At 38.0% G+C, this 57,671-nt stretch carries 51 protein-coding genes and 6 pseudogenes (1 of these 57 running past the window's edge); 42 read left to right on the forward strand and 15 right to left on the reverse strand.

Annotated elements, in window-relative coordinates; translation table 11 throughout:
- Positions 1-236, reverse strand: a pseudogene (locus tag BW986_RS14310) (DUF1641 domain-containing protein); the annotation flags it as partial.
- 1,085 nt (positions 237-1,321) lie between these two features.
- Between BW986_RS14310 and BW986_RS14320 the strand changes: the two are divergent.
- The 9 genes from BW986_RS14320 to spoVK all read left to right on the forward strand — a co-directional run bounded on the left by BW986_RS14320 (position 1,322) and on the right by spoVK (position 11,145).
- Positions 1,322-1,777 (forward strand): SMI1/KNR4 family protein, encoded by a 456-nt coding sequence (locus BW986_RS14320; protein ID WP_076368559.1) that lies wholly within the window; start codon positions 1,322-1,324, stop codon positions 1,775-1,777.
- A gap of 99 nt (positions 1,778-1,876) precedes the next feature.
- Complete coding sequence (locus BW986_RS14325) at positions 1,877-2,584, forward strand: response regulator transcription factor (RefSeq protein WP_076368560.1); 708 nt, start codon at positions 1,877-1,879, stop codon at positions 2,582-2,584.
- Positions 2,581-3,642: a sensor histidine kinase gene (locus BW986_RS14330; RefSeq protein WP_081395628.1), complete on the forward strand. Its 1,062-nt coding sequence runs from the start codon at positions 2,581-2,583 to the stop codon at positions 3,640-3,642. Before BW986_RS14325 ends, BW986_RS14330 begins: the two co-directional genes overlap by 4 nt.
- A 98-nt stretch (positions 3,643-3,740) precedes the next feature.
- Positions 3,741-4,517 (forward strand): ABC transporter ATP-binding protein, encoded by a 777-nt coding sequence (locus tag BW986_RS14335; RefSeq protein WP_076368561.1) that lies wholly within the window; start codon positions 3,741-3,743, stop codon positions 4,515-4,517.
- Positions 4,495-6,435 (forward strand): FtsX-like permease family protein, encoded by a 1,941-nt coding sequence (locus tag BW986_RS14340; protein ID WP_076368562.1) that lies wholly within the window; start codon positions 4,495-4,497, stop codon positions 6,433-6,435. Before BW986_RS14335 ends, BW986_RS14340 begins: the two co-directional genes overlap by 23 nt.
- Positions 6,436-6,966: 531 nt before the next feature.
- Positions 6,967-8,289 carry a sensor histidine kinase gene (locus BW986_RS14345; protein WP_076368563.1) on the forward strand — a complete coding sequence of 441 codons (1,323 nt, stop codon included), beginning with the start codon at positions 6,967-6,969 and terminating at the stop codon, positions 8,287-8,289.
- 288 nt (positions 8,290-8,577) lie between these two features.
- Positions 8,578-9,564: a tRNA (adenosine(37)-N6)-dimethylallyltransferase MiaA gene (gene miaA, locus BW986_RS14350; RefSeq protein ID WP_081395629.1), complete on the forward strand. Its 987-nt coding sequence runs from the start codon at positions 8,578-8,580 to the stop codon at positions 9,562-9,564.
- A gap of 3 nt (positions 9,565-9,567) precedes the next feature.
- Positions 9,568-9,801 carry an RNA chaperone Hfq gene (gene hfq, locus BW986_RS14355; protein WP_034313436.1) on the forward strand — a complete coding sequence of 78 codons (234 nt, stop codon included), beginning with the start codon at positions 9,568-9,570 and terminating at the stop codon, positions 9,799-9,801.
- A gap of 387 nt (positions 9,802-10,188) precedes the next feature.
- Entirely contained in the window at positions 10,189-11,145 is a 957-nt protein-coding gene (spoVK, locus tag BW986_RS14360) for a stage V sporulation protein K (protein ID WP_076368565.1), read from the forward strand.
- Positions 11,146-11,182: 37 nt separating this feature from the next.
- On the opposite strand, the gene BW986_RS14365 is transcribed toward spoVK, so the two are convergent.
- Positions 11,183-11,791: a trimeric intracellular cation channel family protein gene (locus tag BW986_RS14365; protein WP_076368566.1), complete on the reverse strand. Its 609-nt coding sequence runs from the start codon at positions 11,789-11,791 to the stop codon at positions 11,183-11,185.
- Between the two features lie 168 nt (positions 11,792-11,959).
- Here BW986_RS14365 and hflX point away from each other — a divergent pair, with 168 nt between their 5' ends.
- The 4 genes from hflX (at position 11,960) to glnA (ending at position 16,458) form a co-directional block, all read left to right on the forward strand.
- Positions 11,960-13,213, forward strand: coding sequence for a GTPase HflX (hflX, locus tag BW986_RS14370; protein ID WP_076368567.1), 1,254 nt, complete (start codon positions 11,960-11,962; stop codon positions 13,211-13,213).
- A gap of 12 nt (positions 13,214-13,225) precedes the next feature.
- Positions 13,226-14,494 carry a methionine gamma-lyase family protein gene (locus BW986_RS14375; RefSeq protein ID WP_076368568.1) on the forward strand — a complete coding sequence of 423 codons (1,269 nt, stop codon included), beginning with the start codon at positions 13,226-13,228 and terminating at the stop codon, positions 14,492-14,494.
- Between the two features lie 186 nt (positions 14,495-14,680).
- Complete coding sequence (locus BW986_RS14380; protein ID WP_076368569.1) at positions 14,681-15,085, forward strand: MerR family transcriptional regulator; 405 nt, start codon at positions 14,681-14,683, stop codon at positions 15,083-15,085.
- Positions 15,086-15,123: 38 nt separating this feature from the next.
- Positions 15,124-16,458 (forward strand): type I glutamate--ammonia ligase, encoded by a 1,335-nt coding sequence (gene glnA / locus BW986_RS14385; protein ID WP_076368570.1) that lies wholly within the window; start codon positions 15,124-15,126, stop codon positions 16,456-16,458.
- A 105-nt stretch (positions 16,459-16,563) separates the two neighbouring features.
- Here the strand turns inward: glnA and BW986_RS14390 are convergent.
- Positions 16,564-17,403: pseudogene (locus tag BW986_RS14390) on the reverse strand (site-specific integrase); the annotation flags it as partial.
- A gap of 47 nt (positions 17,404-17,450) precedes the next feature.
- Here BW986_RS14390 and BW986_RS14395 point away from each other — a divergent pair.
- The 4 genes from BW986_RS14395 to BW986_RS14405 all read left to right on the forward strand — a co-directional run bounded on the left by BW986_RS14395 (position 17,451) and on the right by BW986_RS14405 (position 18,677).
- Positions 17,451-17,801 carry a hypothetical protein gene (locus tag BW986_RS14395; protein ID WP_076368572.1) on the forward strand — a complete coding sequence of 117 codons (351 nt, stop codon included), beginning with the start codon at positions 17,451-17,453 and terminating at the stop codon, positions 17,799-17,801.
- Between the two features lie 23 nt (positions 17,802-17,824).
- Complete coding sequence (locus BW986_RS30240; RefSeq protein ID WP_179086080.1) at positions 17,825-17,965, forward strand: hypothetical protein; 141 nt, start codon at positions 17,825-17,827, stop codon at positions 17,963-17,965.
- 40 nt (positions 17,966-18,005) lie between these two features.
- Positions 18,006-18,170, forward strand: a complete 165-nt coding sequence (locus BW986_RS30245) for a hypothetical protein (RefSeq protein WP_179086081.1) — start codon at positions 18,006-18,008, stop codon at positions 18,168-18,170.
- Between the two features lie 168 nt (positions 18,171-18,338).
- Complete coding sequence (locus tag BW986_RS14405; protein WP_076368574.1) at positions 18,339-18,677, forward strand: hypothetical protein; 339 nt, start codon at positions 18,339-18,341, stop codon at positions 18,675-18,677.
- A gap of 262 nt (positions 18,678-18,939) precedes the next feature.
- On the opposite strand, the gene BW986_RS30715 is transcribed toward BW986_RS14405, so the two are convergent.
- Positions 18,940-19,116, reverse strand: a complete 177-nt coding sequence (locus BW986_RS30715) for a DUF8096 family protein (protein WP_260320859.1) — start codon at positions 19,114-19,116, stop codon at positions 18,940-18,942.
- Positions 19,117-19,192: 76 nt separating this feature from the next.
- Between BW986_RS30715 and BW986_RS14410 the strand changes: the two genes are divergently transcribed.
- Complete coding sequence (locus BW986_RS14410) at positions 19,193-19,630, forward strand: terminase small subunit (protein ID WP_076368575.1); 438 nt, start codon at positions 19,193-19,195, stop codon at positions 19,628-19,630.
- Positions 19,631-20,450: 820 nt separating this feature from the next.
- On the opposite strand, the gene BW986_RS14420 is transcribed toward BW986_RS14410, so the two are convergent.
- The 3 genes from BW986_RS14420 to BW986_RS14430 all read right to left on the reverse strand — a co-directional run bounded on the left by BW986_RS14420 (position 20,451) and on the right by BW986_RS14430 (position 21,761).
- Positions 20,451-20,924, reverse strand: a complete 474-nt coding sequence (locus BW986_RS14420; protein WP_076368577.1) for a DMT family transporter — start codon at positions 20,922-20,924, stop codon at positions 20,451-20,453.
- Between the two features lie 13 nt (positions 20,925-20,937).
- Entirely contained in the window at positions 20,938-21,366 is a 429-nt protein-coding gene (locus BW986_RS14425) for a DMT family transporter (RefSeq protein ID WP_076368578.1), read from the reverse strand.
- An 80-nt stretch (positions 21,367-21,446) separates the two neighbouring features.
- A complete protein-coding gene (locus tag BW986_RS14430) occupies positions 21,447-21,761 on the reverse strand; it encodes an ArsR/SmtB family transcription factor (RefSeq protein WP_076368579.1) in 315 nt (104 codons plus the stop codon).
- Between the two features lie 317 nt (positions 21,762-22,078).
- Between BW986_RS14430 and BW986_RS31405 the strand changes: the two are divergent.
- The 3 genes and pseudogenes from BW986_RS31405 to BW986_RS14445 form a co-directional block, all read left to right on the forward strand.
- A pseudogene (locus tag BW986_RS31405) lies at positions 22,079-22,395 on the forward strand (IS110 family transposase); the annotation flags it as partial.
- A 280-nt stretch (positions 22,396-22,675) separates the two neighbouring features.
- Complete coding sequence (locus BW986_RS14440) at positions 22,676-23,932, forward strand: cation:dicarboxylate symporter family transporter (protein ID WP_076368581.1); 1,257 nt, start codon at positions 22,676-22,678, stop codon at positions 23,930-23,932.
- Between the two features lie 629 nt (positions 23,933-24,561).
- Entirely contained in the window at positions 24,562-24,720 is a 159-nt protein-coding gene (locus BW986_RS14445; RefSeq protein ID WP_076368582.1) for a DUF1540 domain-containing protein, read from the forward strand.
- Between the two features lie 588 nt (positions 24,721-25,308).
- Here the strand turns inward: BW986_RS14445 and BW986_RS14450 are convergent.
- The 3 genes from BW986_RS14450 to BW986_RS14460 are packed head-to-tail and all read right to left on the reverse strand — an operon-like array spanning position 25,309 to position 27,269.
- The gene (locus tag BW986_RS14450; protein WP_076368583.1) at positions 25,309-25,719 is read right to left on the reverse strand and encodes a cupin domain-containing protein; all 411 of its coding nucleotides are present in this window, start codon (positions 25,717-25,719) and stop codon (positions 25,309-25,311) included.
- Between the two features lie 29 nt (positions 25,720-25,748).
- A complete protein-coding gene (locus tag BW986_RS14455; protein WP_076368584.1) occupies positions 25,749-26,495 on the reverse strand; it encodes an SDR family oxidoreductase in 747 nt (248 codons plus the stop codon).
- An 18-nt stretch (positions 26,496-26,513) separates the two neighbouring features.
- Positions 26,514-27,269, reverse strand: a complete 756-nt coding sequence (locus tag BW986_RS14460; RefSeq protein WP_076368585.1) for a carboxymuconolactone decarboxylase family protein — start codon at positions 27,267-27,269, stop codon at positions 26,514-26,516.
- A gap of 222 nt (positions 27,270-27,491) precedes the next feature.
- On the opposite strand from BW986_RS14460, the gene BW986_RS14465 reads away from it, so the two are divergent.
- From BW986_RS14465 to BW986_RS14560, 20 genes and pseudogenes are all read left to right on the forward strand, one after another.
- Positions 27,492-28,037, forward strand: a complete 546-nt coding sequence (locus tag BW986_RS14465) for a TetR/AcrR family transcriptional regulator (RefSeq protein WP_076368586.1) — start codon at positions 27,492-27,494, stop codon at positions 28,035-28,037.
- Positions 28,038-28,224: 187 nt separating this feature from the next.
- Positions 28,225-29,121 carry an RCC1 domain-containing protein gene (locus tag BW986_RS14470; RefSeq protein WP_076368587.1) on the forward strand — a complete coding sequence of 299 codons (897 nt, stop codon included), beginning with the start codon at positions 28,225-28,227 and terminating at the stop codon, positions 29,119-29,121.
- Positions 29,122-29,355: 234 nt separating this feature from the next.
- Positions 29,356-29,856: a DinB family protein gene (locus BW986_RS14475; protein WP_076368588.1), complete on the forward strand. Its 501-nt coding sequence runs from the start codon at positions 29,356-29,358 to the stop codon at positions 29,854-29,856.
- A 183-nt stretch (positions 29,857-30,039) separates the two neighbouring features.
- A complete protein-coding gene (locus BW986_RS14480; RefSeq protein ID WP_076368589.1) occupies positions 30,040-30,705 on the forward strand; it encodes a hypothetical protein in 666 nt (221 codons plus the stop codon).
- Positions 30,706-30,905: 200 nt separating this feature from the next.
- Positions 30,906-31,412 (forward strand): annotated as a pseudogene (locus BW986_RS14485) (transposase); the annotation flags it as partial.
- 491 nt (positions 31,413-31,903) lie between these two features.
- Complete coding sequence (locus tag BW986_RS14495; protein WP_076368591.1) at positions 31,904-32,173, forward strand: hypothetical protein; 270 nt, start codon at positions 31,904-31,906, stop codon at positions 32,171-32,173.
- Between the two features lie 184 nt (positions 32,174-32,357).
- The gene (locus BW986_RS14500; RefSeq protein WP_076368592.1) at positions 32,358-33,110 is read left to right on the forward strand and encodes a DeoR/GlpR family DNA-binding transcription regulator; all 753 of its coding nucleotides are present in this window, start codon (positions 32,358-32,360) and stop codon (positions 33,108-33,110) included.
- Positions 33,111-33,664: 554 nt separating this feature from the next.
- The gene (locus BW986_RS14505; RefSeq protein WP_076368593.1) at positions 33,665-34,645 is read left to right on the forward strand and encodes an ABC transporter substrate-binding protein; all 981 of its coding nucleotides are present in this window, start codon (positions 33,665-33,667) and stop codon (positions 34,643-34,645) included.
- An 80-nt stretch (positions 34,646-34,725) separates the two neighbouring features.
- Positions 34,726-36,291: a sugar ABC transporter ATP-binding protein gene (locus tag BW986_RS14510; protein ID WP_076368594.1), complete on the forward strand. Its 1,566-nt coding sequence runs from the start codon at positions 34,726-34,728 to the stop codon at positions 36,289-36,291.
- Between the two features lie 80 nt (positions 36,292-36,371).
- Positions 36,372-37,274: an ABC transporter permease gene (locus BW986_RS14515; protein ID WP_260320876.1), complete on the forward strand. Its 903-nt coding sequence runs from the start codon at positions 36,372-36,374 to the stop codon at positions 37,272-37,274.
- A 42-nt stretch (positions 37,275-37,316) separates the two neighbouring features.
- Positions 37,317-38,351: pseudogene (locus BW986_RS31240) on the forward strand (glycoside hydrolase family 32 protein); the annotation flags it as partial.
- A gap of 999 nt (positions 38,352-39,350) precedes the next feature.
- Complete coding sequence (locus tag BW986_RS30725) at positions 39,351-40,364, forward strand: glycoside hydrolase family 32 protein (protein WP_260320877.1); 1,014 nt, start codon at positions 39,351-39,353, stop codon at positions 40,362-40,364.
- A gap of 117 nt (positions 40,365-40,481) precedes the next feature.
- On the forward strand, positions 40,482-41,447 hold the full coding sequence (locus BW986_RS14525) for a carbohydrate kinase family protein (RefSeq protein WP_076368597.1): 966 nt from the start codon (positions 40,482-40,484) through the stop codon (positions 41,445-41,447).
- 85 nt (positions 41,448-41,532) lie between these two features.
- Positions 41,533-41,886 (forward strand): annotated as a pseudogene (locus tag BW986_RS14530) (iron chelate uptake ABC transporter family permease subunit); the annotation flags it as partial.
- 259 nt (positions 41,887-42,145) lie between these two features.
- Complete coding sequence (locus BW986_RS14535) at positions 42,146-43,948, forward strand: cache domain-containing sensor histidine kinase (RefSeq protein WP_076368598.1); 1,803 nt, start codon at positions 42,146-42,148, stop codon at positions 43,946-43,948.
- A gap of 5 nt (positions 43,949-43,953) precedes the next feature.
- Positions 43,954-45,120 (forward strand): response regulator transcription factor, encoded by a 1,167-nt coding sequence (locus BW986_RS14540; RefSeq protein WP_076368599.1) that lies wholly within the window; start codon positions 43,954-43,956, stop codon positions 45,118-45,120.
- A complete protein-coding gene (locus BW986_RS14545; RefSeq protein ID WP_260320860.1) occupies positions 45,117-46,397 on the forward strand; it encodes an ABC transporter substrate-binding protein in 1,281 nt (426 codons plus the stop codon). The genes BW986_RS14540 and BW986_RS14545 overlap by 4 nt, the downstream gene beginning before the upstream one ends.
- 145 nt (positions 46,398-46,542) lie before the next feature.
- Positions 46,543-48,006: a glycoside hydrolase family 68 protein gene (locus BW986_RS14550; RefSeq protein ID WP_076368601.1), complete on the forward strand. Its 1,464-nt coding sequence runs from the start codon at positions 46,543-46,545 to the stop codon at positions 48,004-48,006.
- 134 nt (positions 48,007-48,140) lie between these two features.
- Positions 48,141-49,646: a glycoside hydrolase family 32 protein gene (locus BW986_RS14555; protein ID WP_397222479.1), complete on the forward strand. Its 1,506-nt coding sequence runs from the start codon at positions 48,141-48,143 to the stop codon at positions 49,644-49,646.
- A 317-nt stretch (positions 49,647-49,963) separates the two neighbouring features.
- The gene (locus BW986_RS14560) at positions 49,964-51,364 is read left to right on the forward strand and encodes an MFS transporter (RefSeq protein ID WP_076368602.1); all 1,401 of its coding nucleotides are present in this window, start codon (positions 49,964-49,966) and stop codon (positions 51,362-51,364) included.
- Between the two features lie 924 nt (positions 51,365-52,288).
- Here BW986_RS14560 and BW986_RS14570 read toward each other — a convergent pair.
- From BW986_RS14570 to BW986_RS14585, 4 genes are all read right to left on the reverse strand, one after another.
- Positions 52,289-52,552, reverse strand: coding sequence for a hypothetical protein (locus BW986_RS14570; RefSeq protein WP_076368604.1), 264 nt, complete (start codon positions 52,550-52,552; stop codon positions 52,289-52,291).
- Between the two features lie 133 nt (positions 52,553-52,685).
- A complete protein-coding gene (locus BW986_RS14575) occupies positions 52,686-52,853 on the reverse strand; it encodes an aspartyl-phosphate phosphatase Spo0E family protein (protein WP_076368605.1) in 168 nt (55 codons plus the stop codon).
- 29 nt (positions 52,854-52,882) lie between these two features.
- Positions 52,883-54,019: a PrpF domain-containing protein gene (locus BW986_RS14580; protein ID WP_076368606.1), complete on the reverse strand. Its 1,137-nt coding sequence runs from the start codon at positions 54,017-54,019 to the stop codon at positions 52,883-52,885.
- A gap of 113 nt (positions 54,020-54,132) precedes the next feature.
- Complete coding sequence (locus tag BW986_RS14585; protein ID WP_076368607.1) at positions 54,133-54,783, reverse strand: RraA family protein; 651 nt, start codon at positions 54,781-54,783, stop codon at positions 54,133-54,135.
- A gap of 606 nt (positions 54,784-55,389) precedes the next feature.
- Between BW986_RS14585 and BW986_RS14590 the strand changes: the two genes are divergently transcribed.
- Positions 55,390-56,703, forward strand: a complete 1,314-nt coding sequence (locus BW986_RS14590) for a CitMHS family transporter (RefSeq protein WP_076368608.1) — start codon at positions 55,390-55,392, stop codon at positions 56,701-56,703.
- Positions 56,704-56,833: 130 nt separating this feature from the next.
- On the opposite strand, the gene BW986_RS14595 is transcribed toward BW986_RS14590, so the two are convergent.
- Positions 56,834-57,671: the 3' portion of a LysR family transcriptional regulator gene (locus BW986_RS14595; protein ID WP_076368609.1), read on the reverse strand. Its footprint extends 26 nt past the window's final position; 838 of the gene's 864 nt are visible here — the last part of the coding sequence; its start codon lies off the right edge, out of view — the gene reads right to left on this strand; it ends in the stop codon at positions 56,834-56,836.

Genomic DNA, 57,671 nt, shown 5'->3' on the forward strand with positions numbered 1-57,671 from the left:
GAAATGGCGCTGACCGTATCATTTTTCAACACATCATCAGTCGCAACCGATTGAGCGAAATCATAAGACTTTGTTAAAATATTCACTAACTCAGTCAGTTTTGGTAACTGCTCGACTAAAGTGTTCAATGATTCCTGTACCTCGGGCTTTAAAAGCTGATCAAGGATATCCAATTGTTCTTGGTTTGCAGAAATATTAAGTGTTTCATGTTCAGGTTTTGAGACTACATCTACCATATCTAATTCCCCTTTAAACTTAATTATTTTGATTAATGTGTTTTCCGCCGATACTACTAATCATACGACTCTAACCTCTTAATTTCAAATATTTCTTTTGTGATACGAATATAATTTTTATAGTTATTATTAACAGTTATTAGGTGGATTTTGTGATTTCTCTTAATATTCCAAAAAAACATTAAGATTATTCTGGTTATAATACCTTAAATAAAGAGACATTCTATAAGATTACGTTGGGATTCACCGCATTTCCTATAATAATAGGGGGCATGATTGCCGGCTATCGGCAGAATATGTAGACATCTTTTGTTTTGAATATATGTTTGGTTTGCTATAATGTCCATAATCTTTGAATATGCCATGGCTGAATGTGACCCAGGAATATTTTATCTGATTTAGGGTAAAGAATATTATCGGAATTGGAGATGATGCCCTTGGTAGAACGCAGGATATTAAAGATCCGTGGTGAGAATATCGAAATATCCTCCAGGTATAATGAAAAATATAGTAAATGGAATTGTACAGCCAAAATTCCCAATAGTTCCATCATTGCTTATTGTCGTGATAAGAATAGGCTTCGTGCTGAGACAGTTTCTATGAGCAGGTTATTAATTACTTATGATGACTATAAAGTTGTTTGAGATGTAATGGGATAATTCATAAATAGGAAAAAGGCGCATAACCTAGAAGATGATGGTTGGGCGCCTTTTTCATTGTATAAAGAAGAAGGAATAATGCTAAGTTTCATCATCGTCTCCCTATATATCTTCGAAAATTCCTGATTTATCTCCGATTTATACGATTTATCGATTTTTCGACAAAAACTCTATATAAAAAAGCTATCTTCATATTGAAATGCAACGAAATTGTCAAAAAAAATATCAGAAAATACTGATAAGGATAGTAAAATTATGTTAATATATTTAAAAAAAGTATTATTTTCTAAGTAATAATAATTTATTTTTCAACAATCTCCATAAATGGAGTGTAGGGCCTGACCTTTTTATAAACAGTAATTAGCAGGCATACAGAATAAGTTTATCAATTGATTTTACTACAATAAACTGAAATGGAGTGATAGAATGGTTAATATTACAGGATATGGCAAAGCGACACAAGAAGCAGTGAGTAATTTTCAGGAATTTGTGGGTTTTGAGATCCCTGCAGATTATAAACAATTTCTCCTTACGCATAATGGCGGTACAACTGCGGTTCAAAACAGTAAGTTTTATGTAGATGCATTAGACACGCTCGTTTGCTTAAATATACTATATGGATTAGAGCTTCAAGATAAAGAACTGGATTTACAGAAATGGCATGAAGAAAATAGGGAAGACTTACATAAGAATTGCATTATAATAGGTAATGATACATGTGCAGGTAAAATATTGCTGATAGATAACGAAGAGGAAAAAGGAGTTTACTTCTGGGATCAGGGGTGGTATTCGGATCCATCAAGTCAGGATGAAAATATTTATAAAGTTGCATCGAGTTTTAAATCCTTCATTGAGGGATTGAAAATCCCAGAAGAAATCTAATTTTATTTGAATCCCTTGATTGGCTCATACCTTTCAAGGTTTTTTATTGTCAATAGCTGGATTGATATGAAGGATTGTCATGATAATGAGGAGAAAAAGATGTATAAAATATTATTGGTTGAAGACGATTTCAAAATAGCGGGAATCTTGGTCAATTATTTAAAAAGGTACGGGTATGAGGTATTTGAAGTGAAGCAACTGGACCAAGTCTTTGCGGAGTTCCAAGAGGTAAAGCCAGATTTGGTTTTATTGGATATTAATCTGCCCTATTATGATGGTTTTCATTGGTGTCGGCTAATAAGGACGGTTTCAAAGGTGCCCATCATATTCATCTCTGCAAGGACAGATGAAATGAACCAAGTCATGGCCATTGAATATGGGGGAGATGATTATTTAACAAAACCGTTTCATTTGGAAGTGGTACTAGCGAAAATAAAGAGTGTCCTGCGCAGGGTTTATGGTGAATATGCGGAAATATCTTCATTCCACCAAAAAATAAAGGAAATGGATGGATTAACGCTTTATATGGAAAAAGCGATGATCGAATATCAGGACAATCGGGTAACGTTAACTCAAAATGAGTTGAAATTATTGAGTTGTTTACTACGACAGTATGACACCATTGTCTCGCGTGAAGACTTACTTGAAGCATTATGGAATGATGATTCATTTGTTGATGACAATACATTGACCGTCAATGTCACAAGGGTACGGAGAAAACTTGAGGATATTGGCGTCAATCACGCCATAACGACTAGCAGGGGAAAAGGATATCGACTAAAAATAGTGCAAGGTGAAGAAAAGTGAAGCTGAAATCCTTTTTAAAAGACCGTCTTTATTTTATTTTTTATACCGTTCTATTGGTAAGCCTGCTTATCATTGCTTATGCATTAGCCGTTCTGGAAGCTGGGAATCACATATCGATTTCGAATATCATCTATTTAATTATTCTCGCGTTGTTTATGATGCTTCTATTTTTAGGGGCTGATTACATAAGGCATTACCGTTTTCTTAATCAATTAGCAAGGATGAAGCAAGAACCGAGCTTGTCGTTTGAATATGTCGAAGCTTTTAGGGAACCCCTGTCAAATGAACAAAAGTTGTGGATGGAACTTTTTCAACAAATGAACCAGGTAACAATTGGACAATTACAAGAACAAATCAAACAGAAGGAGCGATATGAACTGTTGATTCATCAATGGGTTCATCAAATGAAGACACCCGTTTCAGTCATTTCCTTACTGGTTCAAGAAGGCAAAAGGACATTTTCGAATGAGTCGATGAAGGATTATCTTAAAGAGATAGAAGAAGAAAATGATCGATTTCGCAGAGGACTTGAAATTATATTGCATGGAGCAAGGCTGCAGCGTTTTTCGGAGGATGTAAAATCGGAGCGGGTTGACTTAATTAATCTAGTCAAGCAAGTGATTAACGAGGAAAAGAAACAGTTCATCAAACGGTTCATATATCCCAGGCTTGACACGGAGCTTGAGAATTTATATGTGCATTCGGATCGTAAGTGGCTCCACTTCGCCATTAGTCAGGTGGTCTTTAATGCACTGAAGTATTCAAGGCAGGAAGAGCATGACAGCATAACGTTCAGCATTGTTGAAAAAGAGTCGGAGATTTTCCTTAGGATAACAGATCAGGGAATCGGAATTGTCCCACATGATGTAAAACGGGTGTTTGATCCATTTTTTACTGGAGAGAACGGGCGAGTCCAACAAGAGTCAACCGGGATGGGACTATATCTAGTGAAGGAAATCGTTAAGAAGCTTGGGCATGGTGTTACCATTCAATCGACTGTATCGGAAGGGACTACTGTGGAATTTCTCTTTAAGACAAATACCTTACATGAAAGGTGACAGAATTGTAAGGGTGTTAAACGATTATGTAATAAACTTCGATGGGAGCCTCCCGCTTTATTCATTATACTTACGGTAAGAAAGGGAGGTATTTTCGGATGTCGATTTTAAAAGCGGAGCAATTATCCAAAACTTATTTTCAAAAGCAAGGGAATTTATTTCATAAAGCGTTACATAATTTCACCATGAATGTACAGAAAGGGGAATTTGTCGGGGTGATGGGTCCATCTGGCAGCGGGAAAACCACTCTGCTTAACTTAATGGCCACTATTGATAAGCCCACCACAGGTAAAGTCATTCTAAATGATCAAAATCCTAATGAATTAAACAATCACGACCTGGCTTTGTTTCGCAGGAGGGAGATTGGATTTGTTTTTCAAGACTTCAACCTTCTTGATACACTTACCGTTCGCGAAAATATCCTCCTTCCTTTAGCGTTAGATCAATATAAATTGCAGGAAATGGAAAATAGGGTAAATCAGTTGGCGAACCTTCTTGGAATAGAAGGGATTTTAGAAAAGCGGACTTATGAAATTTCCGGAGGTCAGCAGCAACGAACGGCATGTGCAAGAGCGATGATTCATGAGCCTTCCATTATTTTAGCGGATGAACCTACTGGTAATTTGGATTCCAAATCCGCCAAGCAGGTAATGGATACCCTCACGACACTTCAGGAGAAAAAGGGGGCAACCATCCTCATGGTCACTCATGACCCGACTGCCGCCAGCTTCTGTGACCGGATTCTATTCATTAAGGATGGCAAGTTCTTTTCGGAGGTGCACAGCGGAGGGGAAAGACAGAGTTTCCATCAAAGGATTTTAGATACGTTAAGCGTTTTGGGAGGAGTCTATCATGAACATCCGACTTCTCGCTAAGAGAAATATCCAAGGAAATGCACAACGTTACCTAGCTTATTTTTTCAGTATTGTCGTTTCCGTCTCAATCTTTTTTATTTACGCATCATTTATCTTTCATCCTGATGTGGTCCATGCGAATATCCCTGGGGGACAGCTAATTAGTAGGGGACTCATTGCAGCAGAAATAGTGATCATCATATTTTCGGTTTTCTTTATCGCTTATTCGAATGCCGCATTTATACAGCCGCGAAAAAAAGAGTTTGGGCTGCTGTCACTGCTTGGTATGTCCAAATCCCAACTAAGAAAACTGATTTACCTGGAGCAAACGATGGTTTCCCTCATATCAATCCTGATAGGGGTAGGCTTAGGGTTTTTGTTCTCAAAGCTATTCTTGATGGCAGTTTCTTGGTTATTGGCCGTAGAGCTACCAATATCGTTTGTCTTTGTCCCTGAGGCCTTTGTTTATACGATTGTTGGTTTCGTTTTGCTATTTCAGCTATTATCGCTCCTTTCATTGTTCTCCATTGGAAATGCGGAGGTGGTCGATTTACTAAAAGATAAACAAAAACCAAAAAAGACCCCCTTCGTTTCAAAGTGGTTAATTGCTTTATCAGCCGTTTGCTTAAGCGTTTCTTATTATTTGGCAGGCACTATGTCGTTGAATAATTCTTATATTCGAGTAATACCCATTTTATTCTTCGTACTGATCGGCACTTATTTTTTATTCAGCCAAAGTATCGTCGCTTTTTGCAGCAGGCTTTACCGGAAGAAGAAAAGCTTATATGGTGGAACGAATTTAATCACTCAAACAAACCTGATTTTTAATATTAAAGACTATTCGAGACTATTCTTTTTGACCTCGATCATTACAGCCGTCATTTTGACAGCTGCAGGCACACTCTTCATGTTCAGTGCAGACTTAAAAAAGCAAGGGCTGAATAACATTCCGCAATCAATTGGCTGGGTGGAAAATGATGCTTCTATATATTCCATTATTGAACCATCCGCAGTAGAGAAAGCATTAAAGGAAGATGGATTCAAGATCCATTACAAAGTGAATATGACAGGTGTACCCATTACCCACATGTTACCCCATATGAGAACGGGAGAATCCAATGAAAATAGGTCATTATTAATCTCGGAAAGTGATTATAACAATGTGGCTGCATTGCGAAAAATTGATCCGGCAAAGTTATCTGGAAAGGAAGCGTTATACGTTTTTCCTTATGGAGGACTGGATTATCAATTCGTCCAAAAGGGAGAACAAAAGGAACTTCACTATGGTAAACAAACCATACAGGTAACAATGATCGGTCAGCGCAATCAATCCATAGTCGCCCCCATAAAGTCAGCAACGACCCTGATGGTGGTAGATGATCGGCTGTTTCATGAAATAACTGCTGATGTGCCTTTAAAAGAAAAGGTAAGAGTACGCGGGTATGAAATTAGAGATTGGGAAGAAGCAATGGAAACATCCAGTAAAATCGAAAAAATGTCAAATAATCCAGACCAAAATCAATTGCAAACAAGAGCTCCGATTTATCAAGAAATGAAACAGGGAAGCATTTTGATACTTTTTATCGGCCTGTTTGTCAGTTTATTATTCTTTATCGTCCAGGGAAGCATGATGTATCTGCGAGTTTTTACGAATTTAGAAGATAAAAAAATCCAAATTCATGCCCTTCATCGATTGGGACTGACAAAAAAAGAAATAAGGCAAATTTTAAGTGCGGAAATACGCATCCTCTTTTTCGCTCCTTTTCTGATAGGGATGATTCATGCCATAATCGCCTACGTGGCATTAAGCAATTTATTGGGATCCAACTTGTTCGTCTATTCTGCTATGGTCATCGCAACGTATTTTCTTTTTCAACTGCTATATTATCAAGTAACAAAAAAGATGTATGAGCGGGCAGTCATCAATTCGATAAAATAAAAGCTATAAAATATGTAAATGGAATCAGGGGGCAGGCCCTGATTCCATTTTTGTTTTCCTTTATGAAAAATTAGTTAATATGTACTATTGAAAGAGAAATGATTCACTATTTTTGCGCAAATAAATATAAAAGGTGTGAATTATGGTGTAATTTTCCAGAATAGAACTTTTATATTCTTGTAATATTTTCATATAAAGGGTAAAATTATTCATTTGAAGAGAAAGTACCAAACCCTACATCGTTAATTATCCCTTTTTTCTTACATAAAGTTATATTAGTATAATTAATTATTGGAAATATAATGATTTATTTGAAAAAATGATTAGTTAATTCAGTGCAGATGAAATATGAACAAGTTATATGATTGAAATTTAGTGGGTAATCTGTTAATTACTTGATTAATTATAGTATTATATGCCTGGGATTATAGAGATTATTAGATTTTTATCTATTTCTTTGTCCCTTAATATAGTAAACTCAGAATAGGTTCGTTAACTTTTAGCTGCTAGAGATGAGGTAAGTTTAATCCTATGAAAAATAAAAAGTTAAGGGCACTTCTTTATTTGACCATTCTTTTATTGATTGTTTTCATTCTTCTAAATATGTTATCAACATATTTAAGCATTAAAAATTCTGTGCAAAAATCCGTTGCTAATCAAAACTTGGTAGCTGCTAGATCCATTGCCGACTCGATGGATATAGAGGCCTATCAGCGATTTCTCAATAACCAAGTAAAGAGCCAGGATTATAGGGATATGAAAGCTTACTTAGAGGATGCCCGTGAAAAAATAGGAGCATTATATGTTTATACGCTCATGATTGATAATCCGGAAGTATCTAAGGCTATGATTACTGGATTTTCTAAGGATCATAAAGGGGATTTTCCTATCGGTGGTGTATGTACTGTTCCGCCGGAGCAGGTCAAACAGGGGTATGAAGGCAAAAGCTTCATTACCGGGATTCTAGAAGATCCTGAGTATGGTGAGTATTTGACTGTGGGAGTGCCAATGAAAAATAAAGATGGCGACATAATTGGTTTTTTGGGCATTGATGTGAGCGCAGAAGATATAAATGCCATTAACGGCAAGGTATTGAAAAGCAGCATTGCCATTCTTGTTTATAATGGTGGATTTGTTATCATGCTGCTGGTTACCTTTTTTGTCATTCAAAAATGGTATCAAAAGGAACTGACACGTGAAGTGGGGGATACGGAAGATACGTATCAATCGGAATTTCAATCGCTCTTTGCTTCAGTCCGCTCATTAAGGCATGATTTTTCCAATCATATTCAGGTGATACATGGACTGCTTAAATTAGAGGAGAACGCAAAAGCACTCGAATACTTAACCGGTCTTTCAAAAGAAGTGCATTCAATTGAATCGATGAAATTGGATGTGACTCATCCGGGCTTATCTGTCCTGTTAGAGACAAAAAGGCTCTCTGCCCAGAATTATAACATCGATATTGAGGTTGATGTTTCACCCGAATCCTTCAATCGAATTAAAACAATCGATTTGATTAAATTATTATCAAATGTTATCGACAATGCTATTGAGGCAACAATTGAATTGCCGGAGCGAGAACGCCGAATGAATATTGCCTGCAAAGCTGATGATGAAAAGTACACGTTTATGGTAACGAACACCGGACCAATGATTTCGGATTTAGATCTGGGGAATATATTCGCCAGCGGATTTTCAACCAAAAAGGCACAAAAGGGCAAAGTTCGCGGACAAGGATTGTTCATCGTTAAAGACTTGGTGAACAGATATGATGGAGAGATTCATGTACACTCCTCAGAAAAAGAAACGACCGTTACGATGATCATTCCGGTAAATGGAAAAATGGGCTAAATTGATCTATAAAGGTATGGTTCCTCAATTGTAGAAGGAATCATACCTTTTTTACGATTCTATTAACTGGGTTATATTCCATTCTGCCAGGGGAAGGAGCAATGGAGCAGTGAGCTTCAAATGTATTTTAGGCAATTTTAAACTCTGACAATCTAAGCGATATTAAGATGTCGATTATTACGGGGAAAAGTTGAATAAAAGTACCTGAATTGGACATAATGGGTAGATGTTTAGCTGCTTTCATCTAGATTATGGTAAGATAGGGAAAAAATCATTTAAGGCAGTGAGATTGTGAAACTACAAAAAGGAAAACTTCTCGTTATCATTGGACCGACTGCTGTTGGGAAGACAAAGATGAGCATTGAGATGGCAAAGTTATTTAATGGTGAAATTATTAGCGGAGACTCCATGCAGGTTTATAAGGGGATGGATATCGGCACTGCAAAAATCAAGAGGGAAGAAACAGAGGGAATTCCTCATTATTTACTTGATATTAAAGAACCTGATGAACCATTTAGTGCGGCAGAGTTCCAGGAGCGGGCTAATGCTTGTATCGAGGAGATCCAAAGCAGGGGTAAACTTCCCATTATCGTCGGAGGAACAGGATTATACATACAATCGGTCATTTATGATTACCAATTTTCTGAGGCACCATCCGACCCTGTTTATAGGGAGGGACTCGAAAAACAGGTTAGGGAGTTAGGAATTGATCCCATTTTTGAACAATTACGCAGCGTTGACCCGGAAAGCGCGAATCGGATTCATCCTAATAATGTAAGAAGGGTGATCAGGGCGCTAGAGATTTTTCATTGTACTGGTAAAACAATGAGTGAGCAGCTGAATGAACAGCCTACAGAATTGAAATATGATACGTGCATCATTGGATTGACAATGGAACGCGAAAAGTTATATCAACGCATTGATCAACGTGTTGATGGCATGGTGGAAGAAGGGCTGATTCAAGAGGTGGAGTCATTTTATGAAAAAGGTTTGAGGGATTGCCAATCAATCCAGGCAATAGGCTATAAAGAAATCTATGATTTTCTTGATGGTAGGGCTTCATTGGATGAAGCAGTGGAGACATTGAAGCAAAACTCCCGTCGATATGCAAAAAGGCAATTGACCTGGTTTCGGAATAAAATGGATGTAATTTGGTTTGATATGACCGATCTCGAGGGGTTTCCAAAAAAAATACATGAAATATCTGGATTTATAGCAGGAAAGCTTTTCAGTGAGGGCGAATACATAAATTTAGAGAGAAAAGAGGAGGACTAATTCATGAAACAATCAGTAAATATTCAAGATCAGTTTCTTAATCAATTACGTAAAGATGGTACGTATGTGACGGTATTTTTGTTAAACGGTTTCCAAATTAGAGGACAAGTGAAAGGGTTCGATAATTTTACCGTTTTATTTGAATCAGAGGGCAAACAACAATTAGTCTATAAACATGCGATTTCTACATTTGCTCCACAACGTAATGTTCAGATTGATTACGAAGTGAAGGAATAATCATATATATGAATGTGAAAAACAGGTTTAGCTTATAGCGACCTGTTTTTTTTGCATGCTCTTCTCTGTTCTTTTTCAAAGAATCGATAATTTTACGTACCTGATTTGAATATATATTAGGGACGGATTATTTTCCGGGAAACCGCAGGAAATGACATTAACCCTAATAAATTGGTGAACGGGAATGGAGTTTGTCGAAACAAATCCTCCAAGGAAATAATCCTGTCAGAATAAGTCGCTTACTAGGTAGGAATGGGGCTTAATCCCGAAAAGAAATAAATGAATTTTCCGATGGGTCTGTTTTGGCAATGCAGCATATGCCTATGACCATCATAAATCGAAAATTGTGTTGTTAGAGTTAGGGTCCAAGATGGAGAGGTGAATGCATTGGAACAACCGATCCGTATGAAAAATAACGGGCAAATCAATATTGTGTTTAATGCGGAAAATAGAAAAGCGCTACAAAAGGATCTGCCGATAAAAGAAATTTTGGTACAGGAAATCCCCCACCAGCATGTGGCATTGAAAGAGATTGAAGATGAACTGAAATCGCTGGTCGGAATGGAAGAAATGAAACGGATGATAAAAGAGATATATGCCTGGATTTACATCAATAAACAACGTGAGGCAAAAGGGCTGAAAACTGGCAGGCAAGCACTGCATATGATGTTTAAAGGGAATCCCGGAACAGGGAAAACAACGGTTGCACGATTAATCGGTAAGTTGTTTCAAAAAATGAATGTTCTTTCGAAAGGGCATTTAATTGAGGCGGAGAGGGCAGATTTGGTCGGGGAATACATTGGTCATACTGCCCAAAAAACAAGGGATTTAATTAAAAAGGCCATTGGCGGGATCCTATTTATTGATGAAGCCTATTCCTTGGGAAGAGGCGGCGAAAAGGATTTTGGAAAAGAAGCCATAGATACCCTTGTCAAGCATATGGAGGATCGGCAGCACGAATTCATTTTGATCCTTGCTGGTTATTCGAGGGAAATGGATTATTTCCTCAGCCTTAATCCTGGCCTTCATTCCAGGTTCCCGCTTGTTATTGATTTTCCGGATTATACGATTGAACAGTTAATGGAAATAGCCGATCGGATGCTGCAGGAAAAGGAGTATCTAATGAATCGGGATGCCGAAAGGAAATTAAAAGAACATTTGATCATATTGCGTTCATTCCGGGGACCTATTTCATTTTCCAACGGACGGTATATCCGCAATGTACTTGAAAAGTCTATTAGGGCGCAGGCAATGCGGCTTTTACTGGAAGATTCATTTGAAAAATCCGATTTACTGACGCTTACCAGCCAAGATTTGATTTTCGAGGATGATGAGAAAGAATGACATGGAAAAGCCCACCAAGTTGGCGGGCTTTTCAAATTTATGTTTTAGGCACCCATTTCTTATTAGGAAGATGCCAATTATTGGTGTAAGAAAGGACTCGCAATATCGTGATGACGGCAAAGAGCGAATAAAGCTGCCATGACTGGGAAAATACACCACTGCCTAAAGCCAACCCTGCAATGATGGCCCATACTACGTAGATTTCTTTTCTGAAAACCAATGGTTTTCTTCCGGCTAGCACGTCACGGAGTATCCCGCCGCCGCATCCGGTTAATGCAGCTGATACAATGATGGCGCTTATTGGATGATTAAGGTCCACAGCATACATCGCCCCTTGGATGGCAAAGGCTGAAAGGCCAATGGCATCACTTAGGTTTCCCCATCTGTCCCAGTGCTTTGAAAGGTTTGTAGGAAAAACAAAAACGATGGTGATGGATACTAAAGCGATGACAAAATAGAAACTTTGATCCCATAACGCTGAAACGGGGACACCGATCAACAGATTCCGGATTGCCCCTCCGCCAAAGGCGGTTATGATTCCTAAAATATAAACTCCTAAAATATCATACTCTTCTTCCATGGCGATGATGGTTCCGCTAATAGCGAATGCGATCGTACCTATTAAGCTTAATACTTCCCATGTCATATGAATGTCCCTCTATGTCTTTTCGATTTTGATGGTAAAGCCAAATTTGATTTTAGCATGTTATCGGAATTTTTAAAACGGTTAAAAGCTTCGTTTTGAGGAAATTTTTATATATTCAATTTTTTTGTTATGATTAACTGAAATCTACCAGAAGGTGGTGCATGTGATTTGGAAGAAGCGAAAAAGGAAACGGCCGTGTTGATTGGGTGTCAAACAACTGAGGCTAATGAACGTTTTGAATATTCACTCGATGAACTGGCTTCTTTGGCGAGGACGGCGAATGGTGAGGTGTTAATGACCATCTCCCAGAAAAGGGAAAGTGTCGATCCGGCTACATATATAGGAAAAGGAAAAGTGGAGGAACTTCGGAATCTGGAAGAGGAGCTTGAACCGGACTTATTTATCTTTAATGATGAACTATCCCCGAGCCAGATTCGGAACCTATCGAAACAACTGGAGGCAAGGATCATTGACCGGACACAGCTAATATTGGATATTTTTGCTCAGCGGGCGAGATCCAAAGAAGGCAAACTGCAAGTTGAACTTGCCCAACTCCAATATTTATTGCCGCGTTTGGTCGGACAAGGGACGGCGATGTCCAGGCTAGGAGGCGGAATCGGCACAAGGGGACCAGGGGAGACGAAGCTGGAAAGCGACCGACGCCACATCCGGGGGAAAATAGATGAAATCAAGCAACAATTAAGTGGAATAGTGAAGCATCGTGAACGCTATCGTGATAGAAGGAAACGTAATAAGACCTTTCAAATAGCACTTGTGGGATACACGAATGCAGGTAAATCAACGCTGTTCAACCGTTTGACAGAGGCGGATTCGTACGAAGAGAACCAATTGTTCGCTACATTGGATCCCATGACACGAAAGGCGATTCTTCCTAGCGGATTTACCGTGCTGCTGACGGATACGGTTGGATTCATACAAGATTTGCCGACATCTTTAATTGCCGCATTCCGTTCTACCCTGGAAGAAGTGAAAGAAGCGGATTTGTTGCTCCATGTGGTCGATTCCTCAAGTACAGATTACTTTAATCATCAGAAAACGGTGCAGGATTTGCTAAATGACTTAGATGTCCCTTCCATTCCACAGTTAACGTTGTATAATAAGAAAGATAAGATTCACACTGATTTTGTCAGGTCGGCAAGTCGTGCTTCATTAATGATCAGTGCCTATGAACAATCGGACCTGAATCAAATCATGGAAGAAATTGAAAAGTACGTGATTGAAGAAATGGTCCCGTATCATGTTTTCCTGCCGTCGAGTGAGGGTAAATTATTATCACAGCTGAAAAATGAAACCATATTGCGCACTCTCTCCTTTAATGAAGAATCGGAAAGGTATGAATGCAAAGGTTTTTGTCTAGCTGATCATCCAATAACCGGGCAGCTGGAGAAATATTCATTATAAAGGGGAATTTTGATGTATCAGCAGTTAACTAATGGAGAAGTGTTGAAAAACATTGCCCAGGAAGTGGAAGCAATGATTTCTCCGTTACATAAGCAAGTGGACGAACGAATTGAAGAAAATCAATTCCGCGTATTACAAAGTTATCAAGCACATAAAGTGAGTGATTCCCATTTCATCCCGACTACAGGGTATGGATACGACGATATGGGTCGCGATACGCTTGAATTAATATATGCAGATGTATTCGGAGCGGAAGCTGGATTGGTACGCCCACAAATTATTTCAGGCACACACGCCATCTCCACCGCTCTTTTCGGCATATTGCGCCCAGGGGATGAATTGTTATACATAACTGGAAAGCCGTATGACACTTTGGAAGAAATTGTAGGAATCCGGGGTTCGGGTATCGGATCTTTACGTGATTTTCAGATCAGCTACAAGGCCGTTCCGTTAGAGGAAACTGGTGCCGTTGATTTCGAAGCCGTCAAACAAGCCATTCAACCAAATACGAAGATGATCGGTATACAACGGTCAAAAGGGTATGCAACACGTCCTTCCTTTACGATTGATGAAATAAGGGAAATGATTTCTTTTGTAAAAGACATTAACCCTGAAATCGTCGTGTTCGTGGACAACTGCTATGGAGAGTTTGTTGAGACACAAGAACCATGTCATGTCGGAGCGGATTTAATGGCAGGTTCACTCATTAAAAACCCCGGTGGCGGGATAGTGAAGACCGGAGGATACATTGTTGGTAAAAAGGACCTGGTTGAAGCTTGCTCCTATCGGCTAACATCACCAGGAATAGGGGCTGAAGCAGGTGCGTCGCTTTATAGTCTGCAGGAAATGTACCAAGGATTCTTCCTTGCACCACATGTCGTGGGTCAAGCTGTTAAAGGAGCCATGTTCACAGCTGCCTTTTTAGAAAAACTCGGTATGAATACATCTCCTAAGTGGGATGCGAAGCGAACTGACTTGATTCAATCCGTCCAATTTAATGACCGGGATAAGATGGTTGCCTTCTGTCAAGCCATCCAATATGCATCACCAATCAATTCACATGTGACTCCATATCCTGCCTATATGCCAGGATATGAAGACGATGTAATCATGGCTGCGGGAACCTTTATACAGGGGGCGAGCATTGAACTTACGGCAGATGGTCCGACAAGGGCTCCATATGTTGCCTACGTTCAAGGCGGCTTGACGTACGCCCATGTCAAAGTAGCCGTATTGACTGCTGTGAATGCGCTAATGGACAAAAAGCTGATTCAATTGTAAATGAAATTAGGTTTAGGGAATCCAAATACAATTGGATTCCTGTAAAAGCAATAGTCATAATATTTAAGTAGTAACAAATCATTTAATTTTTCTGAAAAAAACACGTCATAAAATGTAACATCATATTGACAAGTTTAATAACATGATATAAGATAATTTTAGATAAACAAAAGGAGGATGCTAAGAATGAGCGGCAACAACATTCGGCGTTCGATGCCTCTTTTTTCCATCGGAATCGTCATGCAGCTAACTGAGTTGTCTGCACGCCAAATTCGGTATTACGAAGAGCATCAACTTATTACTCCTATGAGAACAGATGGAAATCGTCGGGTCTTTTCATTAAACGATATCGATCGACTGCTTGAGATTAAAGACTTAATCGAACAAGGGGTCAATCTGGCCGGCATCAAAAAGATTTTCACTGTAAAGGAACAGAATTTACCTAAAACTCAAGAATTAGAACAAGCGGAAAAGATAAGACAGGACCTAAGTGACGAGGAGCTTCGCAAGCTTCTGCGTGCCGAGCTTTTACAAGGAAGCAAGCATCGAACATCTCTTCGACAAGGGGATATGTCCCGTTTTTTCCAATAAAAATATGATTTATGAATGATTATTAGGGGGAATAGAAATTGGCAAAGTTCACACGTGAAGACATCACTCGTTTAGCGAAAGAAGAAAATGTTAAGTACATTCGTTTACAATTCACTGACATTTTAGGGACAATTAAAAACGTTGAAATCCCAGTCAGTCAATTAGAAAAAGCACTTGATAATAAAATGATGTTTGACGGATCTTCCATTGAAGGATTCGTACGTATCGAAGAGTCTGATATGTACCTATATCCTGATTTAAATACATGGGTTATCTTCCCTTGGACTTCCGAAAAAGGTAAAGTCGCACGTTTAATCTGTGATATTTACAATACGGATGGAACTCCTTTTGATGGAGATCCACGTGCAAACCTAAAACGTGTTCTTGCAGAAGCAAGAGAAATGGGCTTCACAGATTTCAATCTTGGACCTGAACCTGAATTCTTCCTATTCAAACTGGATGCAGCAGGCGAGCCGACTTTAGAATTGAACGATAAAGGCGGATACTTTGACCTTGCACCTACTGACCTAGGCGAAAACTGCCGTCGTGATATCGTTCTTGAGCTTGAAGAAATGGGATTTGAAATCGAAGCATCCCACCATGAAGTAGCTCCAGGACAACACGAAATTGACTTTAAATATGCAGATGCAGTTTCAGCTTGCGATAACATCCAAACATTTAAATTGGTTGTTAAAACGATTGCCCGTAAACATGGTTTACACGCAACATTCATGCCAAAACCATTGTTCGGTGTTAACGGATCTGGTATGCACTGTAACGTTTCTCTATTCAAAGGCAACGAAAACGCATTTTATGATAAAGAAGGTAAATTGGAATTAAGTAAAACAGCTGAGCAATTTATCGCAGGTATCATTAAGCATGCTCCAAGCTTCACTGCGGTAACAAACCCAACTGTTAACTCATACAAACGTCTAGTTCCTGGTTACGAAGCTCCTTGTTATGTTGCATGGTCCGCTAAAAACCGTAGCCCACTAATCCGTATCCCAGCTTCACGCGGAGTAAGTACTCGCGTAGAGGTACGTAGTGTCGATCCAGCAGCAAACCCATACTTGGCACTTGCAGTTCTGTTAAAAGCTGGTCTTGACGGTATCAAGAACGACTTGACTCCTCCAGCTCCAGTTGACCGCAACATCTATGTTATGAATAAAGAAGAACGTGAAGAAGTAGGTATCGTTGATCTACCAGCTACTTTATATGCTGCATTGGAAACATTAAAATCTGATGAAGTAATCAAAGAAGCATTAGGTGAACATTTACTTGAACACTTCGTCGAAGCAAAAGAAATCGAGTGGGATATGTTTAGAACTCAAGTTCACCCATGGGAACGCGAACAATATATGTCAATGTATTAATATCTCAAACCCTTGGCACCTCTGGTGTCAGGGTTTTTTTATTTGTGGGGTAATAATTAATTTGAATTTGAGATAGGAAGCTCACCCCGTTTTTACCCCTCCGACTCAACTTAAAATGTTTTTAGTATAATCCTCAAACTTACTCATGGTATCTTTCTCGATTTTTTTAGAGATATGAGCATATACATCGGCTGTAATTTGAGCGCTTCCGTGGCCTAAACGTTCCTGAATATACTTCATTGTTGCTCCAGATTCTAGCAGTAAGACAGCATGAGTATGACTTAAACAATGTATTGAAATTTCCGGAATAACGGCGCGTTTTAATATCCGAGAAAAGGCATTAAATAATGATGATTTCGGCATGAAATTACCGTCATTTCTGCAAAGTATTAAATTTAAATCATGATGATATAGTTCTGCCAGAGCCAATTTATTTTGGTTCTGGTATTTTTTATGGAAGTGTAAATCATTTGCTAGTGTATTACTAATAGTTATTGTCCTTCTGGAATTGTAGGTTTTAGGATCTCCAAAAAGGTCATCTTTGTTTTTTGCTGTTAAATCAAGTGTTTTGGTTACAGATATTGTTTTTGACTTAAGATCTATATCTGTCCATTGGAGAGCAGCAGCTTCACCTTTCCGAAGTCCTGTTTCAATTAGAACTTTGAAGAAAATCCAATAAATGTATCCGTATTTATAAGCTTCAGTTAAAAAAAGAGGGATATCCTCAGAATTTATAAATTTAATCTTATCTGTTTTTTCTTTTCCTCGGATGATTGCCCCATTACATGGGTTTGTTATTATTTTTCCTAAAGTTATAGCTCTTTCGAAAGCACCATACATAGTTCCATGAACAATTTCAATTGTGCGTTTACTATAATTTTCTGCAGCCATATAATTTAAAAACTTTTGGTACATGATCGGTTTAACGTCTTGCAATAAAATATCTTACACTTTTGGGCTTTATAGTAACAATTATTTTAGGTATTGCAAATTTGTATGCTTCACAAAAAACTAGGTATATAAATAATATTAATTCTGAACGGATAAAATGGATTAATAGTTTAAGAGAACATTTTAGCAATTTTAATAAAAATTTTTATATATTTGCCAATGTACAAAAAGGAATGGAGCAGGGCCGAGTACCATCTATAGAAGAAAGTTATATATATCCAGAAGTTATTTATTATGCAGATTTAATTGAGCTTTATTTAAATCCTAGAGAATTAGTATCTAAAAAAATAATCACTTTACAAAAAATCATGAAAAAAACGCTTGTAGAAGAAGATATTGATTTCGATATTATAAAAAAAATGATGGAGACATTCATTATTATCAACAAGTAATATTGAAAGCAGAGTGGAAAAGGTTGAAATTAGAAGTGCGTCACGGTAAGGAAATAGATGAAAAAGAAACAAGAGAAATATATATCGAAACAGCTTGTTTTATAAACAATGAAAAGTATATGAGATTACTTAAAAGTGAATATGAGAGTGAGAATGAAACTTAAGCACCTTATCGGGGGTGCTTTTTTTATTGGGGTGAGAACGATGAAACTGTCAGAAAGAATTCTAAAAGAGCAGAAGAAACTTTTACAGAAGAAATCTGAAAAAATGAGCCATCGAGATTGGGAAGAAATCATGGGGATGAACAGAGATACCTTCTCAAGGAAAAGAGGAGGGGCGATCACAAAAAAAAATAAAGGTTCTGTTTAAAAATATTGTTGATTTTATTGATGAACTAACGGGGCAGTTTAGTTCTAAAAGGAAATCAACTCCACACCTTTATCAGTATGGGTGAATATTATAGAATAACCGAAATAAGAAGAAAGATGATTACTTATGTCCATCTTACTGTTTAATTTATAGAATGGGATGGTGTTCATGAATAAGGATAAAAGGTCTTATATTATCGCTCCTGCAGCCAACAATAACAGTAATAACTCGAATTCTAATTCTTCATTAGGTAATTTTAAATATAAGCCGCCTAATAATACTGGGAATATCATAGATATTATTGGCGATATATTGTCTACTGCGGGTGATGCTTTGTCGACTATTGGAGCAATCATTCAGCTAAATACTGATGTTTCTGACGACTTTCAGTCACAAGTGGGTGATTTTAAGTCAGATCAAGAGAAGGATAAGATGCGGGAAGAGATTGATGATCTCAAGGAACAGATGAAACAGTTAGAGAAATTAATTAAGAGTAACCAAAATTAAGTAGTTACTCTTTTTTATCTTTTGCGAGTATGTATGAATTAATTGAAATTTCACTACTTATTCTTGAAATTAGGGGTACGTTTTAAAACAAGGCATTGCTTTTTTGTTTAATTAACGCAGCATGAAGGATTGTACTAAAACTAACGGGTGAGTTAGTTCCATAAGGATGCACTAGAAAAGACCACTTAAAGGTGGTCTTTTCTTTGTTAAAAATCAACATTAATTTTTAACAAAGCTAAAATAAAAAAAGACCCATCAAGGGTCAAATACTTTTCTTCATTCCACACGAACGACATTCGCGGATATAGAGAAAGTCCTTCACTGAACTTTTGAATTGGGCATTATTGCAATTATCGCATCGTCCACTATTTATATCAGGATAGTCCTTATAGTCATAAACGATGGATGTATCATAGCTTTTGTTTTCTTCTTCTGACAAATAGTTCACCTTCAGTATTGGATTTAACTTTATTTATGATACCAGATAATTATTGAGGGAGGTAGGTGTAGATGACATGAAGCTAACAGAGAAACAAAAGCTGTTTGCTGATTACTATATCGAGACAGGGAATGCCACAGAAGCATATAAGCGAGTATACAAGTCTAAGAATGATAATACAGCAGCAAAAGAGGGATTTAAACTACTTAGAAACCCCAAGATTGCCCCATACCTTGAAGAGCGTAACAAGCAACTAGACGATTCTAGAATAGCTGACATGGAAGAAGTAAAACGATTTTGGAGCGATACCCTGCGTAATGAAGAGATGGATCCTAAACATCGTTTGAAGGCTTCTGAGTATATAGCTAAAACGAATGCAGCGTTCATCGAGAAGCAGGAAATCAGTGGTGAGACTACACATAACATTAACAATCAAACAGATCTCAGTAAATTGTCAGTCGAGGAGTTGAAGGAGATTGAGTCAATCCTCTCTAAAGCTGCCAACACTGAATGAGGTAAAAAAGGCAATCGCACGTAAAAGCTATTTAGATTACGTTATCTATACGCATCAAGGAAGATACAAGCGCGCTCCGCATATTGAATACATTGGAAACATCATTCAAAAGGCTATAGATAAAAAACAACGTATGCGTGATGGTGAGATTCCTACAGAGAATCAGTACAGTTAGAGGAACTATTGTCCTCTGAGAACAAGCTGGGTAAACCAGTCATTAAAGAAATATAAGAGTGGGCTAATGCCTGCTCTTTTTTAAAAGAAGGCTCTGTTAAAGGAGTTGTTGATTTCCTTGATGAACTCCCATGAAAATTAAAAAGCTCAAAATCCAGAAAAAACCACAACAAAATAGACCCAGTAAAAACGCTTTTTAAAAAAGACTGATCCTTATGAGTGATCTGATTGAGATTGGTAAATCGTAAAACAAAAACCTCCATTCATAGCAAATTAAGTAGAGGCTGGCACGACGACCAAAAAAGGATTAATCTCCCATGAGTGCTACCCATAAAGGGCGCGACAGTCGGTGGTACACCGTGGCCGTCGGAGTCAGACTAACGGATGGGATCAAAGGCACCATAGTTCAACGACCTTCTTCGCCAGCCATTAAAACATTATCGACATAGAGACCAATTTTCATTCTCTGTGGTGAAGCGCTGATTTTTGCGCTTCATGGATGGCTAACGGGGCAGGAGAGTTTAAGTTAATATTTCACAAAACATTAAAAAAAGCCAATCTTCCTAATTAGGAAGATTGGCTTCTATTGTAGGGAACAACGTTTATTTGAAATTAAGTTTTTTACTTGTGCATCATGTTAGTTTAATTAAATATTTTGTGCTTGGGTTTCTTCGCTTAAGCGTTTATTCCCTTTATAGATAAAATAAAGGGAAATAATCACAAATAGTAATGCGAATGCACGTTTAATATCTAATTCTATGACTAAACTATTGAACCAACCAAAATGATCAATAATTACACCAATCACAAGTTGACCAGCTATACCAGCAATATTAGTTGCGATAACCCCAATTCTAGGAACTGCCATCACAGTCAGAAGTAAATACATAGTGCCCAAAAATGCTGCACTTAATTGCCATTTAGGTGCTTCTAGAAGTGCAAGTACATTTCCCCTACCAAAAAATAAAATGAAAATGGTAAGAAACATTGTTCCAGTGAGAAAGGTTAAAAATGTTGTTTCAATTGTTCCAGCTTTTCTACTAAATGTTCCATTGATAGATGATTGTGCGCTTAATGTGATCCCGCCAATCAATGTAAATAAAATCATAAATAAACCCATAATTATAGACCTCCTAGTTTATTAGAATAAGTGCGATAATCATTGAAATAACTGCAAAAATCTTTTCCTTATTAATCCTGGTTTTCTTACTACCAAGCCAACCAAAATGTTCAATAATCATACTCATTACTAATTGTCCGATTATTACAGCAACCATTGTTATGCCAACACCAACAAATGGGACACTTACAACAATGGAGGTTAAATAAACAACACCCAAGACACCTCCAAGTAATGACCATTTAGGTGCTTCGAGTGTATAGGAAAGCTTACCTTTTCCAAAAAAGAGCCATAACAGCCCCATGATTATCGAACCCATAAAGAAGTTATAAAAACTTGTTTCTATTTGTCCAATTGTTTTTCCTAGTTCAGCATAGATAGCTCCTTCAAAGCTAAGTGCTGCTCCAGCCAATAGGGCTAGTAAATAAAATATAAAACGCATAGATAAAATCTCCTTTTTTATATAATTAAATATCTAGAAAAGTAGATATAACTTGTAAAAAAACAGAAATCCAACATAAATTAGATCTCTGTTTTAAAATATTTAGCTAACTGTTGAATAAATTCTTCATTGCGACTGTAGTATGTCCATTGTCCATGACGAATCGATTCAAGTAGACCAGATTTTTGCATCATGTTTAAGTAGCTAGAAACGGTAGATTGAGAAATTTTGGCTTTTTCTTGAATATCCCCAACACATACTCCGCCTTTGTAACTTACCTCCTTTGGTAGGTGAGCTCCTTGTTTTGGGAAATGCTTCTCGGGTTCCTTTAACCACTCTAGAATATTGAGTCTTGTTTCGTTAGATAACGCTTTGAATACATTAATTGGTTCCATGGGTGTAATTATATATCTGGATTTCTCGATATGTCAAGCTGAAGAAAAAATAAGATTAGCATGTGAAAGAAATAGATTACAGTTGATAAAACTATCTGATTTCTTTAAGCTTACAATCATTAACAATCTGAGGCAGCTCTGTTTCTTGTTCAACTAACGGGTGCGTGGGACTTGATCCCGTAAACTAAACTGTCCGCCCCCTACTTGTAGAAACATGTTTGAGGCTGGTTGGGACGTAGATCTCGTATAACAAGCGAAGCTATAACACTACATGGAGGACTAGGGGTACTGGTAAGTAAGTAGAGGAGGGGAAAACAATAAATCCAGTTGTCGGTCTGGATGTGGCAAAAGGAGGGAGTCAAGTTCAGGCATTTTTAGATCATCTAAACCGTATGGGACGAGCTTTTCAGTGAAGTACATCAAAGAGGAATTAGATCATTTTTTAGACTTTTTAAAAGAGATTGAAGAGGTGACAGGGCAGATGCCTATGGTCATTTTAGAATTTACAGGGCATTACCATACTCCTGTTATTCAAAACTTGGAGGAACAAGGGATTCTATATATCTTACTAAATCCGATTATTTCTTATCAGGCAAAGAAGACCAGTTTACGGAAGGTGAAGTGGGAATCATTAATTATACAAACATGCGAAAGAACAAGTATTCCTATACTTGTTCTTTCGCATATTTGCATGCGTGAAAAAAATGGTCGCGTTTACATTTCTGAATATTCTAAAATAATAATTGTGAGTTTTTGTAGTTTTTTGTAGGATGATATAGTTTCGATGATAAAGTAAATGAAAAGTAAAGTTATTATTAACAATGGTAATCGTTAGGGGATTCAGAGTCAGGTAGCAAAGGTCAAAAAGTATTAAGAGCTTAAGCATAAAGAAAAAGGAAAGGTGAGGAAAGTAAATGAAGAAATTTAAATTAAGTTTAGCTAGCCAAATTTTCATTGGTTTAATTCTAGGGATTATAGTTGGTGCCATTTTTTATGGTAATGAGGCGGCCCAAAACTTTTTACAGCCATTCGGAGACATTTTTCTACGAATGATTAAAATGATTGTAGTGCCGATCATTGTTTCAAGCCTTATCGTTGCAGTTGCTGGTGTAGGTGATTTGAAAGCGGTAGGTAAACTAGGTGCTAAATCATTATCATACTTTGTAGTGGTAACTATGATAGCGATTGCTGTTGGTTTAATTTCAGCGAATATCATCCAGCCTGGTGCTGGTGTGAATATGAATAATCTGGAACAAACTGATATCTCCACATATGTGGATACAGCAGAAACCAAGCAGCATGAATCGTTCGTAGCTACAATTGTAAACATTGTGCCATCCAATCCAGTTAAGGCCATGGTAGAAGGCGATATGCTAGCGATCATTTTCTTCTCCGTGTTGTTTGGACTTAGTATTGCGGCTATCGGTGAAAAAGGTAAACCAGTATTCCGTTTCTTCCAAGGAACAGCTGAAGGAATGTTCTACCTAACTAACATGGTCATGAAATTTGCTCCTATCGGGGTATTTGCACTAATCGGTGTGACCATATCCAAGTTCGGTTTGGAATCTTTAATTCCGTTAGGAAAGTTAGTACTTTCTGTATACGGATCAATGATTTTCTTTGTAATTGTCATTCTGGGTCTTATAGCGAAGTTTGTAGGATTCAATATCTTTACTTTGATTAAACTTCTAAAAGAAGAATTGATCCTTGCGTTCTCTACAGCAAGTTCAGAATCGGTTCTTCCAAAAATCATGGAAAAAATGGAGAAAGCGGGATGTCCGAAACATATTGCTACATTTGTTATTCCGACTGGATACTCCTTTAACCTTGATGGCTCTACATTATATCAAGCGTTAGCAGCTATCTTCATCGCTCAAATGTATGGAATTGATTTAAGCGTGTATGAGCAAATTACGCTAATGCTAGTGTTAATGATCACATCTAAGGGGATTGCGGGTGTACCAGGTGTATCTTTCGTAGTTCTTTTAGCGACATTAGGAACAGTTGGTATTCCTATTGAAGGTTTAGCATTTATTGCCGGTATCGACCGTATTCTTGATATGGGACGTACAGTAGTAAACGTTATTGGTAATTCACTTGCGGCAATCGTCATCTCTAAATGGGAAGGTCAATTTAATGAAGTGAGAATAAAGTCGCAGAATGTTTCATGACCGAGTTTAATGACTAAGAATAGGAATTATCTTTGAAGAAATTAACCTAAATGATTGGAGGTTCTTCCTCAACATAACCGCGATAATGTTTTTATGGTTTTGGTGTAAAACTTCAAAATTATAGTATCTGAAGCAAGTAATCCAGAGTGATTTCCGAATTTTAGTTATCATATACTATATATCGATCTTCCGCAATCGGGCGCTTTTATTGAGTAAGGGTCCCAAAAATGATCAAACTTTTTTATAAAAGAATGATTGAATTGAATATATTAAGAGCGTGTTTTGATCAATCTTTTTTTCAAAACACGCTCTTTCTTTTTGTTGTTTATCAAGGTTATTATTATCAATTTGATCAAACATTAATCTAAAAGTCTTATGCAACTAACGGGTGTGTTAGTTTAAGTAGGTTTGGCTGCTTCGTCAGCCTTTTGATAATTGCCTCCAGAAGCAGCGGAAGGCATGGCAAATTCCATTCTATTTGCTCTTATGGTCAGCAAAAGAAGGCTAGTGGGAGCTTGGTTTTACAGACATTTGGGTAATTCCCTAGAAGAAGGAAGAAACTTATGTGAGTTTATCCATGTCCAAAAACGGGAATATGTTACTAAACGATAAAGAGGAGGAGACATTTTATGAAACTCGAAGTTTTGTGTAACGTAGAGAATTGTACGTACTGGGCCGAGGGGAATCAATGTGTTGCTGACTCCATTTATGTCGTGGGCCTTGATAACAATGATGCTGACAATGTTGAGGAAACGGCTTGTAAAACCTTTGAACTTCGCAAACAATAATGGAATACAGAATGGGCCGGACGGCTGATGCCGCCCGGTTTTTTTATTCGAGAAATAGGAACAGTCCCCTATCGGTATGCAGTCATACCGGGTTCCTTTACCATTTTAATGGGGGCTGTCACCTAAAAAAAAATTTAATTAGCACGACTATGCAAGAGGGGATATAACTTGAAAATCAATTTAAAAACTTTATTAAATTAATGAACAAAATAATTTTATTAAAGTAAGTATTTATATATTTGGTGGATTTTCAATAGTATTAGCGGGATATAATGTTGTACATTTGGTCGTAATGATAATGTTCTAGTCTAGGCAATCAATAGTCATTCCAACCGTTAAGAAGGAAGGGCAGATAACTAAAAATTATCTGCTCTTTTTTAATTCACCTTTTATTTGTACTAACATGTGAACAAATGTACTTAAACTAAAGGGTGCGTTAGCTGAAGATCAGAGCTGTCTTTAAGGCAGCTTTTTCTTTATGCAACTATCGGGGCAGTTTTGTTTAAGCACATTTCTTCATAAGTTACGAAAAAAGCCGATTCTTCAAATTAGGAAGAATCGGCTAATTTTCTTATTCAATCATAGTAATTATTTTACTTTGTTATATACCTCATCTGATACTGGTTCCAACCATTCAGGAGTACCAGCAGTGATTGCAATGTGTTCAAACCAACTATCTTTTGCTGCACCATGCCAATGTTTCACACCATCGTGATTGACAATAACATCGCCAGCTTTTAAGAATTGAGCAGGCTTTCCTTCTTCTTGATACCATCCTTCGCCACCAGTTACCAATAAAATCTGAAATCCATCACGATGGATATGCCAGTTATTTCTGCATCCAGGTTCAAAAGTTACATTTCCAACACCAACATTCACTTTAGGGTCAGCAACTAATCCTTGAAGATAACTTTGTCCCACAAAGTATTGTGCATATGCTTCATTTTTCTCGCCAGCTGGGAAAATAACGCCATTTTTTACTTCTTCATGTTTTGCCATTTTAATTCCTCCAATAAATTTTATTATTATTAACCGACTTGAACAGTTGGACGGACAATTAATTCATTGATTGCTACATCCTTTGGTTGTTCGATTGCAAATGCGATAGTGTGAGCAATTCTTTCTGCAGGAATGGCTACTTGATAAAAGTCCTCTAATCCTGCTTTCATCGTTGGGTCGGTTGTCGTTTCTAAGAGCTCACTGCTAATAGCTCCAGGAGAAACATTGGTTACACGGATATTCGTGCCACTCATCGCTTCTTCTTGACGCAAGCCTTCAGAAATGGCTCTTACTGCAAATTTTGTACCGCAATAAACCGTTCCACCTGGGTAAATGTTATGTCCAGCTACAGAAGAAAGATTGATAACGTGACCTGATTTACGCTCTCTCATAGATGGAACGATAGCAGCAATAGCATACAAAATACCTTTGATGTTTACATCAATCATCTTATCCCACTCGTCAACTTTATTTTCAGCAAGAAACGCTTGTGGCATGATTCCAGCATTGTTGACTAGCACATCAATTTTTCCAAATTCTTTAAGAGCATACGCAGCGAGTTCTTCCATTTGTTGACGAGAAGACACATCTGTAACTTTATAAATAGCTTGTCCGCCACTTGTTTGAATCTCATCTTGCAGTTTCTTTAAACGTTCTTCACGACGAGCTGCGATTACCAACTTTGCACCTTTAGATGCAAGTTCTTTTGCAGTAGCTTCTCCAATTCCAGAAGAAGCACCAGTAATAATGACAACTTTATCTTGAATATTAGACATAATAAATAACACCCTTTCTTAATTTTCAGGAATAATTTCATTTACGCACGCTAATGCGTTCAGTGTTCTTGGAAAGCCCATATATGGAAGGCAATGGGAGATGGCAGTGATCAATGTTTCTTTGTCATTGCCCACATTTTTGTTACCCTGCACATGTGCCTTAACTTGACCTTCAGCACCACCCAAAGCACTGATGATGCAGAGAGTTAACAACTCTCGTGTTTTCAAATCAAGTCCGCCACGAGTGTAGAAATCTCCAAAGCAAAAAGCAGAAAGATAATCCTGTATATGCTTTTGGTTTGTTGGAGCATTTTCCCGCATTTTTGCAATTACATCGCCAAATATTTCAACCTGCACTGCAAGTCCTATATCAAAACGATTATCTTCATCTACTGTATTTTGACTTTCAATCGGTAAAGCGATATTCTTCATTTTGAAAACCTCATTAACCTCATTGATAGCATTTAATGTTTTCGGGAATCCGATATACGGAGCACACTGATAAACAGCCTCTTTGATTTCTACAGGTGTAAGACCAACATTCAGTGCCGCACTAACATGTGCCTTCAGTTGAGGCAACGTCTGATTGGTTGCGAGCACTACCAGGGTAATTAATTCACGCTGTTTGTCATCTAAATTGCCTTGATAAAAAACTTCCCCAAAAATGAAATGGCTCAGTATGTTCTGAAAATCAGGATCAGTAGCATGTGCGGCAGTTACTCCCTCACCAAATAGCTGGTTGAACTTATCCTTGCTCCTTTCAACACGATTCATTATTAAACCTCCTCTATGAAATCAATTAACTCTTTTGTTATTTCAAAAGTAGTAAAAGTTGATGTGTTAGTAAATCGCACATTGATATGTTATCGCACATCTGTATATAATATAAAATGAATAGAGGGTAACTGCAATAATCAAAATCCGTGATTTGTGCGTTACTGCACAAGTTGATTTAATTTGTACGATAACTTTTAAGAAAGCTCGGTGATTACTACAATGCCAAAAGTAGATAGAAGAGTACAAAAATCTCAAGAAGCAATAAAAAAGGCTTTTATTGAACTGTTGTCTGAAAAAAGTTTTGATCATATTACGATACAAGATATTTCTGACAGGGCAAACGTCGGTCGAAGAACCATTTATGATCATTACATCGATAAATTTGATTTACTGGATAAGCTCATTGAAGAACATATAAACGAATTAAGGAAACTATGCGAATCGGCAGCTGATTTGGATTTTGTCGAGGGAAATCTGATGTGGTTTGAATACTTTGAACGTAATTCTTCATTCTTTTCAACCATGCTAGCAAGTAAAGGAGCCACTACTTTTCGTAGTCATTTCCTAAAATTTGTGATTGAGGAGTTAGAGGGTGAAGTAGATGTGACCGAAGGAAAGAATCAAGGATTAAATAAGGATTTAATTCTTAAATTTTTTGGAGCAGCTATAGTAGAGTTAGTAACAGCGTGGATTGCCAATGGATTATCTGAACCAACTCAAGTTGTGGCAGAACAGATGGGGATTTTGTTGGATAGGAACTTTTAGTTATAAGAAAGCTTTTCAGATTTAAACGAAGATTGTGAAGGAATATACTTAAGCTAACGGGTGCGTTAGCTGAAGATCGGAGCTGTCTTAAGGCAGCTTTTTCTTTATGCAACTAACGGGGCAGGTTAGTTTAGCAAGCAAAAGTGATACAATAAAAAAATAGGTCTTGTTTTCAAGGAGGTAAAACATGGATTACATTTCACCGAAAGAAGCGGCGTTAAAGGTGAAACGGTGGCCTAAAGATACCATAGCGGCGGGTCGTTGTAATACCATTGGGCTTAAATCGGATGGCACGGTGGTGGCTGTGGGTCGAAATAATGAGGGTCAATGCAATGTAAGCGGCTGGCGCGATATTGTGGCGGTCGCAGCTGGTAATGTTCATATGGCGACGAACACGGGTAATGCTCATACAATCGGTCTTAAATCTGACAGTACAGTGGCGGCTGTGGGTTGGAATAAGCATGACCAATGCGATGTAAACGACTGGCGCGATATTGTAGCGGTTGCGGCGGGGTGGCGTCGTACCATTGGGCTTAAATCGGATGGCACGGTGGTGGCTGTGGGTCGAAATAATGAAGGCCAATGCAATGTAAGCGGCTGGCGTGATATTGTGGCGGTTGCGGCGGGTGACTGGCATACCATCGGTCTTAAATTGGACGGCACGGTGACGGCTGTGGGTAATAATCGGTATCGCCAATGCAATATAAGCGGCTGGCGCGACATAGTGGCGGTCGCGACGGGGTATCTTCATACAATCGGTCTTAAATCGGACGGTACGGTGATGGCTGTGGGTTTGAATATACATGACCAATGCGATGTAAGCGGCTGGCGCGGTATTGTGGCGATAGCGGCGGGTAGTAAACATACCATCGGCCTTAAATCGGACGGTAAAGTGGCTGCTGTGGGTTTGAATGAGTATGGCCAATGTAATGTAAATGATTGGCGCGATATTGTGGCGATAGCGGCGGGGTGTGCACATACCGTCGGTCTTAAATCGGACGGCACGGTGGTGGCTGTGGGTGATAATGAATATGGCCAATGCGATGTAAGCGGCTGGCGCGGTATCCAACTGCCCAACAATTAGTTTTCGGGTAAAAAGGATACAGTTCCTGCAACTAATAAATCCAAAAAAGGATTAAACATAAAAGATAAAAATTCCTTCTTCAGCCAACGGGTGCTTTAGCTGAAGAGTGCTTTGACCTTTGTTCAACAATTGGGCCATTTAATTGAAGATCTCATCAGATAGGTAATAATATTTTAAGGAATAATTCATTCTGATAAAGAATATTAAAAAACGTGATGATAAGGAGGCGATTGTATGGCAAATCATGTAGAAAGTCTATATAACTATCATGTATGGGCAAATCAACGGATTATTGATCATCTTAAGACACTTTCTCCTGAGAAATATCAAAAGGAAATGAAAAGTGTCTTTTCTTCTGTTTCAAAGGTTTTATCTCATCTCTATTTGGTGGAATATGGATGGCTTAATACCCTCGAGGGGCAGAGTATGAATGAAGCAATGCAATCTTCATTTCAAATTCAAGAAAAGATTGAGAAACTGCCCATTGAAGACTTAGAAACTGAATTTCACACTTTAACATCTCGGTTTAAATCCTTTTTGAACAGACAGGAAGATATGGAAAAGAGAATAATGTTGGATAATCCATGGGCAGGATTAAGAGAAACAAGTATATCTGAAATGGTCTTACACGTTGTGAATCATGGAACCTATCATAGAGGGAATATTTCAGCTATGTTACATCAGTTGGGTGATTCTTCAGTTATGACTGATTATGCTTTTTATTGGTATTCTTGAAATGTTATTCATTATAAATAGGCAAGAGAAGAGTAATCCATTTTTTCTTCAAAAAGGTGACGTTAGCTGAAGATCGGAGCTGCCTTTAAGGCAGCTCTTTCTTTATGCAACTAACGGGGCAGTTTAGTGGAAGAAGGAATAACAATACTTTGTCTAGAAACTATCAATAGGTGATGAAAAATAATGATTTTAAAACATTTTCTCTTATATTCGGATGATGATGATGAAGGAATTGCAGAAGTGGATAAAAACTTATCTTTTCAATCCAGATGTATAACATCTCTTTACGAAAGATGTTTCTCAAAGTTTCATACAACTGAAATTAAACAAATCAATATCTTCTGTGTAAAGGAAACTCCAAAGCCGAATTTAACTATTATAGATGGTTTTTGCGATGTGGAAATTCTTTATGATGTAGTTGGATTTTTCAAACTGGATGACCAAAAGAAAAAAGAAGTAATACTAGATAAATTAAAGCAAGGTATTGATAAAGTGGTTAAACTGAATAACTGGGAAAGCACTCCATTCGATGATGCTTATAACTGTGTGAAAAAAGCTGGTTATAAAACCAATTATGTTTGGAAGAAACCAAAGAGTAGCCCAAATCGCAACTATAAAGCTGAAGTTATTATAAAGCACAGTCTATACCTATGTGAGATATATTTGATAGTCAAGGATATAAACGGACAAGAAATAGCAAAAAAAATGGTGGCATCTGGGAAGCCAGATGAATTACTTTTCAGACGACATTTAGGGGAACTAAAGTGGTTATCAAATAATGAAGTTGTATTGTTCAACAGTTCTAAAACTAATTATGTTTCTGTTCAAAAATTAAATGGGTATCAATGATAATTCTTGTTCAGCTAAATGGTGCGTTAGCTGAAGATCGGAGCTGTCTTTAAGGCAGCTTTTTCTTATGGAACTAAAGGGCAGGTTAGTTGTATAAGAAGTGATATAATAACCCTCATTAAAAGCATCGTAAAGGTGGCTATTCAAATGGAAAATTGGATTGAATTATCTACAATAGAACGCATCTCGAAATACATTCCAAAAAAAACGTGTATGAAAGTCACGTAATCTATCTTCGTATGTATATAGAGTTGCTTTTTCATTACCAGGGGGCACCTCTCTGATTTGGAAGATCGTATAGTGGCCCTGGCAAATGAACTGGAAGAATATAAGATCATCCAATCGATTCCCGGTATCGGAGAAAAAATCGCAGCCCCGATTATCTCTGAAATGGGTGAAATCGATCGGTTTAATCATCCGAAAAAACTGGTTGCTTTCGCTGAGTAGATTCAAGTGTTTACGCATTGGGTAAGTTTAAGGCAACCATTAATCGTATGACTAAAAGAGGTTCTAGCAGATTACGTCATTCTCTGTATCTTGCCGTACTTTGCGGCATAAGAAGTTCAAGGAACAAAAAGCTTAAAGCCTTCTATGATAAGAAAAAATCAGAAGGAAAACCGACCAAAGTGTCAATCGTTTCCTGTATGAATAAGTTGCTTCATTGGATTTACGCTTTATTAAAAAGAAAGGCTCTTTTCGTAAAGATTGTTGTTTTTAAAACGAAACGATTTAAGGTTGATAGGAGCGTAAGTGCGAGACTCCTGCGGGAGCAGCGGGACAGGTGAGACCCCACAGGCGTTTACGCCGAGGAGGCTCACTGCCCGCCCCGCGGAAAGCGAGCATCTGGAGGGGAAATCAACCACACCGCTTTACTTGGAAAATAGCAACAAAGTAAGCGAAAACAGCCAAAAGAAAGGAAGCATTCCTAGATTTAGCCTGATTAACGATTTTGTGAAACAGAGAAAAATCCTTCCAAAAGGGTTTTGGAGGGCTATTTGTCATGAACAAAAATAATATATCATATGGGAAATGAAATTTTCAGAGAAAGATATTGACATCCTATTAGCTGGTACAGTTCTTTAGAGAGCTGTGATGAACAGCTCTTTTTTTTATTTAAGGGGGTAGATAATCTGATAATAAAAAAATACATATTTACCGAGATTTGATAAAATTAATTAGAGGAGAAGGGTGGTTAATCATGAAAAAATATTTAGGGGTTATTTCGTTTGCTTTAATTATCTTGGTTATTTGTTTCTTTGCTGGAACTATAACACAAGTAATTGACCCTGGAGTAACAACTTTTCGTGTATTGATGATTTGTGGAATCATTATATCCTTCTCTTTCTCTTTTCTCAGTGAGAAAGGACTTTGGAGAAAATTAGCTTTAGGTTTTAGTATATTTGATGGTTTAGTTTACTTTATGGCTGTTGAATTAATGAGAATAATATTCCAGGGTAATGGATTTTAAATGTTTATTGAACAAACAGGTGCGTTACTTCATTACCAGGAGTTGATCAACAGCTCCTTTTTCTTCTGGGGGGGTACCCCTAATAGTTCTCACATGTCACTGCACCATTCTATATACTTAAATTAATTAAACTAGAATACACGAAGCACCTTTAAATAGAAGTGTAATACGAGGAGGAGATATCATGCTTATTACGGAACGGCATCAATTAATATTAAAGCTATTAAAAGAAAAGGAGAATGTTAAGATTCATGAGCTAGTAGAATTAACAAATACTTCAGAATCTACTTTGCGTCGTGATCTAGATCAATTAGAAAAGCAGAACTACTTAAAACGTGTACATGGTGGAGCTTCACTTTTACATAGTAAACGAGACGAACCAAGTGTGTTTGAGAAAATAACGCAGAACCTTGAGGAAAAAGCTAAGATAGCAAAATATGCGGCAGAACTAATTTTGGATGGCGACTGTGTATATCTTGATGCTGGAACAACAACGTATCAGATGATCAAACATTTAAGACAAAAAGATATCGTTGTCATTACAAACGGAATTGATCATTTAGATGCATTACTTGAAAATGATATATGTACATACTTTATTGGTGGATTTGTTAAAAAGATTACCAAAGCAACAGTTGGACGTTATGCATATGAAAGTATAAAAAAATACAGATTTGATAAGTGTTTCATGGGTGCGAACGCTATTCATTATAATTTTGGATTGACTACCCCAGATCCAGAAGAGGCGCAAATGAAAGAAAGAGCCATTTTTTTGTCACGTGAGGCCTTTGTATTAGCAGATCATACAAAATTTGGAGAAGTATCATTTTCTAAGTTTGCAGATTTAAACCAGACAAAAGTTATTACGAATGAAGAAGGTACAATAACGTTAGGAAAATATAAGGAGAAAACGGAACTAATTATTGTGAGGGACTAAAAACTAAATTTGCTATCGTTGAAGGAAAGCTGGTATTCAAACTGTCTGATTCAGACATTTAGAATACCAGCTTTTTTTTTGAAGGAGATTCTGAAATTATTTTTTTGGAAATTTCCACCTTTGTTGTATCAATATAATAAAGAATGCTTGATTTATTGTAATGTGGCCAATTAACAAAGAGGGAAAATCTGCTCCATGTATTAAACATTCCATTTGAAAGTTTAATATTTTATGTTATTAATATATTTTTTGGAATAATTGACACCGTTGACAATTATAAACAGTTTTAATATAATCAAAATCAATCAAAATCAACCAAATTCATTCAATAATAATTCTAACGTTTAAAGGGTAATTATATTGTTATAAAAGATATGAAAGCGTTATCAATTAATTAAATGTCATTTGAAAAAACTATCAAAATCAACCATATTTCCATTATTTCAACCAAAAATATTCATTTAAGGAGGTGATCTAGTTTAAAAGATTGAGAGCGGTAACAATTTCTCGTCTGTAGCTAATTATTTTCATCTTCAAAAACTAGGGGGATTAATATGGTTAAATATGTAAAAATACTAGGGATACTAGTTTTGGCGTTTGTAATTGCCGCGATGACGGCATGTAGTGGGGCTAGTGAATCATCAAATGGATCAACAGACGGTAACGAAGGACAAGAAGGTAACAAACAATTAAAAATCGGTGTAGCGGTGGGTAGTTTAGCAAACCCTTTCTTCGTCTCCATGGGTAAAGGTGCTGAAGAAGCAGGAAAAGAATTAGGTGCTGAAGTACTAGTTGAAAGCGCTGACTATGATTTAGCAAAACAAGCAGCTCAAATTGAAAACTTTATTACGAAAAAGGTAGATATTATTCTATTAAATGCTGTTGATACAAAAGGAATTGCGGCAGCTGTTCAACAGGCCAAAGCTGCTGATATTCCAGTAGTTGCTGTAGATACTAATGCTGAAGGTGGTGTCGATGCCACTGTTACTTCAGACAACTATCAAGCTGGTAAACTAGCCGGAGAATATGTGATTGAACAATTAGGTGGAAAAGGAAAAATAGCTATTATTGATGGACCTCCTGTTTCGGCTGTATCTGATCGTATTCAAGGATTTGAAGATGCAATAAAGGATTCCGAAATTAAAGTAATTGCGAAGCAAAATGGAGAAGGGAATCGCGAAAAGGCATTAACGGTGATGGAAAGTATTTTACAAGCTAATTCATCAGGCTCTATTGACGCTGTATTTGCGATTAATGATCCAGAAGCAATTGGTGTTGAAATTGCTCAAGAGCAAGCGAATCGTAAAGATGAATTTTTCATTGTCGGAGTAGACGGTGCTCCTGAAGCCACAGAAGCAATGGCAAAGGAAGGAAGTACAATTGCTGCAACTTCAGCTCAGTCACCTAGTAACATGATCAAAAAAGCTGTTGAAATCGGAATGAAAGTGAAAAATGGTGAAGAAGTTGAGGAGCTTATTAAAGTTCCAGTTGAGCTTGTAACTCAAGATACATTAGATTCTTACCAAGGTTGGTAAGAATCTTTCAATAAATAGGCTGATAAGGATTCCTCCTTTAATCAGCCTATTCAAATCAATATAAGGGGTGAGATAAAGGTATGGCTGTCAATGAAATGTCCCTTAAAGGCCAACAAAGTCTAAAAAAGCCAGTGTTGAATATGGAAGGGATTAGTAAAACGTTCTCAAATGTAACCGTATTGGATAATGTGAGAATTGAACTTTATCCAGGTGAAGTACATGCATTAATGGGAGAGAATGGCGCTGGAAAGTCAACTTTCATGAAAATCCTCGCAGGCATTCATACACCTGATGACAATGGTGGGAAAATCTACTTAAAAGGTCAACCAATTTTATGGAAGGACCCTACAGATGCAAGGAACAAAGGAATTAGTGTTATTCATCAGGAGTTAAATCTTTCTCCTAATTTAACAATAAGTGAAAATATCTTAATGGGTTCGACCTTTCCTAGAAATGGTTTAGGAATGGTGAAATGGGATGAGGTCCATGAACGTGCCCAAGAGGTGTTAGATTCAATGGGGTCGAATCTAAATCCACGCCAATTGGTTTCGACCTTAAGTGTTGCTCAACAACAAATGGTCGAGATCGCTCGAGCATTATCCTTTAATGCAGAGGTACTCATAATGGATGAACCAACCGCCTCTTTAACAGATAAAGAAATAAAAAAGCTGTTTGAAATTATTGATGATTTGAAAAAGCAGGGAGTTGCCATTGTATATATCTCTCACAGAATGGAAGAAATCTTTAAAATTTCTAATAGGTTCACTGTATTACGTGACGGCGAATGGATTGCAAGTGGGCCGATTGAAGAGACAAATCCTGATCATCTCGTAAAGCTAATGGTAGGACGGGATTTAAAGGACTTGTTTAATCGGTCAAAAGCTTTTGGTACAAAAAATCCAAAGGAAGTTTCACCTGTACTTGAATTGAAAAATGTTTCTGATAACACGATTGTAAAGAATGTATCTTTAAAAATTTACCCAGGTGAAATTGTTGGTTTAGCGGGGCTTGTTGGAGCTGGTAGAACAGAATTGGTTAGGGCTATTTTCGGTTTGTCCGAGTTGAAAAGTGGCGAAATATTGGTTGATGGTCAATCTGTTAGAATCAAATCCCCAATAGATGCTATTGCTAATAGGATTGCACATGTGCCTGAAAGCAGGAAAGAACAAGGGTTATTTTTATCAATGTCCGTAAAAGAGAACATCATAATGGCTGAATTGAAAAAACACGCTAAAGCAGGAATTGTTAGTTGGAAGCAAGCAAATGAAAGCGCTAACCAATATATTGAAGACTTAAATATAAAAATAGCTTCCCCAGAACAGCAAGTATCAAACTTAAGTGGTGGGAATCAACAAAAGGTAGTGATCGCTAGGTGGCTATCAATTGCACCAAAGGTATTACTACTTGATGAGCCAACACGAGGGGTTGATATAGGTGCCAAGACTGAAATCCACAAGATTGTTTCAAAGCTTGCAGATGAAGGATTGGCCGTTTTAATGATATCATCTGAACTTCCTGAAGTATTGGGGGTAAGTGATCGAATACTTGTCATGAGTGAAGGAAGGTTAACAGGCGATCTTTCGAAGGAAGAAGCTACACAGGAAATAATTATGCGTTTAGCTACCAAAGGGGGGAGAGAGAAATGAGAGGGAATACGCAAACTATTACACATTCACAACGCCTAAATATAGGAAATGTCCTTTATTCTTTATGGAATAGGCTTGGCATGATCATGATTTTATTATTATTGTGTGTAGTACTTTCATTTACAGCACCAAATTTTTTAGATACAGACAATTTATTGAATGTATTAAAACAAGTTTCTATTATTGCTATTTTAGCTGCTGGGATGACAATTGTTATTTTAACTGGTGGTATTGATTTATCAGTTGGTGCAACAGTTGCTCTATCTGGCGTTATCTCAGTCATGGTCTCTTCAGCAGGAGTTAATCCTATTATTGCGATGTTATCAGGCGTACTAGTAGGGTATGCAATAGGACTGATTAATGGATTTCTCACAGCCAAAGCAAAGTTACCAGCATTTATTGTTACACTAGGCAGCTTCACATATGTTCGTGGACTCGCTTATGTCATTAGTGGTGGTTATCCAATTGTTTTGCAAAACGAAACATTTAAATTCATCGGTGGTGGAAGTATTTTTGGAATCCCCACTCCTATTTATATCATGTCTTTAGTATATGTTGTGATGTTTTTTGTTCTTAAATATACGATGTTTGGTCGTCATATATATGCGATTGGTGGCAATGAAGAGGCAGCTCGGTTAACTGGAATTAAGGTTGAAAAGTCTTTAATCAATGTGTATTCGATTAGTGGTTTACTAGCTGGTTTAGGAGGAGTCGTTTTAGCGGGAAGGTTGTTTTCTGGACAGCCAACTGCTGGTCAAATGTATGAATTAGACGCAATTGCTGCTGTTATACTAGGAGGAACAAGTTTAACAGGTGGAAAAGGGAAAATAATAGGCACAATTATTGGGGTTTTAATTATGGGGGTAATCAGTAATGGGTTAACTCTAATGGATGTCAACTATTATTGGCAGTTAGTTGTAAAAGGTGGAGTTATTGTAGCAGCCGTTTTATTAGACCGATTGCGCGGAAATAGTCCAGCATAACGATTACTTTTAAAAAAGGGATGTGAAATAAAAGTGAAGAGGATTATTAGTATTCTACTAATATGTTCAACTGTCACTTGTTTACCATTTAATAGTGCATATGCAGAAGACCCTGGGTATTATAATGAACCATACCGTAATCAATTTCATTTTTCTCCTGAAGCTAACTGGATGAATGATCCGAATGGTATGGTTTTTTATAAAGGTGAATATCATTTGTTTTATCAATATCATCCGTATGGAACGACATGGGGACCGATGCATTGGGGGCATGCTGTCAGTAAAAATCTTGTTAATTGGGAGCATTTGCCGATTGCTTTATCGCCGGATGAAAACGGTCAGATTTTCTCGGGGAGTGCTGTTATTGATTGGAACAATACAGCTGGCTTTGGAAAAGAAGCAATGGTTGCCATCTTTACGCATGCAGGGGATAAGCAAGTCCAAAGTATAGCGTATAGCCTAGATAAAGGAAGAACTTGGGAAAAATATAAAGGGAATCCCGTAATGCCAGACCCTCCTATACAAGATTGGCGCGATCCTAAAGTATTTTGGCATGAAGAATCAAACCAATGGGTTATGTCTTTAGCGGCTAAGGATAAGATCATGTTTTATACCTCACCTAATTTAAAAGAGTGGGAGTATGCAAGTGAATTCGGCGAAGATGGTGGAATACAAGCAAATAGCTTAGACAGAACATCTTATACCATGTCATCCCAGACAGGTGAATCATTTAGCTATGAGGGAGATATTACCCTTATTGAGAAGAATGGGAGAGAAGGGACAGGCGGTTTAGTTTTTCGGTCAGATAGGAGTGCAAAGAACGGCTATGTTGTGAGCTTAGATGCCAAAAACGATGTCATAACATTAAGTAAGAATGTAGATGGAAGAAACGAGGAAATTGCGAGAAAACCTTTTACCCTCAAAACTTCGACTACCTACCATGTGAAGGTGGAAACAGATGGGGATCAAATTCAAGTCTCTGTAAACGATCAATCTGTTATAAAAAGAACAGATATAGAATTCGATTATGGATACTATGGATTGTCAGCGTGGAATTCAACGGCTGCCTTTCGAAATGTGGAGTTCAAGAATACATCTAACTTTGAAACCAATTTATCAAAATGGACAGATGTAAACGGAAGCTGGGAGAACACGATGGATGGAAAAACTGGAACCTCTACGGAGGATGCTTTTGTAATGAGTGGTCAAACAGGGGATAACTTTTTTTATGAAGCAAACATTGAGATATCTGGGGAAAAAGGCGGCAATGGAGCTGGCTCGCTCGTTTTTCGTGCAGATCCTAATGCAACAAACGGTTATATGGCGAATATCGATGCTTTAAACGATACAATAAAAATCATGAAAATCGAAAATGGAGACATATCCATTCTAGCTGAAAAAACAACAAATCTAGATACAGATAAAAGGTACCATTTAAAAGCAAGTACTCATGGAAAAAATATTAAAATATCTTTAGATGGTAATCTCATTCATGATGTAAATGATTCAACTTTTTCATCAGGGCATTTTGGCTTAAATGTTTGGAATTCATCCACGTTATTCCAAGATGTTCAAGTTGGTAAAAACATCATGACAAATGAGAAGGAAATTACTAATCATGACTTTGAGACAGGTGATCTAACTGGGTGGAGTACAATCGAAGGTAATGCTTTCACAAAAGATCATGTGACAAATGTACCATCATACTGGGGAGGGGATTTCGGCCACCAAGGAAACTACCACTTATGGGGGTTTACTGATCTTCAAAAGGGAGATGACGCGACAGGTGAACTGCACTCCTCATATTTTAAACTAGATGGCTCTGGAGAAATCAACTTTCTGTTGGGCGGTGGTAATGATATCAACAACCGCTATGTTTCGTTAGTGAGAGCCTCTGATGATCAAGAATTAATTCGACAAGCCAATACCAAATTTAAAGAAGAAAAATATCAAAAATACGTCTGGGATGCTTCTAAATACATTGGTGAAGTGTTATATATTAAAGCTGTAGACCAAGCTACAGGTGGTTGGGGCCATTTAAACATGGATGATGTTAATGTTTATAATGAAGGGGCCATGCCAAATGAAGTAGACCAAGTTGCCAAAGAGCCGGAGAAAGACGATTCGAAAGAAAGCGGCATCCTTACAGACTGGTCTGCTGTTTCTGGAGAGTGGGTACCTTCTACTCATGGTAGTAACGGAGGGATTTGGGAATGTCCTACCCTAATCGAATTACCAATTGATGGTGACCCTTCAAAAACAAAATGGGTACTACAGGTAAGCATTAATGATGGCGCCCCTGCAGGCGGGTCAGGTATGCAATATTTTGTAGGTACCTTTGACGGGAAAACGTTTAAAAATGAAAATCCTTCCGATCAAGTGTTATGGACTGACTACGGGGCAGATTATTATGCCGCAGTAGATTGGAGCGGAATTGAAGGTAAGAATGGCGAAAAATATTGGATTGGCTGGATGAGTAATTGGCAATATGCAAATAATACACCAACTTCGACTTGGAGAAGTTCAACGACATTGCCAAGAAAGATGGAGCTAACTCAGACAGATGAAGGTTTACGTTTAAAACAAACACCAGTTTCTTTAAAAACCATTCGAGATAAGAGTGAAAAAATTTCATATAAAAATAAAGTCATATCTGGTGAAAGTAATCTTCTATCTAAACTATCAGAAGATACATTTGAAATGATAGCTGAGTTTGATGTAGATGATATAAAAGCAACTGAATTCGGCTTTCAAGTTCGTAAAGGAGCAACTGAATATACGACTATTGGCTATGATGTTGCCACCAAACAGTTATTCGTAGACCGTTCAAGTTCAGGAAGCTTTGATTATGGGAACAATGTAGGTGGTAAGAATGACGGACCGTTAAATGCATTAAATGGGACTGTGAAAATGCATATTTTCATTGACCGATCTGCTGTAGAAGTGTTTGGAAACAAAGGTGAAACGGTTATTTCTGATCAAATTTTCCCGGATCCATCAAGTAAAGGATTACAAATTTATAGTAAGGGTGGAGAAGTTACATTAAAGTCTTTGAGAATTTACCCTTTAAAGAGTATATGGAAAAGATAAAGACTAAATTTCAATCCTATTAAAGAGTGGTTGATAGTAAGAATTTATGAAGGCTGTCGAAAATGATCGATAGCCTTTCATTTTACCAAAATCACAAGAATGGAGAGTGTAATGTAAATGAATAAAACAAACCGCGCAGTCATATGCGTTGGGGAGCTTTTGATCGATTTTTATTGTACAGATACTGATGTTAATTTAATAGAAGGTAATCACTTTCTAAAGAAAGCCGGGGGTGCACCAGCGAATGTCGCAGCTACTATTTCAAAGCTAGGTGGGGAAGCGAGTCTTATTGGAAAAGTAGGAAATGACCCATTTGGATTATTTTTAATAGAATCGATAAAAGAGGTGGGGGTTGATACATCGATGATTGTTACTGACGATTTAGCTCCAACTACTTTAGCATTTGTTTCTTTACAAGCAAATGGTGAAAGGGATTTTGTATTCAATAGAGGAGCGGATCGAAATTTAACAGAGGATAACTTATACCTAGATAGATTAAGTGGTGCAAAGATCATTCACTTTGGATCTGCAACTGCATTTCTGGAAAACCCTTTTAAAACAACTTATTTAAAGGCAATGGAATTTGCACAAAATAGGGGGATATTTCTATCGTTTGACCCTAACTTTCGACATGATCTATGGAAAAATAGAGTGGAGGAATTTATTAGTTTAGCTAGAAAGGGTATATCAATGGCTGACTTTGTAAAAGTAAGCGAAGTAGAGCTTGAACTAATCACGGGAAAAATGGATAAATATGATGGAATAGCAATGCTCCATCATTTAGGGGTAAAAATAGTGGCTGTTACCCTTGGATGGGAAGGCACTCTTCTTTCAAATGGAAGTGGAATGAGTGTAATAAACAGCGTCGAAGTAAATTCAATTGACTCAACTGGTGCTGGTGATGCATTTGTCGGTGCTGCTTTATTTCAATTTGCAAATCTTGAGTCCTGTGACACAATTCTTAGTGATTTTAGTAAACTTAAAGAGATCATTCTTTTTGCAAATAAAGTAGGTGCCGTCGTGTGTACGAAGGTAGGAGCGATTTCTTCTCTACCAAACGAAGAGGATATATATAAGATTTAGTCTTCATCGTATTGTTTCGGATTGTGAAAAAATCGCGGTACACCTGGCTTAGGAGGTCTAGGTGCATCGCGACTTTTAGTTTATATTTACACTGTACAAAGCGAATCGGCTGAATCTTCTTGGGATGAGTGGACATGTGCCGATAGGCTTAGGAGTCTCAGTTAAAAAAGAAAGGGCGGTCCTGCTGCTGACTCGGTTGCACTTGCAGCAGCAGCTGTCTCTGTCACAGGAGGCTTCGCCTTCGTCGGGCTCATGGCTCCGCACGGTTTGACCTCGAAATCAGCTCTTCCTGCCGGTAGCGATTCTGATCGGCGCCTGGCTGCTGCTTCAGGCAGATACCATCGGGAGAAACATCATTGAACCCGAAGGCATACCTGTGGGGATTATGATTGCTATAATAGGGGCTCCTTATTTTATGTATTTGTTGATGAAGCAGTAGGAGAAAAAGCACATATTATTGTAAAAGCTGAAGAAGTCTTCAGCTTTTTTGTTTGCCTTATCATCTTCAAATTTCTGGCGCAGCGCAGATTGGAACATAATATAAGCCCTAACTGCGAAATATAAGGATACATGCCCTTACATGAATCCTACTTAAGCATGATTGACTTGGTTTTTTGATTTGATATAGTTTTAGGATGCTAAAGTGAGAAAATAAGAACAGACTAAAAAAGAGCCTTCTGCGAAAGGAGGTGCCTCCTGTGAAAAGCATACAAAGCCGCTTATTGATCATGCTGCTGATTTTCATCGTTCTTCCCTATTTCCTGTCCGTTTTTTTCATATACACTTATACAAAAAACAGTGTGGAGCAGTATGAACTTGAAAACAGCCGGGAGCAGCTACAGAAGAATGCGGATGAACTGGAGCAGTATTTTGACGACATGATTGATTTTCCATATATTCTGTACCGCAACCCTGATCTGTTTCGGATTTTTAATAACGGCTTTGAAGACTCCATTTACTTCAGTCCCAAGACCATGGAAAAGAGTCTCGAAACCTTTTATCTAATGAGAAACGAATTCCGGCAAATCCGTTTCTATATTGCTAAAAACAATGAGTCATTTACAGTCTATAATGCATTGGTCAGCACACACAGGTATCAGCCGAATTTTCTGAACCAGGACCCGATCAAACAGCTGTATACATCTGACTCACAATATTTGATTGAGCCGCCCCACCCTCTTGAGAATTACAATAATGCAGCCATTGTTCCAAAATCGGACAAAACGATAGTGATGACTTTTCACCACAAAATTACGGACGTTCTTTCTAAAAAGTTTCTTGGGATGATTACAATCGACATTGATTTGGGCGAGTATGCCCGCATTTGTAATAACCTTGTCCAGGGAGACGCATCTTCTGTTTTGCTTATTGATTCAATGGATCGCGTCATGTATGCAAATGATCGTGCCCTGATTGGAAAACCTCTTCCTGCAGATGAAAAGCAGCGTCTTAACGGGAATAGGAGCCGGCATGATGACGATATTCTCTTATCAAAGGAGTTATCAGGGTCACTGAAAGGCTGGAAATTGATTAAGATCATGTCGAGTCAGGCTTTATATGAAGATGTCAGGAAAACCGCATATACCAATATCCTTGTCGGCATCGGCGTAGGAATACTGGGTTTGTTGATGATAGGCATTATCTCAAATAGGATTACACGTCCCATTACCAGGTTGAGCAGCAAAGTCCGCTCCATTGAAGGCGGAAATATGAATGTTCCTTTTGATGATACCAAAAGCGATGAAATTGGCCATTTGGAGTCACACATGAAGGACATGATGAACCGGATCAATTCCCACATTGACCGTGAATATAAGCTTGAAATTGAAAACAGGAAGAACCAGTTCAGGGCGTTAAAATCACAGATCAATCCTCATTTTCTGTTTAACGCTTTACAATCCATCGGCGCTGTTGCCCTCAGGTCGAATGCACCAAAGGTCTATCAATTGCTGACTTCACTGTCCAAAATGATGCGCTACTCAATGCAGGCAGATCAATGGGTACGGGTTCGGGATGAAGCTGAGTATACAAAAGCGTACCTCTCCCTTCAAACAGAGCGTTTTGGTGAAAATGTAAGTTACTCGGTCAATATAGATGAGTCCATTTTGGACATGACTATTCCAAGTATGATTCTGCAGCCCCTAGCAGAGAATTTCTTTAAACACACGTATGAGGAAGGTTACAGCAACGCTCATTTGTCCATTAACGGGGAAAAACAAGGAAACGATCTGTGCTTTACTGTAGAGAATGATGGTCCGGGTCTGACGGAAGAAGAGCTTCAGACTCTGCGGGAACATATCTATACACCCCCTTACGAAGGGACTTATTCGCATGAACATATAGGCCTGAAGAATATTCGTGACAGGCTGCTTCTGGGGTATGGACCAAGTGCAGAAATGAAAGTAGATTCGAATGACGGACAGGGGTTTTCCGTCAGCATGAGGATCCCGATAAAGACTGCCCTTGGAAATGATAAAGACTTACTTCAGGAAAGGAGATGAACACGGTGAAAGCACTGATTGTCGATGATGAATTCAATGTGCGGGACGCCATACGCCATTTAGGCCAGTGGGAAACATACGGCATCACCAAGCTATTGGAAGCCAAAAATGGCCATGAGGCAAAATCACTGATTGAGAAAGAACGCCCGGAGATTATCTTTACAGACGTGAAAATGCCCGGTATGGGCGGAATCGAACTGATTGAGTGGCTGGATTCCATTTCCTATCCGGGGAAAGTTATTTTCATTACTGGATATAACGATTATTCCTATATGCGCAAAGCCATTCAGCACAGCAGCTTTGATTACCTGCTGAAGCCGATTGAGTATGAAGCGTTCAATCATTCACTGGAAAAATCGGTACAAGCCTGGAAGGATGACTTTGAACATGCTGAAGTGCTGGAAGATGTGAAAAAAATGCGGAGAAACCAGTTAGCCACTGCGATATGTCTGGGGGACCGTTCAGACTCAATCAGCCTTGCCGAGTTTCTTCCTGAATCGGAGGGCTATAAGCTGACACTGCTCTCCTTTTACCAGATGCACAATCCGGATCTCTATATCCAAAAGCTTTCAGATGAGCTTACGGACCGCAAATTAGGAAATGCGTTTTCCCTGCAGACGAATCTTAACCTCTGCCTTGTTATCACCATTCGCGATCAATGGCTCTCCGTTGAGGAATGGATCAGCCAGGAGTTCGATATCCCTGTAAGGCTTGTAACTGAAGAGCAAGTCGAAACTTTATCGGATATCAGGACCTCGTTTCAGGCTCTGCAGAAAAAGCTCGAGGAACAAAACTTCCGATCCATCCATCGTCTGGATGAAATAGATGCCGCCCGCCGCATGGAAGACATGGTTTCCTATGTTGACATGTATTATATGGAGGATTTGAGTCTGGAAAAGCTGTCGAATGTCTTCTTTTTAAGCCGCGAGCATATCTCAAGAAAGTATAAGCAAGAAACCGGAATGACCCTGTCCAAATACATCACGGAGCTTAGAATCAGCCAAGCAAAATCGTGGCTGAAAGAAACAGACAAAAGCATTTACTCCATCTCGACCATGCTTGGCTATCAAGATGAAATCTACTTTTCAAAGCTATTTAAAAAGGTCGTCGGCATGACGCCTTTTGAGTTCAGGAACAGGAACGATCAACATGAATCTAAAGGGGTGACATGATGAAAAACAGGTTTTTATCCCTTTTGTTAATCGGAGCCGTCAGCCTGCCTCTTTCTGCATGTCAGGACGAAGCCCCACCAAAAAAAACGGAAATGACAGAGCGAAAAATCACGCTGGATTTAAGGAATCCGAAAGTGGAAATCTCCACTCAATTTGAAGAAATGACGCGTGCTTATGAACGGGAAAATCCCCGCGTCAATATCAGGGTGCATACTGTTGGAGGCGCAATGGATGACCTCGCCGACCTAAAAGCCGAAATGGCGACCGGCACTGGTCCGGATATCTTTACAAACAGCGGCTATGAAAATGCCAAGCTGTGGCGGAACTATCTGGAGGATCTCTCAGGGGAGCCTTGGATTAATCAAGCATACAAAGAAGCCCTGACGCCGGTCACATTGGACGGGAAAATTTACGGAATGCCGGTTAACCTTGAAGGGTATGGCTTTATCTATAATAAGGATCTATTTAAACAAGCTGGCATTACTGAACAGCCCGCCACTCTTTCTGAACTGACAGCAGCTACCGAAAAGCTGCAGAATGCAGGCATTACTCCCTTTGCAACAGGCTACTATGAAGACTGGAAATTGGGGGACCATCTGATGAATGTTGCTTTTGCCCAGCAGAAGGATACTGATGCTTTTATAAGAAATTTAAATAACGGAACGGAAAAAATCAGTACCAATCAAACATTTAAGGATCTCCTTGCCCTGCTGGATCTCACCATAAAGTACGGAAACGATAATCCGCTGACAACGGACTATACAATGGAAGTGAATCTGTTTACCTCCGAAAAAGCAGCCATCATTCAGCAAGGCAACTGGATTCAGCCGATGATCGATCAAGCTGCGCCTGACATGAACATCGGTTTTATGCCGATTCCGATTAATGACCGACCTATAGAGGAAGCCCTTGTCGTCAGCGTTCCAAATTATTGGGCCGTAAATAAACAGTCCATTCCTGAAAAGAAAAAAGAAGCCAAGAAGTTTTTAAATTGGATGGTGTCGTCAGAACAAGGAAAACGGTTCATGACAGAAGAATTCAAATTCATTCCTGCGTTTAAGAACATTAAAACTGATGATGATATAGGGCCGCTCGCAGAAGAAACTCTTCGAAATTACAAAGATGGGAACACCGTCCCATCTAACTGGTTTCACTTCCCTGTTGGAATTAGAGAAGAATTCGGAGCCGCGACTCAGCTCTATGTCGGGAAACAGCTGAACCGCAATCAGCTGCTCAATGAATATCAGAAGTCCTGGGAGAGGTTTTCGAAGGAATAGCCTCTTGCCGGGGCTTTTTTTGCCTTCCACAATTACGATATCAATATACGACTAAATTCCAATCAATATGTGGCATACCTCTCTTTTCAGGAATCACCTATAATTCTATTGTATTAGCAAATACATAAAACGAGGAGGAAGACTTATGAACTTTAGCAGGCTTGCCATACAGGCAACAGCAGTAATACTCAGTACTGGCATTCTATTAAGCGGTACTGTTACCCAATCATTTGCAGCTCCAAAGGATCCGGCAGATTACAAAGAAACGTACGATACTTCACAAATCACTCGTTCAGCTATGAAAGATATGATTAATCAGCACGGTGATACTAGATATACCATTCCTAAGTTTGACGAATCCACAATTAAAAACATCCCTTCTGCCAAAAAAGTAACGGAATCAGGCGAAACCATTGATTTAGATGTGTGGGATACATGGCCATTGCAAAACGCTGATGGAACTGTTGCAGAATACAAAGGATATCATATCGTTTTTGGATTAGCAGGCGATCCTAAAAACGCGAGTGATACGTTCATCTACATGTTCTACAAAAAAGTGGGCGACGATTCTCTTGATGCTTGGAAGAATGCTGGAAGAGTATTTGATGACAATGATAAAAACGTTCCAAATGATCCTTACCTAAAAGAGCAAGCCGAAGAGTGGTCAGGTTCTGCAACCTTCACTGAGGACGGGGAAGTTCGCTTATTCTATACAAACCGTGAACCGTATACACCTGAGTCAGGAAATTATGGGAAACAAACCTTAACGACTGCTCAAGTAAACCTTTCAGAGCCAGATTCTGAAACATTAAAAGTGGATGGTGTTGAGGATTACAAATCCATCTATGAAGGCAAAGACAGCAAGTACTATCAAACTGTAGATAAATTTGTAGAGGACGGAAATTCCGCTGATAATCATACCTTCAGAGACCCTCACTATGTAGAAGACAACGGCCGCAAATACCTTGTATTTGAAGCAAATACGGGTACAGAATATGGCTACCAAGGCGAAGAATCGCTATACAATAGAGCTTACTATGGCAACAGCAATAAATTCTTCCAGGATGAAAAAAGCAAACTTTTGCATAGCCCTAAAAAAGAGTTAGCTGAACTTGCAAACGGTGCAATTGGAATTATTGAAATAAACGACGATTATACATTGAAAAAAGAAATGAAGCCATTGATTGTTTCAAATACGGTCACAGATGAAATCGAACGTCCAAACATCTTTAAAAAGGACGGCAATTGGTATTTATTTACAAGTTCAAGAGGATCAAAAATGACCATTGATGGAATCGATAATCAAGATATTTACATGTTAGGCTACACGTCTAATTCCTTAACTGGCCCATATAAACCATTAAATAAAACGGGCATCGTCCTGCATCAGGATCTGAATCCATATGACATCACTTGGAACTATGCTCACTATGCAATCCCGCAGGCTGGCAGTGATAATGTTGTAGTGACTAGCTACATGACAAACAGAGGTTATTTTGAAAACAATAAATCTACCTTTGCCCCAAGCTTCCAGCTTAACATTAAAGGGAAAAAAACATCGGTAGTAAAAGACAGTATTCTTGAACAAGGCCAGATTACGGTTAAGTAGTTACCAGTGAAAAGAAAAAGAAAATGTCAAGAAACTTGGCATTTTCTTTTTTCTATTTTAAAAGAGAAAAGTGGTGAGTTTAAGTGAACAAAAAGAAATATAAGATGGTTGGATTATTCGTTCTTGGATTATGGATGGTTATTAGCACAGGAATTTTGATTTATTCATTTTATAAAACAAAAGAAGCTAGTCCGCCAGATAAGGTAGAAAAGCACTCTTACCGTGCTGCCTATCATTTTACTTCTCCTGATCATTGGAAAAACGATCCGCAGAAGCCCGTTTACTATGAAGGAAATTATCATTATTTTTACCTTTATAATGGAGATTACCCGGATGGCAACGGTACAGAATGGCGACATGCCACCTCTAAAGATTTGGTTCACTGGAAGGATGAAGGAATTGCCATTCCAAAATATACGAATCAAAATGGGGATCCATGGACAGGGTCAGTCGTTGTAGACAAGGAAAATACAGCTGGTTTTGGGAAAGACGCTTTTGTGGCGATCGCAACACAACCCTCTAAGGATGGCCAGAAACAAGAACAATTTCTATGGTACAGTACGGACAAAGGAAATACGTTTACCTCTTACAGTGACGAGCCTATTATGAAAAATCCAGGAACGAAGGATTTTAGAGATCCAAAAATCATCTGGGATAACACGAATCAAAAATGGATCATGACCATGGCCGAAGGATCGAAAATAGGTTTTTATGAGTCTGATAACCTGAGAGATTGGCGCTATACGAGCAGCTTTTCCACTGAGAACATTGGAGTTTTAGAGTGCCCTGACCTATACCAGATCCGCGCTGATGACGGGACAGTAAAGTGGGTGCTGGGCGTCAGTGCAAACGGAAAAGCAGCAGGGAAACCAAACACCTATGCATACTGGACTGGAACGTTTAATGGAACAGAATTTCTTCCAGATAACAATGAACCGCAATGGCTAGACTACGGTTTCGATTGGTATGGCGGAGTAACGTTTGAAGATGTCAAGGCAAGTGACAAATTAGACAAACGCTATGCCCTCGCTTGGATGAATAACTGGGCCTACGCCGATAATACGCCGACATTAAAAGAAGGGTTTAACGGAATGGATTCGATCGTCCGTCAAATTGAACTGAAGCGTGAAGGCGAGAACAAGTATTATCTTTCTTCACAGCCTTCAGAAGCATTAAAAGAATTGACAAGCTCAACGAATTCTTTTGATAAAATCGAAGTGGATGGCTCGGAAACACTTGATGTTAAAGGAGATGCCTATCAAATAGAGGCAGATCTCTCATGGTCGGATTTTAAGAATGCAGGATTCAGGCTCAGAGAGTCAGATGATCAAAAACGCCACGTTGACGTAGGCATTTCTGCAGAAAATTACTCTTATGTCAATCGAGCATTCACAGATCAACCTGACGAAACGAATCAGTTCGTTGAAAGTACTGCACCATTTGATGCCAGTAAGAAGAAGGTTCATTTAAAGATTCTCGTCGATAAAACGAGTATTGAAGTTTTTGTGGATGATGGAAAGGCTGCTTATTCAAACTTAATATTCCCTCATGCTGAAGATAAAGGAATTACTCTCTTCTCCGAGGGCGGCAAAGCGATCTTTAAAAATGTGAAGGTTTCACATTTTGATTCGATTAATTGAACCTCATCTGAAAGACATCCCTTACGGGATCAGTGATTTCTTTATTCCCCTGCTTTCTTCTCGAAGCAGGGGATCTACCAACCAAAAGAACTATTGTAAGCAAAAAAATGAATATTTTTCTGTTTTTGTATCAAAATAATCCAAAGGATTTTCGATTTCTGGTGAAGTTAGTCTAATGTTGTTGGAACTGTTTTCATAAGAAGACAAAGTTTTATTTGGGATATAATCGGAAAAAACACCCAAAATATGCTTGTGCTCCAGCATGACTTTATTTCTCATTCTTGCATAATTGTATCCCATGGAGATGACATGATTAAATGAAATTTAACAAGAAAAAAATCAACGTTGTAGATATTCAAAAAGCGAAGAAAAGTGTGTTTGCTACAGGGGTAGGAAACGCTATGGAGTGGTTTGATTTTGGCTTATATTCCTATTTAGCTGTTATCATTAGTCAAAACTTTTTTAGTGCTGTTGAGAATGATGAGCTAAAACTAGTGTTCACCTTTGCAACATTTGCGATTGCCTTTTTAATGCGCCCAGTAGGCGGTATTATATTTGGTAAAATCGGAGATAAATTAGGAAGAAAGGTCGTTTTAACAACCACGATTATTTTAATGGCTTTTTCAACATTACTTATTGGTTTATTACCTACATATGATCAAATCGGTATATGGGCACCTATACTCTTATTAATAGCTAGAATTATTCAGGGTTTTTCAACTGGTGGCGAATATGCTGGTGCAATGGTCTATATTGCAGAATCTTCTCCAGACAATAAACGTAATATGCTTGGAAGTGGATTAGAAATTGGTACGCTCATTGGTTATATACTCGCTTCACTACTTGCCAGTACACTATTTATTATTCTATCTGATCAACAGATGGCCTCATGGGGTTGGAGAATACCGTTTCTGCTCGGCTTACCTTTAGGGCTTATTGGGTTGTACTTAAGAAAAAGTTTAGAAGAATCACCGATTTTTGAAAATGAACTTTCTGATGATGAAGCCCAAGAGGAAAGCTTCCTTTCAATTTTTAAAAATCACAAAAAGGATATTCTTGTATGTTTTGTAGCTGTTGCATTCTTTAATATTACAAGCTATATGCTATTATCATACATGCCTTCTTATTTAGATGAGATAATTGGATTATCTAGTACAGTAGGAACCCTATTAATTACGATTCTAATGATTATTATGGTGCCACTTACTTTAATGTTTGGAAAGCTCAGTGATAAAATTGGAAATAAGACTGTTTTCTTAATCGGTTTAGGCGGATTAAGTCTATTATCTGCCCTTGCTTTTTATTTAATAAACTTGAATGCTTTAGTATTTATTTCGTTAGGTATTCTAATTCTAGGTGTTCTGCTTTCAATTTATGAAGGCACAATGCCTGGATCTTTACCAGCCATGTTCTATACTGATATTCGATATCGAACATTATCAGTGACCTTTAATGTCTCGGTTTCAATATTTGGTGGAACTACCCCATTAGTTTCTACATGGTTAGTACACCAAACGGGGAATAACTTAGCACCTGGTTTCTATCTAACAGCTGTAAATGTGATCGGATTTTTAGTGATATTATTCTTGTTCAATAGTACTTCAGGAAAATCCCTAAAAGGTTCTTACCCAACAGTTGCTTCTAAATCTGATTATCAAGAAGCTGTTGAAAATCCAAAAGATTCCCTATGGTGGAAAACGGAACAAAGAGAAAAATAAATGGAATTTAAAAAGCACCCATTCAATGGGATGACTACCCGAAATACAAACACTCAAACATGAGCGTCTGTATTTCGGGTTTTTGTTTTACTTATTGAGGTGTTCACGAATAATAAAGTAGGTTAAAAATAGAAAAAAGAATTAAAAGAACTAATCTACTTTAAAGCGATGGAGTTATTTAAAGAAAAGGGTTACGAATATGTTCCCTTTTCACTTTAGAGCAAAGGGAAGAGGAAATCGAGGTTACTTCAAAAGAAAAACGAATTAACAACGAAATATTATAATAACCTTTGACCTTTCCAAATTTTAGAGCTTTCTTTTATGGATTCTTACCAATGCTATCAAAAGAATAATCTATTTTTGCATAAACCTCGTTAGAATATAAATAAATTTAATTATCTATAATTTAATTTGTCTACAGGTTTGATCAATTATTAACCTATGGAAGAAGGTGATGTTTAAAAGTTTGTAGTTAGGAAAGAAAAAATTGATTCACTCTAACTTGTTGTGAAGAGGGGGAGTATACAAGCCAACTATGCGTAAAATTTCTATTTTATGAACAAATGGACATGGGGATAGATGTTTGGTATAAAAAAGGACTCAAGAAAGAAAATTATCATCGATGCGAAGTTTTATAAAAAAACTTGATGCATCAACCAAAAGAGCTGAAGTTAGAGGGATTTTGATATATCAGTTTTACGGGGTTACTGTAGATGATTCATTTCGTTGGGATGATTGGATGACAATGGAAGTAATGACTTTGAACTTATATGATTCGTGGAAGTCTATATATGGAGGTTGATGAGTGTAATAAATAAGGCCAGAGTGAAGCGAGACCGTACCTAATAGTCTCGTATACAAAGTATAAGGAGGTATGGATGAATTGTGTGCCCGGCGAAAATTAGCGGCAGAAAGCGTGTTGGGTCATATCAAGGGCATGGTTCGTTTCGCCACTTCAACTAAAGAGGTCTGGATAAGGTAAACATCGAATTCGGATTGGCCTCCACGGTCAACATTTTCTGAAACAGGCGCAGGTAAATACCCTGTTTCAGAATCAGCTAGGTAATAAACGAAAAAAATCCGGAGAGAAATGCAATTTCTTTCCGGGTTTTCTTCATTTAGTAAATCTGTGCCTGTGAGGCAAATATCCTGTGCTCTAACGAAAAGGAGCGAATTCGCAACATCCATTATAAATAATCAAGAGAAAAGAGTATATACATGGTTTCAACAGGAAAGCCATTTTTCATGAATGCATGGGATATAACAACTTTTGCCTCTTCCTTATCTGACCCGTGCATTTCCATATAGCAATAGTAAAAATTCATAGTTGTTTTTGATAGTCATAAAGTTTATTGAGAAGATTGTCTAATTGGCGACTTATTTTAATAACTTCTGGGGAAGTTAAGCCATATTGATTTCCAAGAAAAATCATTTCATTTCTTTTTTGATTAATTTTATTACTCAACGGCTTTAGCGAATTTTGAACCATCGTCGCATTACCTCAGATTCTGTTATTCTTTATTCAGGGATGTATAAATCACCTTTCATAATCCTTCTAGCTGTCCGATCTAAACCAACGTAAGAAACATCTTCATTCCCTAGTGTCAATGCAGCTCTCACTGCGGTAACCCCTTCAGGCTGTCCGATACGAATGATATGTTCCTTTCCGGTTTCTTTAGCCTTAGCATAACGATTAGGGAGAGTTCCAGGCAGTAATGTAGCAGCAGCTATACAGTACAAGCCACTGCCAGCAAAGGTTCGATGGAATTTCCCCATCGATAACATTTTAGCTGCAATATCTACATCCTCTGCTTTTATTAGTTTGCCTGTTGAAGTTACATAATCTTGTGGTTCGGTTACAATAGCTATTTTTGGAATAGAAGGAGTTTGTCTCGCTTCATCTTCTGTCTTTGACATACCCGCTGCAACGGCCATTTTTACCCGAATCTCATCTAGCTCTTTTAAAAGAGGGTCATTAATTGAAAGCTCACTGTTGAGTTCGATTCCTTTAATTCCTAGGTCGTGGGCTGAAACGAAAACAAAGGGGTTAACTACATCTAAAAAAGAGACATCATACGTTTTATTTGTGGTCGCTACAGAATATGTAAGACCTAAAGGCAGAGTTTTGCCTGTTTTGCCCCCGCCAGGAGCAAGAATGTTGACAGAGAATTTCGCTCCCGTATTATTCAGTCCCGGCATATAATAATCCCCGGTTACTTTTGCTTTACCATTTACCACAGGCACGTTAATTTGAAGCATGCTACTAATATTGGTATTAAATACAGAAACTTCTACATGGCTCGCGGTCGGGGGGACAGCTATATATCCTTCGTCAACAGCGAAAGCGCCTACAGCAGCCATTAAATTGCCACAGGTTCCTTTACTGTCAACAATTTCTTCTCCAATACCAATTTGGTAAAAAGTATAATCCACGTCGGCTCCTTCAACGGAAGAATCGGAAATCACGCATACTTTACTCGTGTGGGAAGTTCCACTCCCTAAACCGTTGATTTGAGACGGGTTGTAAGCATCGATTCCGGTCATGAAAATCTTTTGATAACTTTCAGTATCCTCAGGGAGATCCCGCTTATTAAAAAACAGACCGCGGCTTGTGCCTCCCCGATATAGCGCACAAGGTATTGAGTACTGAGACATTTATATCACCCTTCAAGTCATTTTAGTCATATCTTATTCATCAATCAAAGTGATTACATTAAATCGAGCATCAACTATTCGAGCTCTTTATTTTTTCGCACATCTTTTTTTGTTTATATAATAGTTGAGGTTTTAACGTTATTCAAATGTTTTGAAAGGATACCATCCAAATAATTTTTCACAGCCTCAGGGTTGCAGGAAATGTTCTCTGCTCTGATATGGTCTTGGTATAATTTCGCGGAGGCTTTCGTTAAAACATCTTCTTCTGTGGATTGAGGAACAACGACAACTCCATCCATATCACCAACAATAATATCTCCTGGATGAACAGGAATCCCTCCGCATGAAATAGGACCGTTTATTTCTCCCGCACCGGATTTTGCACTTGCAGCTACTGTTGTTCCTTTGCAAAATACAGGATAGTTAAGCGCTTTAATACCAACGATGTCACGAATCACTCCATCAACAACGATTCCATTTATCCCCATGGCTTGAGCCATCGAAACCACGAAGTCGCCAGCAACAGCCCGATAAGAGTCCCCTTTTGCATCAATAACCAAAACATCTCCTGGTTTTGCTTCTCTGATGGCTCTTAAAACTGCAAGGTTGTCACCTACAGGCATTTTGACTGTAAGAGCTCTTCCAATCAATTGTTTATTGTCGCTTAAAGGCTTAATGGCTGGAGACAGGTTATTAAGTCCCTGCATGGCATCCGAAATACAAGGTGTTGGGATTCCTTGAAATTGCTTTACAATATTCTTCATACTATTACCTCCCTAAGTCTGTGACTGTTTATAAATTTAATACAGAAAGGCCAATAAATATAATACAAAAACCTAATTAATAGACATAACAATAATCGATATCTGGATTGTACGTTGGATGTATCGAAAGAAAAAAGAGGAGCCAATTTATTTAAGAGGTGCAAGATAATCTTTCATGAGTGAAAGGCACAGGCTTTATAGAAGAAAAAATGTGAAGGACATAAGAAGATGTTCTTTTAAGCATGGAATTAAGCATTCAATGGAAACAGATATTTATTTTATTTATTGCTACCTATACAATATATGAATTTTTCGTATAACTACGCGTCATCTATAATAAACGGAAGGTTGGAAAAGTCATTGGGATACTATTGCCTGAAAACGCTATTAAATCCATGTTCGGAAAGGTTGATTGCAATGCTTTAGCTTTTTTCACTATGCTTATTTGCACGAAGCAAGATTCAGGAACTTTGTAGAAATAGATAAACGGTATTTATATCGAGATCTATAGAGATGGGAATACATACTCAGAAAGTCTGATTTATTAAATTGATTTTAAACGTTTATAAGACAAAAGTTTTATTTCACTATAAAAGGAGGATTATTATGTTAACTATTCTTGGTTTGTCAATGATCACAGTATTTACTATATTAATTATGTCTAACCGGATGACATCCTTTACTGCTTTAACTTTAGTACCACTTTTATTTGCTCTAATCGCAGGTTTCGGTACTCAAGTTGATACTATGATGCTAGAAGGAATAAAAGGTGTCGCCTCATCCGCCGCCTTTCTATTATTTGCTTTATTATTCTTTGGTATTATGATCGATGCTGGATTGTTTGACCCTTTAATAAAGAAAGTGTTGAAAACGGTGAAGGGAGATCCTGTAAAAATTGCCATAGGAACTGCTGTTTTAACTGCACTGGTGGCTTTAGATGGAGATGGAACTACTACTTTCATGATTGTTGTTTCTTCCATGCTGCCTTTGTATAAAAGAATTAACATGAATCCTTTGATATTAGCAACGACTTCCATGCTATCATTCAGTATCGTAAGCGGCTTGACTCCATGGGGGGGACCAGCGGTACGTTCGCTATCCGTGTTAGGCTTTGATCAAACAGAGTTCTTTGTTCCACTAATCCCCACACTAATTGGCGGCGTCGTTTGGGTGGTTTTCCTAGCATACGTACTCGGAAAAGCGGAAAGAAAAAGAATTGGTGTAATAGATGTATCCGTTATAGAGGGGTTTGAAAAGAATGAAGAATTAGCAGCAACCATTGAACAAAATGATATAACACGGCCAAAGTTAATATGGGTAAATTTATTTCTGACTATTGCTGTGATGACTGCACTTATTAGTGGAATAATGGAAGCGGCAACATTATTTCTAATTGGAGCTGTGGTTGCAATGATGATTAACTATCCAAGTATAGAGCAGCAGAAAAACCGCATTAAAGCTCACGCCAGTAATGCTATAACTGTCATTTTAGTTGTATTTGCAGGAGGGGCTTTCGCAGGAATATTAGAAGGAACAAAAATGGTCGATGCATTAGCAGGAAGCTTAGTTTCAATCATCCCGGATTCTTGGAATGGACTATTCCCAGTGATTGTAGGGCTTGTGAGTATTCCGTTTAATTTTGCGATGTCCAATGATGCCTATTATTTTGGTGTTGTCCCTGTTCTAGCTGAAACAGCAGTGGTGTATGGAATCGATCCTATCCAAGTTGTTCGGGCTGCTGTTTTGGCCCAGCCGGTTCATTTTCTGCTTCCGCTCGTGTCTTCAACAATTTTATTAATCGGAATGCTGAATTTAGAGATTGGTTCATATCTTCGATTTGCACTAAAATGGTCGGTTCTAACATCTCTTGTTCTTATTGTTCTCGCTTTAATTACCGGAGGAATATCTATCTCCTTATAAAAAGCAGAAAAGCATTATCGTCCTTCTCGATTGAGAATAGGGATGATAATGCTTTTTGTTTAAACCTAAATCAAAATAAAAGAATACCCGGCTATAATGTTTCACCTCTATAGTCTAGGGACATTTATTATTATTGCAAGTCTATGTTCTCAACAAAGTTCACGAATACTTTGACGAGATTGAGTTCTAGTGAGTCTTCGTTGTAGTACATCCACGTTCTTCGCAAAAGTGGATTTCCATTCTGATCAACTAATTCAATTTTGTGCAAATCATCTACACCCTCTAGGATAAGGTTTGGCAAAATACCATAGCCTAAGCCATTAACAACCAGTTCTTTACATGTATCCACTTGGTCCACTTCTACACTTGTTAAAGGGGCTTGGGAATAATTTTCAGTCCACCAATTATCTATTAATGCTTTGAGTAGAGAATCCGTTTTGTAATCAATTCTCCTTAAATAAGGTAGATCTATAAGGTCAATCTTCTTTTTTGAGGCTACACATAATGTTTCTTCCATCAACAAATGTTTCTGTCCCACCCAATTATAATCTCCACGTATAAAGCCAATATGAACATCCTGATTATAAAAAGCTTTAAACACCTGGCTGCTTAAGCCTGTGATTATTTTAAATTCCACTAGTGGGTATTGTTCTTGAAACAATTTTAAGATGGTAGGAAGCTTATATTTGGTAAAAAAATTAGAAACACCAAGTCTTAGTGTACCTTTTACATCGTTGCTCATATTATTTAAGATTTCTTTCACTTTTAAGAAATAAGTGAGGGCTTCTTCCGCACAAGCAGCAAGATACTCACCATGAGGAGTAAAATGGATCCCACGCCTGCCGCGGTTAAACATCTTAACACCAAGTTCTTCCTCTATTTGTTTTAATCTATTCGTGAGAGCAGGTTGAGAAACAAATAAAATCTGAGCTGTTTTTGTAATGTTTTTTTGTTCGTAAAGTATTTTT

This window comes from Peribacillus simplex (assembly GCF_900156045.1).
Classification (GTDB): domain Bacteria; phylum Bacillota; class Bacilli; order Bacillales; family DSM-1321; genus Peribacillus; species Peribacillus simplex_D.

What these genes read in the sequence shown, in the direction of transcription:
- BW986_RS14475 (WP_076368588.1), top strand. Translation starts at nt 29,356, where the DNA reads ATGGCAAATCATGTAGAAAGTCTATATAACTATCATGTATGGGCAAAT.
- BW986_RS14335 (WP_076368561.1), top strand. Translation starts at nt 3,741, where the DNA reads ATGTCGATTTTAAAAGCGGAGCAATTATCCAAAACTTATTTTCAAAAG.
- BW986_RS14525 (WP_076368597.1), top strand. Translation starts at nt 40,482, where the DNA reads ATGAATAAAACAAACCGCGCAGTCATATGCGTTGGGGAGCTTTTGATC.
- BW986_RS14430 (WP_076368579.1), bottom strand. Translation starts at nt 21,761, where the DNA reads ATGGAACCAATTAATGTATTCAAAGCGTTATCTAACGAAACAAGACTC.
- BW986_RS14445 (WP_076368582.1), top strand. Translation starts at nt 24,562, where the DNA reads ATGAAACTCGAAGTTTTGTGTAACGTAGAGAATTGTACGTACTGGGCC.
- BW986_RS14470 (WP_076368587.1), top strand. Translation starts at nt 28,225, where the DNA reads ATGGATTACATTTCACCGAAAGAAGCGGCGTTAAAGGTGAAACGGTGG.
- BW986_RS14405 (WP_076368574.1), top strand. Translation starts at nt 18,339, where the DNA reads ATGAATAAGGATAAAAGGTCTTATATTATCGCTCCTGCAGCCAACAAT.
- BW986_RS14570 (WP_076368604.1), bottom strand. Translation starts at nt 52,552, where the DNA reads ATGGATGTTGCGAATTCGCTCCTTTTCGTTAGAGCACAGGATATTTGC.
- BW986_RS14465 (WP_076368586.1), top strand. Translation starts at nt 27,492, where the DNA reads ATGCCAAAAGTAGATAGAAGAGTACAAAAATCTCAAGAAGCAATAAAA.
- BW986_RS14500 (WP_076368592.1), top strand. Translation starts at nt 32,358, where the DNA reads ATGCTTATTACGGAACGGCATCAATTAATATTAAAGCTATTAAAAGAA.
- BW986_RS14455 (WP_076368584.1), bottom strand. Translation starts at nt 26,495, where the DNA reads ATGTCTAATATTCAAGATAAAGTTGTCATTATTACTGGTGCTTCTTCT.
- BW986_RS14545 (WP_260320860.1), top strand. Translation starts at nt 45,117, where the DNA reads ATGATGAAAAACAGGTTTTTATCCCTTTTGTTAATCGGAGCCGTCAGC.
- hfq (WP_034313436.1), top strand. Translation starts at nt 9,568, where the DNA reads ATGAAACAATCAGTAAATATTCAAGATCAGTTTCTTAATCAATTACGT.
- BW986_RS14380 (WP_076368569.1), top strand. Translation starts at nt 14,681, where the DNA reads ATGAGCGGCAACAACATTCGGCGTTCGATGCCTCTTTTTTCCATCGGA.
- BW986_RS14425 (WP_076368578.1), bottom strand. Translation starts at nt 21,366, where the DNA reads ATGCGTTTTATATTTTATTTACTAGCCCTATTGGCTGGAGCAGCACTT.
- BW986_RS14575 (WP_076368605.1), bottom strand. Translation starts at nt 52,853, where the DNA reads ATGGTTCAAAATTCGCTAAAGCCGTTGAGTAATAAAATTAATCAAAAA.
- BW986_RS14325 (WP_076368560.1), top strand. Translation starts at nt 1,877, where the DNA reads ATGTATAAAATATTATTGGTTGAAGACGATTTCAAAATAGCGGGAATC.
- BW986_RS14345 (WP_076368563.1), top strand. Translation starts at nt 6,967, where the DNA reads ATGAAAAATAAAAAGTTAAGGGCACTTCTTTATTTGACCATTCTTTTA.
- BW986_RS14510 (WP_076368594.1), top strand. Translation starts at nt 34,726, where the DNA reads ATGGCTGTCAATGAAATGTCCCTTAAAGGCCAACAAAGTCTAAAAAAG.
- BW986_RS14480 (WP_076368589.1), top strand. Translation starts at nt 30,040, where the DNA reads ATGATTTTAAAACATTTTCTCTTATATTCGGATGATGATGATGAAGGA.
- BW986_RS14505 (WP_076368593.1), top strand. Translation starts at nt 33,665, where the DNA reads ATGGTTAAATATGTAAAAATACTAGGGATACTAGTTTTGGCGTTTGTA.
- BW986_RS14550 (WP_076368601.1), top strand. Translation starts at nt 46,543, where the DNA reads ATGAACTTTAGCAGGCTTGCCATACAGGCAACAGCAGTAATACTCAGT.
- BW986_RS14590 (WP_076368608.1), top strand. Translation starts at nt 55,390, where the DNA reads ATGTTAACTATTCTTGGTTTGTCAATGATCACAGTATTTACTATATTA.
- BW986_RS30245 (WP_179086081.1), top strand. Translation starts at nt 18,006, where the DNA reads ATGAAACTGTCAGAAAGAATTCTAAAAGAGCAGAAGAAACTTTTACAG.
- BW986_RS14365 (WP_076368566.1), bottom strand. Translation starts at nt 11,791, where the DNA reads ATGACATGGGAAGTATTAAGCTTAATAGGTACGATCGCATTCGCTATT.
- BW986_RS14450 (WP_076368583.1), bottom strand. Translation starts at nt 25,719, where the DNA reads ATGGCAAAACATGAAGAAGTAAAAAATGGCGTTATTTTCCCAGCTGGC.
- BW986_RS14420 (WP_076368577.1), bottom strand. Translation starts at nt 20,924, where the DNA reads ATGGGTTTATTTATGATTTTATTTACATTGATTGGCGGGATCACATTA.
- BW986_RS14555 (WP_397222479.1), top strand. Translation starts at nt 48,141, where the DNA reads ATGGTTATTAGCACAGGAATTTTGATTTATTCATTTTATAAAACAAAA.
- BW986_RS14560 (WP_076368602.1), top strand. Translation starts at nt 49,964, where the DNA reads ATGAAATTTAACAAGAAAAAAATCAACGTTGTAGATATTCAAAAAGCG.
- BW986_RS14320 (WP_076368559.1), top strand. Translation starts at nt 1,322, where the DNA reads ATGGTTAATATTACAGGATATGGCAAAGCGACACAAGAAGCAGTGAGT.
- BW986_RS14440 (WP_076368581.1), top strand. Translation starts at nt 22,676, where the DNA reads ATGAAGAAATTTAAATTAAGTTTAGCTAGCCAAATTTTCATTGGTTTA.
- BW986_RS30725 (WP_260320877.1), top strand. Translation starts at nt 39,351, where the DNA reads ATGCCAAATGAAGTAGACCAAGTTGCCAAAGAGCCGGAGAAAGACGAT.
- BW986_RS14495 (WP_076368591.1), top strand. Translation starts at nt 31,904, where the DNA reads ATGAAAAAATATTTAGGGGTTATTTCGTTTGCTTTAATTATCTTGGTT.
- BW986_RS14460 (WP_076368585.1), bottom strand. Translation starts at nt 27,269, where the DNA reads ATGAATCGTGTTGAAAGGAGCAAGGATAAGTTCAACCAGCTATTTGGT.
- BW986_RS14375 (WP_076368568.1), top strand. Translation starts at nt 13,226, where the DNA reads ATGTATCAGCAGTTAACTAATGGAGAAGTGTTGAAAAACATTGCCCAG.
- BW986_RS14580 (WP_076368606.1), bottom strand. Translation starts at nt 54,019, where the DNA reads ATGTCTCAGTACTCAATACCTTGTGCGCTATATCGGGGAGGCACAAGC.
- BW986_RS14585 (WP_076368607.1), bottom strand. Translation starts at nt 54,783, where the DNA reads ATGAAGAATATTGTAAAGCAATTTCAAGGAATCCCAACACCTTGTATT.
- BW986_RS14340 (WP_076368562.1), top strand. Translation starts at nt 4,495, where the DNA reads ATGAACATCCGACTTCTCGCTAAGAGAAATATCCAAGGAAATGCACAA.
- BW986_RS14410 (WP_076368575.1), top strand. Translation starts at nt 19,193, where the DNA reads ATGAAGCTAACAGAGAAACAAAAGCTGTTTGCTGATTACTATATCGAG.
- BW986_RS14515 (WP_260320876.1), top strand. Translation starts at nt 36,372, where the DNA reads ATGATCATGATTTTATTATTATTGTGTGTAGTACTTTCATTTACAGCA.